The following is a 57671-nucleotide window of genomic DNA, read 5'->3' on the forward strand; positions in this document are numbered from 1 at the left end:
CACCGGGAGAGGGTCGGGGTGAGGGTATCCGGGCCCCGGGTTCTCCTTCGTGCTACCGCGAGGGATTCCTCGGGCGTCCGTTGAGCGTGCCGCTGGCGGGAGCCACCTCGCCGGAGGGCTGCTCCACCTTCAGGTCGGCGAACTTCCCCTCGCGCTCGAGGCGGAAGATGTCCTCGTCGGTGACGAACTCCTGCTGGAGGAGCTCGCGCGCGCGCTTCACCTTGGCGAGCAGGACGGGGTCGGTGATGGGGGTGCTGTTCTCCTTGGTGGGCCGGGGCGGCGGGCGCATGACGGAGAAGGTGCCGCGCGCGGGGTGGCCCTCGGCGCTGACGCCCTCCAGCGCATAGGTGATGGCGAAGACGTCGGGCTCGGCCTTGGTGTCGAAGGACACCTTCACCTCGGCGCCCCTGCCTTCGGGGACCTCGCTCACGGGGAGGGAGGCGACGTCCACCTGCTCGGGAGGAGGAGGGGCGTCCTCGTTGCCACGGAAGGCGCGGATGGCCTTGACCTGGGTGATGCGCACGGGGCCGCGGAAGCGGTGGTAGAGGCGGAAGGTCTGGCGCACCACGCCGTCCGGGTCGAGCACGGGGAAGCGGGGCGAGCCCACGGCGAGCAGGGTGACGATGCCCTTCTTGTCGAAGTTCTCGAAGGAGGTGTTGAGCATCTGGAGCGAGGAGCGGCCGGTCTCCTTGCGGCCCGCGGCGTCGTAGGCGTCCACGCGGATGAGGTGCTGGGTGTACATGCTGCTGGCGCCCGTGTTGCTCAGCATGGAGTGCGAGACGATGGGGCCGGTGGTCGTCACGGGGGCCTCGTCGTCGAAGGTCCACACGTAGCGCACGGGCACGAAGGGCTTGGGCGCGGGCTGGCCGGGCCGCACGGGCCGCTCCATCAACTTCGCGAAGAACTCGAAGTCATCCTCGGAGTTGGGCTGGCGCCGCGACATCACGTGGATGAGCCGCTCGGGCTCGCAGTCCTTCACGCGGTAGGGCGGGAGGGGGACGGTGACGGAGACGTTGTCCTTGGTGAAGACGGTGACGCGCGGAAGCTCATACGAGCCGTCCGCGTCGTTGCGCCAGACGCGGATGGGGATGCGCTGTCCGGTGCCATCGCCCACGGTGTAGTGCAGCCAGGCGTCATTGCCATCCGGCGTGTGGGCGCGCACGGTGATGAGGTTGTCCTCGCCCGAGCACACCTCCTGCTTCTCCACGAGGATTTCATCCACGATGGGAGGCTTCGGCTCGGTGGCGGCGGGGGCGTCGGCCGCCTCGGGAGGCGTCGGCGCGGCGGCGAGTGCCGGAGAGGGCGCCTGTTCCGGGGAAGGAGGCGTGCGGGTCCGCACCTGGAGCACCGGGGCGGCCGGCGCGGGCTGCTCCCGCGAGAGGAGCCAGCCCACCACACCCCCGAGGGCGAGGAGTGCGAGCAGCAGCACCCATCGCCAGGGCCGCTGGGAACGGTTCTCGGGGGTCGGGCTCATCAGGTGGTGGCTCCTCTGCGAGGGGAAGCGAGGGGAAGGGGGTTACTGCCAGCAGCCGTAGACGTTGCCGCCCGAGTTCCACTGGAGCTGGTGCGTGTAGTCCGGGCCCCAGGTGGTGTTGTTGATGGGGTGGACGCCCCAGCCACCGATGCGGTCCGGGCTGATGGAGGTGGCGGTGGCGTTGGGATCATCGCGCACGCTCTTCCAGTAGCGGCCATCGGAGGTGTCGCACATGTTGGCGGACATGCAGTTGGCCACCTGGTTGCCGGCGTTGCCGCAGACGTTGAAGGTGGGGCAGGCGACGGTGAGCGCCGCGTCGACGAACCAGCCGAGCGACGATTTGCACTCGTTGTAGATGCCCGTGTAGAGCGAGTTGGAGGCGTTGGCGATCTGCGCGTGCGAGTACGTGTGCGGCGTCACCACGCCCCGGCCCGCGTAGTTGTGCGCGTAGGCCATGAAGGTGGAGCACACCATGCCGTTGTTCGAGCCACTGCCCGGAATCTGGTGGGCGGTCTCGAGCGTCCGGTACTGGAAGAGCGAGTAGTTGACGCGGGCGCCGTTGCGCACCGGCCGGTCTATCCACTGGCCGGAGTCGAAGCGGGACTGGTCGCTGGTGTACGCGTGGTTGTACCAGATGGAATCGCCAATCAGCGCGGCCTGGGCGGGGTCTCCCTGCTGCCAGCCGGTCCACTCGGGGCCGGGGCCCTTGCCGAACAGGGACATGTAGATGCCGCCCTGGTTGATCTGCTCCAGGCCCGGGTAGCCGTAGCGCAGGTCGAAGCCGCTCATGGGCTTGCTACACACGCCGGGCCAGGGGGCCTGGGTGGGGTTGGCCATGGTGGCGTGCGAGACGGTGGTGCCGGGGCCATGCGAGAGCATGGAGTGCGTGCGGTACTCGCCGATGGCATCCAGCACGTCGCGGATGGGGCCCTGGCTGCGGTCGAACACCACCGCGCCGTTGGGCGCGTTCCAGCCAGCGGACGTGGAGCCACACTCTCCCGCGGCGTGGGCGTTTCCCGCCAACGCCAGCGCGGATACTGCGACACTCCCTACGAGCAGACGATGCATCACGATACCTCCCGGGATACGGGATGGAGTTCGGTGGGTGGCCCGGCGTCTCGAGGCACTCTTCCCAGGCGGCGACAGGGGCCGGCCACACCGAGCGACGGAACGGTACCTGGGGATTCGTTCGTTCTACTCCGTCCTGTCAGCACTGGCCAGGGTGGGGCGGAGGAATTCCTTGACAAGGGATTGAAAGTGATTTCGCCCCGGCCCGTGAGCGTGCGGAACCCGACACTGGCGTAGGCGCGCCGGAGGGCAGGCAGGAGAGCGGCCGCTCCACTCCCTCCCCGAGTCATCCCACCTGTGTCTCCACCTCCGGCCCGAGCGGCAGGACGAGCCGGAAGGTGGTGCCGCCGCCGGGAGGCGAGTCGACGTGGATGTGGCCGCCGTGGGCCTCCAGGGTGCGCTGGACGATGATGAGCCCCAGGCCGGTGCCGGTGGCCTTGGTGGTGAAGAAGGGTTGGAAGAGGCGCTCGCGCAGCTCGGGGGGGATGCCGGAGCCGGTGTCGGTGAACTCCACCACGGCGCCGGGCTTGCCGGTGCAGCGGTACACGCTCACCCGCAACGTGCCGCCCTGGGGCATGGCCTGCACGGCGTTGAGGGCGAGGTTGAGGAAGCTCTGCCGCATCTTCCGCTCGTCCACGGGCACGGGCGGCACGTCGGGTTGCAGGGACCACTCCACGCGGACGCGGGGCTGGCCGCTCGTGGCGGTGCGCACGGCCTCCTCGAGCATGAGCGTCAGGGGGACGGGGTAGAGCTCGGGGGCGGAGGGGCGGGCGAAGTCGAGCAGGTCATCCACCAGCCGGTTGAGGCGGTTGGCCTCCTCCTCGAGGATGGTGACGAGCGTGCGTGCGGGCGCGTTGGGCTCGACGAAGCGGCGCAGGGTGGCCACGGCGTTGAAGATGGCGCCCAGGGGGTTGCGCACCTCGTGGGCCACCACGGCGGACAACTCGCCGAGCGCGGCCAGCCGCTCGTGCTCCACCAGTTGCCGCTGGGTGTGCTTGAGCTCCGCGTGGAGCCGGGCGAGCTCCTCGGCGCGCCCGCGCACCTGCTGGAGGAGCCGGTGGGACTCGATGGCGGCGGCGAAGTGGGAGCCCATGGCCTGGAGCGTCTCCAGCTCCATGACGGACAGCAGGCGGTGCTGGGAGAAGGTGATGACGAGCGTGCCCACCATGCGCGAGCGCACCTGCAGGGGCACCATGGCCACGGTGGAGCGGCCATTGCCGCGCAGGTGCTCGCGCAGGGGCTCGGGGAAGTCGTCGGTCTGCAGCACCATGGGGATGCCCAGCTCGATGACCTTGCCGAACATGGTGCCGCGCATGGGCAGGCGGAGGAAGGCCCGCACCGACTCCTCGGTGGAGCCCTGGTGCCAGACGAGCTCCAGCTCCTCGGTGCTCTCGGTGCGCAGCAGCAGGAGCACCGAGTCGCAGCGCAGCAGGCCGATGATCTCCTCGGTGCCGGGCCCGAAGAAGGCGCGGGGCTCCGGGGCGGTGGCGGCCACGGCGGCCAGCCGGCTGAGCGCGGTGAGGGCGATGTTGTGCGTGGACAGGCGGGAGATGGTGTTGGCGGCTTCCAGGGCGGCGGACACCTGGGCGGCGAAGAGGCGCAGCGGTGGGAGCTCCTCCTCGCTCAGCCAGTCCGCGGCCAGCGCGAGCAGGGCCCGGGGTTTGCCGGCCTGGTCGATGCGGACGCAGACGGAGCGCAGGGGCCCCACGCGCCGCAGGTGGGTGAGCACCGGCTCGGCCCAATCGGGGCCCACGAACTGGGCCGTCTCGCGGGCGAAGTCGACCCCGTAGGCGGAACCCTCCGTCCACGCGAGCCGCAGCATGGGGCTCCAGGTGCCCGGCACATCCACCAGGTGCTGGCCGCTGAGGCGCGCCTCGCCCGCGGCGGTGCCAGTGGCCACGAAGGCATGGCCCAGCCACACCCGCTCCGTGTCCGGCACGAGGTAGCCGTAGGACAGCTCCAGCTCGGCCAGGCCCTGGAAGACGCGGCTGAGCACCTCCCCCTCGTCGTGGAGGCCGGGCAGCGAGGCGCCGAGCGTGGCCACACGCTGGAGGAGCTGGCGGTGCACGACGCGGCCGGAGAGATCGCGGACCCGCATCCACGTCTCCGGCCCCTTCATGGAGATGGACAGCTCCACGTGCCGCTCGCCGGTGGAGGTGCGCATCACCGTCTCGTAGGTGTCGGGGACGGGCTCGCCCTGTCTCCGGCGCGTGTGCCGCTCGGAGAGGAAGGCCTGCTGTTGCGGCGAGAAGAGCTCGAAGAGCTTGCCGACCACCTCTTCGCGGGGAAAGCCGAGCAGCTCGAGCAGTGCCGTGTTGGCGTGGACGATGCTTCGATCGCGGACGACAGCCAGGGCGAATGGCAGCGTGTCCAGGTGCTGGTACGGGGCCCCCCCGCTCCGTCGGGCGTCGTCACGGGGGATGAGGATGGCACTCCGGACGGGTCGGGGGAAGCAGGCCCGGATGTTTTCCGGGCCCGTTGGAGCTCAGTGGGGGCTCGAGATGGGGGCTCAATGCGGATGGGAGTGGTTGAACTTCTCGTAGGTGCCGATGAGCTCCGTCTGGGCGAGGACGTGGCCCTCCAGGGCGCGCTCCAACTGCTTCCAGGTGACGTGCCCCATGTCTGGCAGCACGGTGTCCAGGGCATAGACGCGGTAGAAGTAGCGGTGACGGCCGATGGGCGGACACGGCCCGCCGTAGCCCATGCGCTTCCAGTCATTGAGGGCCTCGCGGGCGCCCTCGGGGAGGCTCTCTCGCAGCATGGACTCGGGGATGTCGTGGATGTTGGGTGGCAGGTTGTAGAGCACCCAGTGCGTCCAGGTGGTCTTCGGATGGGCGGGGTCTGGTGCGTCGGGGTCCTGCATCACGAGCGCGAAGCTGCGTGTCCCTGGCGGCTCGCCCTCCCAGTGGAGGGGCGGGGGGAGGTCGTCTCCTTCGCAGGTGTAGGCGATGGGAATGGTCTCGCCATTCTGGAAGCGGGGAGAGGTGAGTTGGAAGGGGATGGGCATGCCGTGCTCCTCCGTAGCTGTCCAGGTGCAAGCTGGGAACGGTGGGACCTCCTGGCGAGGAGGGCCCGGTGGGCGGCTGCGGTGCCGGTCATCCTCCAGGGCGCTGCGCTGGCCGTTTCCCCTGGAGTGCCGGGAGCGGGAGTGTGAGCTTCATTCCATGAGCCGGAACGTGTCTTTGGAAGAGCAGGTGGCGACGGCGCTCGAGACCACTCCGGAGTTGTTGCCCTTCCTGCCGGAGTTGTTGGCGGACCTGGACGAGCTGGGAACCGAGGTCCGGGACATCATCGAGCTGCTGCGTCCGCTGGGATTGCCAGCCGGAGCGCGCGTGCTGGACCTGGGGTGCGGCAAGGGGACGGTGGCGCTGGCGCTCGCCCGGGAGCTCGGCCTGCGGGTGTTGGGGGTGGATGGCTTCGCGCCCTTCGTGGAGCAGGCGAGGCGGCACGCGGAGGAGCGGGGGCTGTCGGGCCTGTGCGAGTTCCGCGAGGGAGACCTGCGCGAGGCGGTGGATGAGGTAGAGGGCGTGGACGTGGTGATGCTGCTCGCGGTGGGGCGGGTGCTGGGGGACGCGGCGGAGACGGTGGGGGCGCTGCGGCGCTGCGTGCGGCCCGGTGGGTACATGGTCATCAACGACTGCTACGTGGCCGAGGGTGTGGCGTTGGAGTCCTCGGAGGACCTGGAGGGCTACGTGCACCTGGAGGAGACCCGGCGGCGGATGCGGTCGCATGGGGACCGGTTGGTGGGCGAGGAGCTCCCTTCCACGGAGGAGACGGACGCCTACAACGCGAGCAACACCGAGCTCATCCGACGCCGGGCCGAGGCGCTCGCCCTGCGCCACCCGGAGGCGGCGGAGCGGGTGCGTGGGTTCGTCGCGGAGCAGGAGCGCCAGAGCCGGTTGCTCACGACGGACTTGTTGGACGCGCTCTGGCTGCTGCGGCGAGGACCTTGAGCCCTACACCCGGGAGGTGGGAATGCCTTTCCTTCGGTTCAGTGGAGGGACTGACCGAGGGCGTCGAGGATGGGGCGGCGGGAGGGGAGGATGTGGTGTTCGTGGTCGTAGAAGCACTCGGGGCCGAGCAGGGAGATGAGTTCGCGTTCGCGAACCATCCCTGTTTCGCAGCCCGCCTCGGTGGGTAATTCGTAGGGCTGTACGAGGACGATGTCCTCACCGAGCGGCTTGCGGCACTCGGAGGGCAGGGTGTCGAGCCGTTGGCCGAACATGCGCACGAAGGGGGGGCCGTAGAAGTTGCGCCAGACGAGGCCCGGAAGACCTTCGCTGTAGTCGCGCACGGTGGGGATGCGCTTCAAACCGATACCTTCGGGCACCAGCCGTTGTGTCTTCCGCTTGAGATCCTCTTCCAGTGTGGACAGGGCAAGAGGTGACTGGAGGCGATGCATCAAGTCGAGGACCTGCTCGGCATGTGCTGTTCGCCAGGCGCTCCTCTTCGTGTGGGCCGCGGAGGTCACCCAGATGACGCTGCCATGGTAGGGCTCGGGGCCGGATTCACAGGGGAAGAGCCAGAGGTAGTCCTGGTCCGTCCTCGCCGCCACACATAGGTGAGCGTGCTCCTCGTAATAAGCCACGAGCACGTCGAGCATGGACTCGCCCGGAGTGATGGGCTCGGACAGATCGGCATCGCCATACCGGGAGGGAGCGAACCACTGGAACTTGTTGAAGATGAGGGACAGGAGTTCTCGTGCCCCGGAGCTCGAGGGGGTATCCGGCGGCAGATGAATCTGGGTCTCGAGTTTCTGCTTCGGCATGGACAAGCCTAAGTAGGTGACCAGAAGTTCCTTTACACAAGGGCCCGGGCCCTCCGGTGGAGTTCGGGCGGGGCGGGTGCCCCTGCCGGGCTCGGTCTTCAGAAACTTGTCCAACAGTTGGAGTGCGCCAGGCGAAGCCTGGGTGAGGAGGAAGCGATGTAGGAGCGGAAACTTCACGAAGGGACCCTGCGGGTTCAAACCCCGCCCGGCAAAGGAGGCCGCCAGCCGGAAGCGAGTCTTGCGTGGTGCCGGGGAGACCCGGGCTGCGAAGCGTAGACAGCGAATGCGCGGGCCGCGTGATTGAGCCCCGAAAGCTTGGATACGTCGCGAGAGCCGACGTCGTTCCAACAACGGAAGGCAGCATTGCAGGGCCGCAATCGGCCAGGCCCTGAAATCTCGCCGGGGTCGAAGAGCGGGGCACGTGCACGAGAGGGTCCTCCAGGAACCTGGGAGGTCCTGACGACTCCACGTCAAAAGGCCGGAGGGCAACCGGAGAAGAGCCCAGGCCCGAGGGAGATGAGCACCCGACTCCCTGGGGAGCGAAGGACGGGAGGCGGTGGTACCGCGCCGGTGAAGGAAACGAAGCCGGGCGGGAGGGTCGTCAGGAAGTCGGAGTGCCTCGTAATACCGAGGAAGCGGGGGAACGCACCCGAGCGGACCCCGTGGAGGGAAGGGGGCACCGGAACATGGAACCGAGGGAGGGAAAGGTGGCGGGGACGCCGAGCCCTACAACCGTATCAACGAAACTCCAGCGGATAGCGAAGCTGGCGAGAGAAGAGCTCGTCCAGCGCAGGGTGCGAGATGAGGTCTTCCGCTCGCAGTGAATCCATGAGCCGAAGAGCCGGATGCGGGAATTCCGCACGTCCGGATCCGTGGGGGGCCGGGGAGGTAACTCCCCGGTCTACCCGACCAAGTTTCTGAAGACCGAGCCCGGCAGGGGCACCCGCCCCGCCCGAACTCCGCCGGAGGGCGCGGGCCCTTGTGTAAAGGAACTTCTGGTCACCTACTTAGGGAGGGTAATACAGCAAGCTTGCCTTGCCTCGGTTGATGAGCCGCTGCAGGCGTCTGTCCAGCGGTCCGGAGATCCGTGTCGCCCCGTCGAGATGCTTGGCGGAGCGGATCCAGAGTTCTAGCTGCCCGCCGTACTTCTCCACGTATTCGATCATCGCCTTGAGATTCCCGGATAGGGAGAGCTCTTGTCGTGCCTTGGCTTCGACGAAGACGTAAGGCTGGCCCCACACCAGTTCCACCGGATTGCTCTTCACCGAGTCGGGGATGAAGCCCAGCCCGTTGCTGCCTGGTGGAGGCATCATCATCGCGGCGTTGCGCTCATACCTGTTGCCCTGGAGGATGGCGTCCTCGAAGGCATTGCCCGCCTGCCGGTTCTCCAGAATGGCCTTGTACAGGCGCTCCCAGTCGGGAGCGGGTTGGAAGGAGAAGTGGTGGTATTTCTCCGGGTGGCGGAACTGGTAATCCACCCATCGCTGCGCCTTGTGAGCGGGCGTCCCGGGCAGCAGCCGGCTGCCATCTGGCAGCATGCGCACCCCCAGTAGAGGCACTCGCTGGCCCGATTTCAGCGCACTGGCCGCCTCGCGCAGTGGCGCCTCCAGCCCGCGTGCGACCCGCTGGAGGAAATGGAATTCCTCCTCGGTGAAGGTGTGGCCCTTGGCGGCCGCACCCAGCAGGCGTTCGATCTCCTTCGCGTCTCCCGGCGACAGGTGCGAGGCCACACGTGAAAGCACCCGCACCTCGTCCAGGCCCCGGCCGGTGAGCAGTGCCAGTTGCTCCGCGCCCTCGTCTCCGCCGCGAATCAGAACGGAGCCCGCCACGAATGGCACCAGCACCGCCAGCGCGCACACCACGCGCTCGGTATGCGTGAGCCGATGGTCGGTGATGCTCTTGCCAGTGATGGCCGCCCGTGCGTCGGCCACCTCGCCCGCGCCCGGTGTCAGACCCACCAGGACTTCCACCAACAGCTCCTCGGGTTTGTACACCTCCGGGTCGAAGGCCTCGTTGTAGTCCAGCTGTACCGGAGCCAGCCGTCCCAACTGCACCGCGCTCGCCAGGGCTGAGCGGCTCGCCAGCAGGTAGAGCGCCACCTCGTCGGGTGTGCGTTTCAGGAAGTCTGGATCTTCCGTATGCGCGTAGGCCCAGGCCAGTGTGGCGCTGCCTAGAGCCCGCAGCGACTGCTCGCGCAGGGGCGACTCGCTCAGCAGGTATCCCGGCGCAAGGCGGCGGGGTGGCGGGACATAGGTGGCCAGCAGGTTGCGCCCCCATTCCTCGTACTCCATCAGCTTGCGCTGCACGGCCTGCCAGCGCACCTCGCGCTGCCGCTCCTCCTCCAACAGCGTGACGTACTTCTCCAGGGGCGAAGGAGCATCCTCCCATGCCCCCTCCGGTTGCAGCAGCAACCACTGCTCTAGTCTCTTGAGCGTTGACAGTCCCTCGCCACGCGCCTCCTCGGAGATGCCTGGAGCCAACAACTTCTCGCGCTGTTGGCGCAGGAAGGTCGTATAGGGCGCCTCGGGTAGGGTGGCCGAGCGCACCGGGCCGGTGGATTCCACCTCCTCCCTCCACATCACCTCGCCCCGCCGCAGTGTCAGCACCACCTCGCCTTACTGTCCCATTGCGTACCGGTACAGCGCCCAGTCCATCAGGGAGCGGAAGTTCTTCACCTCCACAATTCCGGTCTCGGCTCCTGTTCCCTCGTGTCCGTGGAGGGCGAGCAGCCGTATCCGCTCGCCTTCCACTCGCAGCCCCAGTGACAGCCATGCGCCTTGACGCTTCAGCCCGCGCATTGCTGCCCACGTCTGGGCGCGTACCTCCTTCGTCCCTTCCAACTCCCCGGCGGATGAGTGCGCTGGGAGTGGTGTGCCCATGCGCCTCTCGCTGGAGAAGGCGCGTGGAATGTCCTGGACTGGGGACTCCATGGCCAGATGCAAGTGCGAGCCCGAACCGCCATCGGAGTGGCTCCGGCAGGCGCTCATCGCAAGAAGCATCACAATGGGGAGGAAAGCCGCGGTCTTCATGGTGGTCAACTTGGCCAGGGGAGTAGAAAGCGAGCCAACCCTGGCGAGAGTCTACAGCTGGCGAGAGGTGGCCTACGCCCGCGAGGCGTGGGCGCCGCCGGGCATGTTCCCGGTCTCATCGGGCGGGCGCACCGGGAGCTGCCGGGTGAGCACCAGCACGCCGACGAGCGCGGCGAGCAGCAGCCACCCGGGCCAGCCCGTGATGCCCACCAGGGCGGTGTCGGGCGGCGAGCCCGCGTGGCCGAGCAGCATGACGACAGGGCCCACCGCGTTGAGGGAGCCATGGGCGATCACCGCGGACCAGATGCCGCCGGTGGCCAGCCGCATCCAGCCGAGGAGGATGCCGAGCAGCACGCTGACCACGGTGAACAAGAAGATGCCGAGCACGGGGTGCTGGGGATAGTTGTGGCCCAGCAGGATGAGGGGAGCGTGCCACAGGCCCCAGATGACGCCGCTGAGCACGAGCGCGCGCCACTGGCCGAGTGGCAGCAGCCGGGGGAGCAGGTAGCCTCGCCAGCCCCACTCCTCGCCGAAGATGACGGGCACGTTGAGCAGGGGCCCCAGCAGCACGCCCTGCACCACCTGGAGGGCGAGGAAGACCCGGGGCTCGGCGAGCTTCCCGAGCTTCTCCACGGCCTCGGGAGGCAGTTGCGCAATCAGGGCGCGCACGCTGGAGAGCCCGGCGAGATCCATCGCCTGGGGGTAGAAGAGGGCGGAGAGGAGCAGGGCCCCGAGCACCACCACGGGAGTGCCCAGCCACGCCAGCGGGAAGAAGCGCCACCGGTGCTGGCCGAGCCCCAGCCCCGTGTCCCGCTTGAGCGAGGGCAGGGGGGATACCCAACGGCTCACGAGGAGGGTGGCCACGGTGGGGCCGAACATGGACAGGGCGGCGATCGCCTTGAACGCGCCGGGCGACTTCCCCGGCTCGGTGCCGAAACCCAGCACGAAGCCGAGGACGCACAGCCAGGAGAAGCCGTAGGCGATGGCCACGAAGGCGGCGACACCGCGCGTGTCGAGCCGGGAAGAGGAAGGCATGGTGTGGGCTCCGAGCCGTCAGCGCTCGCGCACGGGCGAGGTGGAGAGGAGGAAGGAGTAGAGGGCCGGCGCGGTGCCGGACACGACGAGGGCCCCGAGGGCGGCGGAAGTGGAGAAGGGCGCGAGGGCCAGGGTGGCGAGCCCGCCGAGCGTCAGGCTGTAGCCGCCGAAGCGCTGGGTGCGGTGCCACACCTCGTCCGAGCGCAGGGCCCAGGGGTTGCGGAAGCCGGCGAAGGGGTTGCGGCGGAGCCGGGGGATGAGCTGGCCGGAGAGGAGCCAGGAGACACCACACACGAGCGCGAGTGGCGTACCGGCGGCCTCGGCGCGTCCGAGGGCCACGTACAGCATGATGAGGTGCAGGGCGGTGAGCAGGGCCACGCTGCGCAGGGCCATCGCGTCCATGGGAGAGCGGGCGAGCGCGGCGCGAGGGCGGGCCGGGAGCAGGGCGCCGCCGTGGCGTTGCACCGCCCAGCTCACGAGCGCGAGCAGGGGCAGGAGGAAGGCACCCCGGACGCGGGGAATCCACCCGTCGGGCTCGCCCTCCAGGTTGTAGTGCACGGGAACGAGCTCGGGCAGGCGGGGGTAGAGGAGGGCGGAGAGCCCCAGCCCGAAGACGACGAGGCCGAGGCTGGCCATGTCCGTGTGATTGAAGCGGGGCGGTCTCATGCCTTGCCCTTTCGTCGGGTGGCGGCCTTCACCGAGGCGGTCAGCTCCAGCAGCTCCGAGGCCAGGTCCTCGAGGACATTGCTCTGCAGCGTGTAGACGACGTGGGTACCGCGCTTCTCCGAGCGCACCAGCCCGGCGGACTCGAGCACCTTGAAGTGGTGGGAGAGGGTGGGGCGGGTCAGCTCGAAGGCGGCGGCGACCTCGCCCGCGGTGAGCGAGCCCTGGCGCAGCAGCCGGAGGATGGCGCGGCGGTTGGGGTCTGCGAGTGCCTCGAAGGGGCCGCGGGCGGAGGGAGCCATGTTTCGATGAGCATCTATTTAGATGAACGTCGAAATTCAAGCCCTTTCGACACCGGGTGGGACCCCCGGGTCACCTGCGCTACAGTGGCGCGCCGTGAAGCGGACCCTCCTCCTGTTCCTCCTCGTCTCCCTGCCCTCGGCCGCGGCGGAGCGGCTCGCCGTGCGGCTGCAGCATGGGGGCGCGCTCGGCGCGGCCGAGTCCCAGCGCGTGCTCGGCCTGACGGAGGACGTCGCCCGGGAGTTGACGGGCCTCGATGTCACCCAGGCTCCGGAGGGACTGCTGTCGGGCCGTTGTGGTGCGCAGGACGCGTGTCTGCGCGCGGTGGCGGCGGAGGTGAAGACGGAGCACGTCCTGGTGGTGGGCGTGATGCCGAAGCGCCAGGGCACGCTGGACGTGGACGTGGCCTGGGTGGACACGGTGCGAGGCAGCATCGCGCGGCGCGCGGTGGCGGCCGTCCCACCGGCAGCGCTGGCGAAGGAGCTGCGGCCGGTGGTGGCGGGGTTGGTGCCGGCCTTCGCGCGCAAGGGCTGGGGCGGCGTGGTGGCACCGGGGACGGCCCGGCTGCGCGTGGACGGGCGGATGACCGAGCCGGGCGAGGTGGTGGCGCTGACGGCGGGGCCGCACGAGGTGGACCTGTTGCTGCCCTCGGGCGAGGCCTCCCTCACCCGCGAGCGGATTGCCGAGGGCGTGCTCCTGCACCTGGAGGCCCGGCCGGACTTCGTGCCCCAGCCGGGCGAGTCCCGGGCGCCTCGGGGCAAGGGGCTGCGCACGGCCTCCTATGTCACCTTCAGCGTGGGCGCGCTCGCGGTGGCGGGCTCGCTGGTGGCGGGCGGGCTGTCCCGGGGGGCGCTGCGTGGGGTGGCTCCCTGCGCGGGGTACCCCCGCACCTGCACCTCCTTCCCCGAGGCGAGCCCCGTCTATGAGCGGGCGGGCCGCTACGCGCGCACGGGCAACGTGCTGCTCGGCGCGGGCGCGGGCCTCATCGCGGTGGGCGCCGGCCTCTTCGTCTTCGACCTCGTCTCTTCCCAGTCCGAGTAGAGCCCATGTCTCCCATCGACCGTCTCGTCCGTTCCGCCCTCCTCACCCTGGGTGCCTGCGTGGTGCTGGCCATCGCCTGCTACGAGGTGCCCGAGGTGCGCGACTACTACTCCTGCAAGGAGGACGCGGAGTGCGGTGATGGGGGCTTCGTCTGCGACGATGGCGTGTGCTGCCGCGAGCGGGAGGACCCCCTCTGCATCGGCCGGGTGCTGGACGGGGGCTCGGACGGAGGCACCTGCCTGGACGGCGGCACGCCCCAGACCTATTACGAGGACCTGGACGAGGACGGTTTCGGCAACCTCACCAGGCCCCTCTACCGCTGCGTCCCACCCCAGTCGCTGCCGACGGCCACCAACGGTGACGACTGCAACGACAACCCCACCGCGGGCGGCCGGCTCTTCTTCCCGGGGGCCCCCGAGCAGTGCGACGGCTACGACAACAGCTGCGATGGCGTCGCCGACGAGGGGCTCGACGGCGGGCTCTACTACCTCGACGAGGACAACGACGGCTTTGGGGACCCCGCGCGCACGGGCACGTTCTGCCAGCGGCCGGTGGGCTGGGTGGACAACCGCAACGACTGCGTCCCGGACAGCGGCACCTCCTATCCAGGGGCCCTCGAGGTCTGCAACGGCCTGGATGACGACTGCAACGGCAAGACGGATGACACCGCCCAGATTGGCCAGGCGTGCACCGTCTCCGGCAAGCTCGGGGTGTGCGCCGAGGGCGCCAGGGCCTGTGTCAGCGGCAGGGACGTCTGCAGCCAGGTCAAGACTCCCACGCTCGACACGTGCAACGCGAAGGACGACGACTGCGACGGCACCACGGACGAGAAGCCGGATTGTGGCGGGCCCATCCGCTTCGCCGGGGACCCCTCGGTCGTCTTCGGGGCCCGGCACCTGGGCTCGGCCCTCCAGGGGGTGATGGGCGAGTGCCTCAAGGACAGCACCCTGCCCAATGCCTCCCCGGCGGACGTCGTCTCCGGGGACGTGTGGACGGGCTCCGGCTCGACCTCCCACGTCTTCTGGGCGGAGCGTGATGGCGGAACGTGGGACCTTTCGCGCTCCTTGACCACACTCAAGCTCTTCGCCGACGTCGCCTCCGATGCGGGCACCGGGACGAACAGGGATGGAGGGTTGAGCCGCTGGTCGGACCATGGGCAGCCCATCGTGCTCCTGTGCGGGCCGAGGGGCTTCCTGCGGTTGGTGCCCGCTCCCTCGCAGCTCAACTCGACCGGGACCACGGCCATCCTGGAGAACATTCCCCTGCCGCCCACGAGCGCTTCGGGCTGGGTGGTGGGGGCCAACAGCTCCTCGGATATTCCGGGGGTGCTGCGCCAGGTGAAGCGGATCGAGGTGATCATCCAGCCGGCCGCGTCGACCGGGAGCTTCCGGTTCGACTTCCACCCGGACTTCGGCTTGCCCTAGGCATTCCCCCCCCTTCTAGATCGGACCCCTCCGGGAGCGTGGCGGTTGCGCGCCGCGCACCTTCAATGCTAAGCGGCGCCCGCGTGTAGGAACGGCGGGGCGGTCGGAAGGCAAACCCGTGGTTTTCCCGGGGGTTGTGGCGATGGCGGAGCAGGAGCCCCGGAAGCACTCGGACGGAAGCGAGCTGGGCGAGACGGCCCGGCAGATGCGGGCGGCGGAGCCGTACATCTCGGCGGTGTGGAAGCTGGTGGGCGGGGCGGTGGTGGGCGTGCTGGGTGGGTATTTCCTGGACAAGAAGCTGGGGACGACGCCCTGGTTGCTGGTGGGTCTGAGTCTGGTGGGCATCTCCGTGGGCTTCTACGGATTCCTTCACGAGATGGCACGGTTGGGGAAGCGCAAGCGGTGAGCGAGCACGAGGCGGACAAGGTCTTCCGGAAGCACGCCGGACTGGCGGTGGGAGTGGCGGTGGTGGGGCTGGCGGTGGCGGCCTTCCTCCCGAAGGCGCCGGAGGCCAGGCAGTCGGCCTTCATCGGGGTGGTGCTGGCGGCGGCGACGGGGGTGGTGGCCCTGGTGCTCAAGCGGCGGGCGGTGCGCAAGGACTTGAAGGAAGCGCTGAAGGCGGTAGGGGTGATGTTCGGATTACGGGCCGTGGGCGTGGTGGCGGGCCTGTTGTGGGCGGTGGAGTCGGGGCTGAATCCGGTGGCGTTCGTGGCGGGGTTCTTCGGGACCTACTTCGCGCTTCAGTGGATTGAAGTGAGTTACGTGATGGCCGCGTCCAAGGACGCGGCGGGCGGAGACGAGTGATGCGCAAGGCAATGATTCTTCTCGTCGGGCTGATGGCGGCGGGTGCGGCGTACGCCGCCGGCGCTGATACGCACCAGGAGAAGGAAAGCGAGGATGTGGCGGGCTACATCCTCCACCACGTCTCCGACTCGCGGGAGCTGGAGATCGAGGTTCCCCTCAGCCGCAACCACATCCCCATCCACCTGCCGGAGATCCTCATCCCCCTGAAGGCCGGGGCGTGTGAGAAGCAGATGACGGACCACGGCGAGGTCGTCCCCAGCCTGGGCGCGGGCTGCCTGGACCTCTCCATCACCAAGCACACGGTGATGATGTGGCTGGCGGCGGTGCTGCTCATCGGCTCGCTGCTCATCTGGAGCAACCGCGACAAGACGAAGCTGGTGCCCCGGGGCACGGGCGCCAACCTCTTCGAGATGCTCGTGCTGTTCGTGCGTGACGAGCTGGCCATCAAGAACATCGGCAAGGAGGAGGGTCCGCGCTACACGCCCTACCTGCTGACGGCCTTCTTCTTCATCCTCTTCATGAACCTGCTGGGCCTGTTCCCCTGGATGGCCACGGCCACCGGCAACCTGGCCGTCACGCTCGCCCTGGCGGTGTGCACCTTCGTGCTGACGCAGGTGGCGGGCATCCGCTCCGCGGGCCTGGGCGGCTACCTGGCCCACCTGACCGGCGGCGTCCACTGGTCGCTGTGGTTCATCATGATTCCGGTGGAGTTCCTGGGCCTGTTCACCAAGCCCTTCGCCCTCACGGTCCGTCTCTTCGCCAACATGCTGGCGGGCCACATCGTCATCTTCTTCCTGCTGGGCCTCATCTTCATGCTCGGCCACCCGGCGGTGGCGCTGGTGAGCGTGCCGTTCGCCATGGGCATCTACCTGCTGGAGCTCTTCGTGGCCTTCGTGCAGGCCTACGTCTTCACCATGCTCTCGGCGCTCTTCATCGGCATGAGCGTGGCCATGGGCCACCACGGCCACGAGCACGCCGAGGAGCACGGCCATGGCGAGGGCGCTCACAGCCACGACCACGGCAAGGCCCACGTGCTGGGCTCCTGAGTCCTTGACTGAGTTAGCGGGGCCCTGGAGTCCGGGGCCCCGGTGAGTACCCGGCGATTCGAAAGGTCGCCGGAGGTCGTCCCAAAGGGCAGTCACGACCCCCCCACAAGCGGGTCCCCTCCGAAGAAAGAAGAAGCACTCCCATGACCAACGTCGCTCTCGCCTTCCTCGCCGCCGGCCTCGGTGCCGGCCTCTCCATCATCGGCGCCGCCCTGGGCATCGGCCGTCTGGCCGCCGCCGCCATGGACGCCACGGGCCGTCAGCCGGCCGCCGGCGGTGACATCCGCACCACCATGATCATCGCCGCGGCCCTCATCGAAGGCGCCACGCTGTTCGCGCTGGTCGTGTGCGTTCTGCTCGCCGTCAAGGTCTGATTCAGGCCGTCGTCGAGTAGGACCCGGGGTCCGGCGCCTGCTACAGACGGGGGGCGCCGGCCCTTGCATCATGTAGAGAATCCCCGCAGTCCCCCTGCCGCCGTACCGCCGAAGGCCGCCATGCTCCTGCCCAACGTTCTCGCCGCCAGCAGCTTCGTGGAGGTCCGCCCGGGCCTCATCTTCTGGACCCTCGTCACCTTCATCACCGTCGCCATCGTCCTGCGGGCGAAGGCGTGGGGCCCCATCCTGTCGCTCGTCGAGGAGCGCGAGAAGCAGATCGCCAGCTCCATCGAGGCCGCCAAGCGTGAGCGCGCCGAGGCCGAGAAGCTGCTCGCCGAGCAGAAGACGGCCATCGCCGAGGCCCGCCGCGACGCGCAGGAGATGCTCCGCCGCAACCAGCAGGAGGTGGAGAAGTTCCGCGAGGAGCTGATGGCCAAGAGCCGCAAGGAGGCCGAGGAGTTCAAGGCGTCCGCGACGCGGGAGATTGAAGAGCAGAAGTCCAAGGCCATCGCCGAGGTGAAGGCCATGGCGGTGGACCTCTCCATGGAGGTGGCCAGCAAGCTGCTCAACGAGCGCCTGGACGACTCCAAGCACCGCGCCCTGGCCGAGCAGTTCGTGCAGGGCCTGCCGGTCAAGCAGGGCCGGGCGTAACCCACCGGATTTCCGGGTCCGCGCACCGCTGTTCAGGAATCCAATATGGCGCTTTCCATCGGCATCGTCGGTCTGCCCAACGTGGGCAAGTCCACCCTGTTCAACGCACTCTCGGCGGCGGGGGCCCAGGCGGCCAACTACCCGTTCTGCACCATCGAGCCCAACGTGGGCGTGGTGCCGGTGCCGGACGAGCGGCTGGACAAGCTGTCTGCCCTGGTGAAGCCGCTGAAGAAGATTCCCACCTCGCTCGAGTTCGTGGACATCGCGGGCCTGGTGCGCGGCGCCTCGAAGGGCGAGGGACTGGGCAACCAGTTCCTCGGCAACATCCGCCAGGTGGACGCGGTGCTGCACGTGCTGCGCTGCTTCGTGGACGACAACGTCACCCACGTGGAGGGTGGCGTGGACCCGGTGCGGGACCGGGACGTGGTGGACACCGAGCTCTGCCTCAAGGACATGGAGACGGTGGAGAAGCGCCGCGAGCGCTCGCAGAAGAACGCCAAGATGGGCGGCAAGGCGGGCGACGAGGCCAAGGCGGAGCTGGCGCTGCTGGACAAGGTGAAGGCGGGGTTGGACTCGGCCATCACCGTGCGCGCGCAGAAGCTGACGGCCGACGAGCGGGCGCTGCTGAGCGATCTCTTCCTGCTGACGGACAAGCCGGTGCTGTACGTGGCGAACATCAGCGAGAAGCAGATTGGGAAGGAAGACGCGGACCCGATGGTGCAGCGGGTGCGGGAGATGGCGGCGAAGGAGGGCGCGGGGGTGGTGGTGCTGGCCGCGGCGATGGAGGCGGAGATCCAGCAACTGCCCGAGGAGGAGCGTCCGGGCTTCCTGGAGAGCGCGGGGCTGACGGAGCCGGGCCTGCACAAGGTGGTGCGCGAGGGCTACAAGCTGCTGGGCCTGCAGACGTACTTCACGGTGGGCGAGCAGGAGTGCCGGGCGTGGACGATCCACAAGGGTGACAAGGCGCCGCAAGCGGCGGGCGTCATCCACTCGGACTTCGAGCGCGGCTTCATCAAGGCCGAGGTGATGAGGTGGGAAGACCTCCTCAAGCTCGGCAGCGAGTCGGCGGTGAAGGAGAAGGGCCTGCTGCGCGTGGAAGGCAAGGAGTACGTGGTGCAGGACGGTGACTGCATGCACTTCCGCTTCAACGTGTAACCACCCCTCTCCCCCTGGGAGAGGGACGGGGTGAGGGTCGTCGAGAGGGTGCCGAGAGGACCGAAGAGGGTCCCGGCACCCTCCGTGCTTTGCGGGGGACGGTGGGTTACGCCGGCCCGCGGAGCGCGGTGTAGAGCCACAGGGCGACAGCGAGCGCGGCGACGGCGGTGGAGAGGATGGCGGCGCGGCGGGAGCGGCCCTCGTCGGGGAACTTCCGGGCGCGCACCCACATGCCGCCCACGCGGACGGCGACGAAGAAGGCGAGCAGGGCGGCGCCGATCCACTTCCAGCCGGCGGGGCGGGTGAGGGCCACGGCCCAGGCGCCGATGAAGGCGACGTTGCCGAGCAGGAGCATCAGTTGGATGCGGAGGAAGGGACTCATGGGTGCTCGGGTACGGCGTGGAGGGGGCGGAGTCCAGTGCATTGTCATATGGCGTGCGCCAGGAGACGGCCGGTGGGTGGAGGAGGGCACACGGGAGCGTAGGCTGACCGGGGCTCGAGAAGAGGCTGCTCCCCGCGCTGAGTGAGCTTCATGGAGGCGGTCCATGCGCCTGCTGTTCCTCGGATTCGTGCTCACCTTTCTTGCCTCGTGTGCGGGCTCGCGAGGGAGCGGACGCGAACTCCATATCCAAAAGACCGGGGGCGAAGCACGGCAGGGTGCTCGGGCGAGCCGTGATGATGCCGGGAAATGGAGTGCTCCCTCGCGCACGGAGACAGAAGCCGTGCATCGCATGGAGAGTGCTATCGACGCGGCCGAACGCCTCCAGCATGACGAGCAGATACCCGAGCAAGAGCGTGAAGTACTCATCCACGCACTCCAGGAGGCTCGTGCTGCGTTGGAGCGGTACCGTGCTGCGCGTCTTGATGAAGCAGCTCGCGCTACGACCCTCGGGACGATCGGCGTGGCCGCGGCGGCCATCGTGGCGGACGATGCAACAATGGTGGGCGTGGCCGATGACCCCCTGTTGATACCGCTGGCACTCGCGGCAATGGTGACGGTGCTCCAGGCGAATGCGCCCTCCACACGCGATGAACTGGCGCGTGCCTGGCTCGACCTGGGTCATCAACTCGAGGTGTTGAGAGAGACCATTGCCCTGACGTCTCCAGGGAATGTCATACACCCGCATGTTGTCGATGAGGCTCGCAAGAGAGCCATCCGGAGGGCGGCTGCGGAGGGGACGATATTGACGGAGTCGCAGGTCAACGAGGAGTTGCTGTGTGACGAGCTCGAGCGGATGGCGCGGGAATTACGCCGAGCGAAGAAGACCAATGAATGGAAGAAGGTCATTTCGACCCAGAAGGGGCTCGATTGCAGACCGTCGCGTCACAGCCGGGAGTAGACGATGGCAAATCAGGAAATCGAAAAGCTGCTGACGCTCTGCAGGACGGGCACCGCAGAGGAACAGTGCAAGGCCATCGTTGACCTCGAAGACCTGCGGGCACGCGAGGCGGTTCCAGTGCTGCTCGGGCTGGCCTCATCCCCGGATCCCGACGTGCGGGCCAACGTCGCAACCGCTTTCGGGGTGCTGGGCTCCTGTGAGTCGGTGGCGCCCGCGTTGCTCTCACTCCTGGAGGACCCGGATGAGCTGGTCAGGGTGATGGCCATCCAGTCGTTGGAGGAATTGCGGTGCGCTGAGTGCGTCCCCCACCTGATTCAACACCTGGCTTCCGATCCGGATGGCATGGTGCGGCTCCAGGCGGCGGAGACCCTGGGGGCGTTGAGGGACCGTGCGGCGTTGCCGTCCTTGACGGCCGCCCTGCGAGATCCGGACGCGGGTGTTCGCTCCTATGCCGCCGGGTCACTGGGGCAATTGGGGGAGCGCGGGGTGATGCCCGAGTTGCGCGCCCTGCTCGCCGCGGAGCAGGACTCCATGGTCCGGGCCTCCGTGTACCAGGCGCTCTACCAGCTCGGTGACGAGGCGGCGCTGACGCTCCTGCTGGATGGGGTGGAGGGGGTGGATGACCTGACAGCGGCCACCATGCTCAACATGGCGGCCCGGGTGATACGCCCCCAACAGGCGGAACTGCTGCGCTCCAGGCTCCAAGCGCTCCGGCGCTCCCGTCCCGGCCTGGAGGGGGAGACCGAGTCGCTGCTACGCAAGGTGCCGGGCTCCGCGCCAGGGTAGACTTCTCCTTCGAGTTATCAGGGCACGGGCGCGGTGACAGGCGCTCCCACGTAGCGGGCCCTCGGCCGTAGCAGGTGTCCCTGCTCGCGTTGCTCCAGCACGTGCGCTACCCAGCCCGCCGCTCGCCCCACCGCGAACAGCGCCGCCGCCGCTCCCGCTGGCAGATTCAGCGCCGATGCCAGCGCCACCAGTCCGAAGTCCACCGTCGGCGCTGGGTGGCCCGCCTCCCGCATCGCCTCCTCCACCGTGCGCAGCACCCGGACGCCCACCGTCTCCGGACGGAAGGCATAGGCCGCCTCCAGCAGCGGCGGCGTGCGTGGATCTCCCTCCGGATAGAGCCGGTGTCCGAAGCCCGGTACCGACTCGCCCCGACGCAGCCGCTCGTGCACCACCGTGCGTGCCCGCTCCGGCCTTCCCACCTCCTGCAGCAGGGCCTCGATGCGGTCACTCGCGCCTCCGTGCTTCGGCCCCGAGACCGCCGCCAGCGCCGCGCTCATGCACGCGTACAGGTCCGCCCCCGAGGACGCCGTCACCCGCGCCGCGAACGTGGACACGTTCAGCTCGTGGTCCGCGCACAGCACCAGTGCCCGGTCCAGCATCTCCGGCGCCCGCTTCGCCGTCGCTCCCCACGCCACCGCCAGCGAGGCCGCCACCGTCTCCTCCTTCAGCGCCCGGGACACCCGCGTCGGCGCGTGCGCCGCGCACACCCAGGCCGCCAGATGCCGCAGCAGCCGCCGCCCCCTCAGCCGCTCCTGCTCCGCCGGGGCCGCGAAGCGCACCTCGTCCCAGGCCCCCAGCAACGGCACCACCGTCAGCAGCACCGTCAACGGAGGCGAGCGCTTCGGCACCAACGCCGCCACCGCCGAGGGCTGTACGGGCAGCTCCGGCGAGGGCCACCGCATCGGCTGGGCCGGCAGGGTGCCCGTCCAGAGCAGCTCCGCCACGTCCTCGAAGCTCCGCCCCTCCACCGCGAGCCGCACCGCCGGGTACCCCCGGTACGCCAGCCCCTCCGCCCCCACCCGTGACACCGCCGAGTCGATGACGGGCTCGCCCCAGCGCAGCGCTCCCGCCGCCACCGCCGCGTGCCCCGCCCGCGCATCGTGCCGCGCCTTCAGCCGCTCGAGGTCCGCACGGACGTACCGGTTCTCCTTCGTCCCCGGCTCCGGCACGCACCGCACCAGGCCCCGGCTCACGTACGTGTAGAGCGTCGCCCGCTTCACCCCCAGCAGCTCCGCCGCCTCCGCCGCCGGCACCAGCTCTTCATCTCGACTGTCGAATCGAGATTGAGCCCTGGGCCCTCGCGCTTTAACCATTCGTCATTCCTCCCGGCGCGCATTGTCGACTCGACTCGATGGCGCGTCGAGTCGAGATGGGTAGACCCTCACCCCAACCCTCTCCCAGTGGGGAGGGGATTTCTCGGAGTTCGTCATGGCTCATCCCCACGTCGTCAACGCGCAGGACCTCCCCTGGTCCGAGAGCACCCGTGGTCTCCGCATCGCCATGCGCCGCAAGCAGCTCGGCGCCGCCGCCCAGGGACAGAAGCTCGGTTGCAGCCTCTTCGAGCTCCCTCCCGGCAAGCAGTCCTGGCCCCGCCACTACCACCTCGCCAACGAGGAGGCCCTCTTCATCCTCGAGGGCTCCGGCACGCTGCGGCTCGGCGACGAGACCGTGCCCCTGAAGGCCGGTGACTACGTCGCGCTCCCCGCCGGGCCCGCCTGCGCGCACCAGCTCATCAACGAGAGCGGCTCGCCCCTGCGTTACCTCGCCTTCTCCACCATGCTCGAGCCCGACGTCATCGTGTACCCGGACTCGAAGAAGGTGGGCGTGCTCGCCGGGGCCGCTCCCGGGGGCAACAAGGCCGCGCGCACCCTGGAGGCCTACCTGCCCCTGGGCTCCCAGGTCAGCTACTGGACCGGCGAGGAAGGTTGAGCCCTGGGGAGACGCCGTGGCACCCTCGCGGTCCCATGGCCTCCCTTCTCGACTCGCTCGAACGCTCGCGCCTCCTCAAGGACAGGGCTGCGGCGCGGGAGGTCCTCAACCCCGCCGAGCCTCCCCATGTCTCCCTGCTGCGCCTGTGCGACGCCGGGCTGCTCGAGGGCGGCCTCACCGTGGCGTTCGGCGTGCGGCCCGATGAGCTCGTGGGTCCTCTCACCATGGCCATGGGCGGCGCCGCGAAGCGCTTCAAGGTCGTCGATGTCCGCGAGCGCCCGCGCCTCGAGCTCCACGTCCTCGCCGGAGAGACGTCCGAGCGCTGGGAGGTGGAGGACCTCTGGGCGCTCGTGCACAACCTCAACAGCCTCTACCGTGACGCCCCCGACGTGCGCGCCATCGCCCTGCTCGGCGAGTGGAACGACGCGCTCCAGCTCCTGTGCGTGGACAAGCGCGCCCTCCCGCGGCTCCTGCGCGAGCGCTTCTTCGCGCCCCAGAACAGGGACGCCCTGGAGCGCGAGCCCGAGCGCTCCTGAGGCCCGTCAGCGTCCCCGCCGCTTGAACTGCGCCAGGCTGAGCTGCTGGTTCAGCCGGGCAATCTCCCTCCGCGCGGCCTCGAGCTCCTCCGTGGGCTTCGTGCCACCGAAGAGCTCACGGAGCCTCTCCACCAACGAGCGTTTGCCGGAGGACGAGCGGGAGCCACGCTTCGCCTTGGCCTTCGTCAGCGCCTGATTCGAGACCTCCAGCTGCTTCTTCAGCTGCTTCACCTCGTCGCGCGCCAGCGTGGCTTCCCGCCGGGACTCGCTCAGCTCGGCCGTGCGCGTGGCGAGCTGCTGGTCCACCTCCGCGCGCGCGGAGCGGAGGGCGGCGTTCTCCTTCTCCAGCGACTGCACCTGTGTCCGCAGGGCCTGGAGCTCCGCCGCTTCCTGCTTCTCGTCGCGCGGTGGTGCCACGGGGGCCGCCTTCTCGCGTGCGGCCAGCTCGGCCTTGAGGCGTTTCACCTCCGTCTGCGTCGTCTCGAGCAGATCCCTCAGCTCGCGCTCTTCCGACCTGGCCACGCTTCCTCCCCGGTGGCCGGGATCATAGCACTCAGCTCGCGAGCGTCGGGGCCCCGGTGAGGGCGGTGGCCTCGCTCGGACCCCGCTTCTTGCGCTCCAGGTACCAGCGGCGGAACGCCAGCGTGGCCCGGTCCGTCGCCACGCTGCGCTCCTCGGAGACCTGCGGCGATTCGACCGGGTAACTCGACTCCACCACCGCCTGGTCCTCCCGCAGGACGCGCTTGTTGAAGTGGTCCAGCAGGGCCGCGAGCGGCTGGAGCTTCAGGAAGTCGCGCGTGCTCACCAGCATCATCCGTGTGTGGTTCTCATCCACCGGCACGCACCACATGAACAGGTTCATGATGCGCTGGGGAATGGGAATCCTCAGCGACATGCCGTTGGGCCGCAGCCAGTCCAGGTAGGCGTCCGAGGCCACTCCATCCAGCGTCCACGAGGAGCGGAATCCCGTGGGGGTGAGGTGTACCTCCATCTCCATCCTCGAGTCCGGCTTCATCCGCCGCGCCAGCGCTCCACCGATGGTGCGCCGGTGCACGAAGGGGAGGTGCGGCGAGTCCAGCATGTTCTCCATCGCCCGCGTCCAGTGTGCGTTCCACGTCTCGGCGTAGTGCCACACGTGGATGCCCCGCTGCTCCATCACGGAGGGCACGGACAGCTCTTCCGGGGCCTCCACTCCCGGGCGTGTGTAGACCCAGATGAGGCCTCCGCGCTCCTGCACCGGGAAGGCCGTGGCGGCGAAGCGCCGGCGCTTCTCCTCGGGCATGGGGTTGAGCGGAATGTGCGTGCACGCCCCGCCCGAGGCGAAGCGCCACCCGTGGAAGGGGCACTCCAGGCACCCGTCCTTGCCCACCTTCCCCAGCGACAGCTTCACCCCCCGGTGCGGACATTGATCATGCAGCGCAGACACCCGGCCCTGGGGGTCCCGGAAGAGCACGAGGCGCTCCCCCGCCAGCGTCAACGCGTAGGGCGCCTTGCCCACTTCCTTCGACATCGCCACCGGCGTCCATACGTCCGCGAAACCCTCGTCGGCGAAACCGTGCAACATGAAGTCCTCCAGCAGGTACCGCTCTCGGGGATAGAATATTCAGGTTGGTTTATTTAATTTCAAGTCGAATCGCGCTACAGGTTCGCACAGGCTCGGGAGCCGGGTGGATTTCCTACCCCACGCGGGTTATTCAGAGGGTATGGCCCGGGTGAAGGGGAGCCGCAACGCCGACTACGAGAAGGAGCGCGAGCGACTGTTGCAGGCCGTTTGCGAGCGCTTGCTCGCCAGCGACGGAGCGCAGGCGAGCTTCCGCGAGCTGGCCGAGGTGGCCGGGGTGAGCGTGGCCACGCTGCGTCACTACTTCGGCTCGCGCGAGGCGTTGCTGGCGGAGGTGATGGCGGACATGCACCGGCGCGGCCTGCCCCACCTGCACGCCACCGCCACCGAGTTCCACGGCCCGGTGCGCGAGTCGCTCCGGTGGTTCCTCCAGCAACTCCTCATCGGCTGGCGCATGGGCGTGGGGACGGTGCACGCCTTCGGCCTCACCGCGAGCCTGGGCCACGAGACGCTGGGGCCCGTGTACGTGCAGGAGTTGCTGGAGCCCACGCTCCAGGCCACCGAGGCCCGGCTGTCCCGTCACATCGCGGAGGGAGAGCTGCGCCGCTGCGACGTGCGCCACGCCGCGCTGGAGCTGGTGTGCCCGGTGGTGCTCGGCCTGCTGCACCAGGTTCAACTGGCGGGCTCGCGCTGCCGTCCGCTGGACGTGGAGCGCTTCCTGGCGGACCACCTGGACACCTTCCTCCGCGCCCATGCCCCGGAGCCCGGGCCCCCGGCTCGAGAGCGAAGTCCAACCGAGCCGCTCAAGGCACGCCGAGGATGAGCCCGAGCGTGGCCAGCGTCATCCCGGTGCCCTGCTTCGCGAGCGCGGGCGGAATGTCGAGGATGACGGGCCGCTCCGGCGCGCCTCCGCAGCTGCGCGAGCCCACGTAGCTCCCGTCCTTCGTCGCCTTCAGGTCGTAGCTGCACGGGCCCACCGTCCCGGTGAGCTCCTCCTTGCTGAGGTTCAGCTCCGAGAGCCGGCCGTAGAAGGAGCCCCGCGCGCGGGTGACGCCGTTGTCGTCCTCGAAGCTCATCCGCGTCAGCTCCCGGCCCACGGTGCCGCCCAACTCCTGGCCGTTGAGGCCGAGGAACACCGTCTGGCCAAAGGCCCTCCCGCGCAGCGTCTTTCCATCGCGCGAGAGCTGGAGGTCGGGGCCGGAGACGCTGTCGCCCGTCACGCGAGCCGTGATGGCGGCGTTCGGGGTGCGCAGGTAGAGGTACTGCTTCCCGCCCTGCGCGGTCGCCGTTCCCACCGCGAGCAGGGCCGTCATCCCGAGCGCTCGACCGATTCGCTGGGTGTTCGAGGAGCTCATACCGGGAGGATAGGAACGGGGGCACCTCCGTGTGCCGGACCCCTCGGCCGCCCGCTCGTGGGGAGGCGGGGATGGCGGGCTCCGCCAGGACGGCGCGGCGGGCGTCCGCCCGGTTGCCGGGTGAGCCCGGGACATGGCCCCCCGGGACAGGTACCCATGGCTCTCCTCCTCCGGGGCATCCTCATGTCGACCCTGAGCGCGGGGGCTCGCGCCTGACGGTGGTGGGCGTGACGGACCTCGAGGGCGGGCGGATGGAGCCGTCCCATGCGTGCCGGCCGGACGTGGCGCTCACGTACGCGCGGTGTTCACGGGTTGTCCTGCCTCCGAGGGATGCGTTGCCCCTGCTTCCTCTCCGGCGGTAGCCTGTGTCCGTGCCTTCCTCGTCCCAAGGCCGGGCCGCCTCCGGGCCCATGCGTGTCCTCTTCGTGGCGGACGACCCCGTGCTGCGCGACTCCGCCCGCAGGGAGCTGTCGCCGGCCTTCGAGCTGCTCCCCGTCAACACCTTCGCCCTGGCCCTGCCCCTGCTCGACCTCGAGCCGGCGCCCACCGTCATCGTCCTCGACCTGGGGCTGGCGGACGCCCGCGGCGCGGCGGACTTCCTCGCCACCCTGGTGGAGCGCAACTACCCCGGTCCGCGCGTTCTTTTGTCCAGCAAGTTCCGCCCCGAGGAGGCCTCCACCCTCAGCCAGGCCAGCATCATCCACTTCGCGCTCGCCACGCCGTGGGCCGCCGGTGAGCTGCGTGCCTTCGTGGAGGCCGCGCTCGGCTTCCGCCCCTTCCCGAGCGCCCTTCACGCCAGCTGATGTCTGGTGGCAGGCGGCCAATCGGGCTCCGCCACGATGTCCTGCGCGCGCCCGCGCTTCGCATTATCCTGGCGCCGTTCCCCGAAAGTGTTTCGAGAAGAGTGGTGCCCCGTGCCGTCGTGGTGGAAGGTTGCCAAGAGGAAGCTCCGGCGTGCGCGCGCGCGATTGCTGCGCGGCTCGGGGGCTCCGGGTGAGATCGCCGGTGGCATGGCGCTCGGGTTGTTCATCGCCGTGCTGCCCGTCATGGGACTCCAGCTTCCCCTGGCCCTCGCCACCGCCGAGCTGGTGCGCCGGCTGACGCACTTCCAGCTCTCGCGCGTCGCCGCCGCCGCGGGCGTGTGGCTCAACAACCCCGTCACCGCCGCTCCCGTCTACGGCCTGTGCTACCTCATCGGCCGCCCCATCGCGCACCGCCTCCTCCCGGCTCCTCCCCAGTCCGTGGCGACGGCCGGCGCGGGCTCGTTCGACCTGAGCGCGCTGTCCTTCTCCGGCCCGGATGCGCTCGAGGTGGGGCTCGGCCTCGTCATCGGCGGCGTCGTGCTGGGCGTGCCCACCGCGTGGGTCGGCTACCGCATCACCTACGGCATGGTGTCCCGCCACCAGGCCGCTCGTCAGCAGCGCCGGGCCCGCAGGGCTCGTGGCCTGAAGCTCGCCCCCGAGGCGTAGGCGCCCGCGCGGCCCGGCCTCCGCCTGGTGGAGCCCGGATTCCGTCCTCGCTGGAGGAGCGGTAGAAAAAAGCATCTGTCGTATTTGAACCCACATGCGTCAGGGCACTACGATTTCAACCAGGTGACACTTTTGTCATCCGGGAGTGGCCCGAGATGAGCGGACGCCCTGGTGCGTGCGCCGGGGTGGGTTCTCAGGTCGCTAGAAGTCTCGAGGACGCTCCCCTCTTCGCAGTCGTATGCACAGGGAGCTCCCCCACGTGAGACGGTTGGTTGCCACGCTGTCAGGGCTGGCGCTGGTGTTGTCGGGCACAGGCGCCGCGGCCCGGTCGTTACCGAACTACGATGCACTGCAGGACGTGAAACCCACGGGCCGGAGTTTCAGGCCGGTGGAGGAGCCGGGGACGCGCGTTGCCCATCGGGACGAGCGGACGGATTCACCCACGTTCCTCTGGGTCAACAAGGGCAGTGCCTCCGCGAAGCGGGTGGCGCCCTTCGCGCGCATGGCGCCGGAGAAGGCCGCCCTGGCGCAGCTCTCCGAGCACGCCAGCGCCTATGGCCTGAGCTCCTTCGAGTCGGCGGGGGCGCGGGTGGAGTCCATCAGCGAGAACGCGCAGGGCGTCAAGGTGGTGACGCTCACCCAGGAGGCGGCGGGCATCGAGGTCTTCCGCCAGTCGCTCCGCCTGCTGCTCAACCGGAGCAATGATCTGGTGGCCGTCTCCGGCTCCCTGTCCAAGCACGTCTCCGCGGACGTGCCCGCCTCGAAGGTGCGCTTCCAGCTGACGGCCTCCGAGGCCATTGCCCTGGCCTACCGGGACCTGACCGGAAGCGAGATGGACAAGAGCCTGCTCGCGCGAGTTGACGCGAAGCGGGATGCCGGCGGCTACGTCCATTACGAGCCGGTGTCCTATGCGCGCCCGCTGGCGGAGCGGCTCCTCATCCCGGCGCGGGCGAAGCAGGTGCTCTTCCCGCTGCCGGGCGGACTGGTCCCCGCGTACTACGTGGAGCTCAACACGGGACGCGCGGACAGCAAGGAGTCGGACTTCTACTCCTACGTCGTGTCCGCGGCCGATGGCCGGTTGCTGATGCGCAACAACCTGACGGCGGACGCGGAGTACTCCTACCGCGTCTTCGCGGACAGCACGCCGCCGTACACCCCGCATGACGGCCCCTCGGGCACCAACGCCACGCCGCACCCCACGGGGACGCCGAGCGGCTTCATCCCCGCGTTCGTTCCGCCCGCGCTGGTCACCCTGCAGAACGCCCCCTTCAGCCGGAACGACCCCTGGCTGCCGGACGGCGCCACGGTGACCACCGGTAACAACGTGGACGCGTACGCGGACCTCGTCGCGCCGGACAACTACAACACGGGCGACCTGCGCCCCAGCGTCACCGCGCCGGGCGTGTTCGACCGGACGATGCTCTTCGACATCGAGCCGAATGCCGATTCGGAGCAGATCGCCGCGGCCACCACCAGCCTGTTCTTCCTGAACAACTGGCTGCATGACTGGTTCTACGACTCGGGCTTCGACGAGGCCTCCGGCAACGCGCAGACGAGCAACTACGGCCGCGGAGGCCTGGGCAACGACGCCATCCGTGCGCAGGCGCAGGACTACAGCGGCCTCAACAACGCCAACATGTCCACGCCGGCGGACGGCGCGTCCCCGCGCATGCAGATGTACCGCTTCACCGGCCGCAACGCGCTCGTGAAGGTGCAAGCGCCCGCGAGCATCGCGCGTGACATCCAGGCGGGCGTCGCCGCCGAATTCGGTCCGCAGTCCTTCGACGTCGGCGGTGAGGTGGTGTCCGCCCTGGACGGCGTCGACACCAGTACCGACGCGTGCACCGCGCTGTCGAACGCGGCGGAAGTGGCCGGGAAGATCGCGCTGATCGACCGTGGCAACTGCGACTTCACCGCCAAGGTGACGAACGCGCAGAACGCGGGGGCTCTCGGCGTCATCATCGCGGACAACGTGGATGGGTGGATCACCAACATGGGGGGGGTCTCCACCACCATCACCATTCCCACGCTGCGCCTCACGAAGGCGGAGGGCGCGGTGCTGCGCGGCGCCACCGGGGTCTACGTGCGGCTGTTCCGCGCGTCGCCCCTGAGCCTGGACGGCACGGTGGACAACATCATCGTGGCCCATGAGTGGGGCCACTACATCAGCAACCGCCTCATCGCCAACTCGGCCGGTCTGGTCAACAACCAGGGCCGCGCCATGGGCGAGGGCTGGGGTGACTTCACCGCGCTGCTGATGGTGACGCGCGAGGAGGACGCCCTGGTCGCCGCCAACGCGAACTGGAATGGTGCCTACGGCGCGGCCGAGTACGCCACGCGTGGCAGCTCCCCGGACTCCGCCTTCTTCGGCATCCGCCGCGTGACGTACTCGGCGGACCTGGCCAAGAACGCCCTGATGTTCCGCCACATCTCCGACGGCGTGGCGCTGCCCGCCACGGCGCCCATGGCCCCGGCCGGCGTCAACTCCCAGGTCCACAACTCCGGTGAGGTGTGGGCCACCATGCTGTGGGAGTGCTACGTGTCGCTGCTGCGCGCGCATCCCTTCGCGGAGGCGCAGCGCCGCATGAAGAGCTACCTGGTGAACGGGTTCAAGATGACGCCCGCGGCGCCCACCTACCTGGAGGCGCGTGACGCCATCATCGCGGCGGCCACCGCCAACGACCCGGCCGATGGCGAGCGCTTCTGGAAGGCCTTCGCCCGGCGCGGCGCGGGCGTGGGCGCGGTGGCTCCGGACCGCTACTCCACCAACCACGCCGGTGTGGTGGAGAGCTTCAGCGTCGGGACGAATCTGGAGCTCGTCTCCGCCCTGTTCGCCGACGACGTGGCGAGCGGCTCCTGCGACAAGGACGGCGTCCTGGACAATGGGGAGACGGGCCGCATCATCGTCACCGTGCGCAACACGGGCTCGACGGCGGCCAGCAACACCAGCGTCACCGTGCTCTCTCCCTCTCCTGGCGTGACGATGGGCAACGGGGGCTTCTTGCGCTTCCCGGTGATTCCCGTGGGAGAGGAGGCGGAGGTGTCCATTCCCGTGACGCTCCGCGGCGCGACGAAGGGGCAGATCGCCTCCTTCAACCTCGCCTTCCGTGACGAGGGCCAGGCGGTTCCGGGTGACAAGGTGCACTCGTTCGGCATCAAGACGCAGTACGACGAGGCGCCGGCCACTTCCGCCACGGAGACGGTGGATGGCCGTTCGCCGCCGTGGAACGTCGAGTATGACCCCGCGCTGACCCCGGGCGCCTTCGGGATCGTCGAGTTCATCGCCGACCTCAACCGGGCCTTCTTCGGCCCGGACCTGGGTGCCGCGAGCGACCTGCGCCTCATCACCCCGCCGCTCCAGGTGAGCGCCACGGAGCCGCTCGTCGTCTCCTTCCGCCACGCGTATGCCTTCGAGTCCGACACCACCGGCGACTACGACGGTGCCGTCATCGAGCTCTCCAGCGATGGAGGGGCGACGTGGGTGGACATTGGTACCCCCCTGTACGGCGGTACGCTCGCCAACTACACGGGCAACCTGAACCCGCTGAAGGGCCGGTCCGCCATCGTGGGAGCGTCCGCGGGATTCCCCACGTTCGTGGCCGCGACGCTGGACCTGGGCACCACCTACGCGGGCCAGACGGTGCGGATCCGCTTCCGCGTCGGCTCCGACAATAGCGCCGCGGGGACGGGCTGGTTGCTGGATGACCTGGCCTTCACCGGCATCGTGGGCACGCCGTTCACGGGCATCGTCGATGAGGATGGCGTGTGCGTGAACCGTGCGCCCGTGGCCAACGCCGGCGCGGACCTGACGGCGAACGAGCGCTCGCGCGTGACGCTGTCCGGCAGCGCGTCGGACGCGGATGGGGACGTCCTGAGCTACAGCTGGACGCAGGTGTCCGGCCCGGCGGCGGTGCTCGAGGGCGCCACTACGAGCACCCCGTCCTTCACGGTCCCCGAGGTGACCAGTGACACGGACATGGTGCTGCGGCTGACCGTCAGCGATGGCACGCTCACCGCCAGCGACACCGTGACGGTGCGCGTGTTGAACGTCAACCGTGCGCCCACGGTGAACGCGGGCCTGGATGGCTCGGCCAGCGAGCGGAGCAGCCACACGCTGTCCGGCTCCGCGAGCGACGCGGATGGGGACACCCTCAGCTACCTCTGGACGCAGGTGTCCGGCACGCCGGTGGCGCTGAACAACTACGACAAGGCGTCCGCCACCTTCGCCACGCCGGAGGTGCTGTTCGACGAGGTGCTCACCTTCCGCCTGACGGTGAGCGACGGTCAGAACAGCGTCAGCGACACGGTGGACGTGGTCATCCACGACGTGAACCGCGCGCCGGTGGTGACGGCGTCCTCGGTGACGGTGGACGAGCGCAGCACGGCCACGCTCGAGGCCACCGCCTCGGACGCGGATGGTGATGCGCTGACGTATAGCTGGACGCAGGTGTCCGGCACGCCGGTGACGCTCTCCGGGGCGAACACGGCGACGGCCACCTTCTCCACGGGCGAGGTGAGCGCCGACAGCGTGCTCACCTTCCGCGTGACGGTGAGCGACGGCAAGGCCACGGCCACCCAGGACGTGGTGGTGAACGTGCGCCACGTCAACCTCGCGCCCACGGTGAACGCGGGCGTGGATGGCTCCGTGAACGAGCGCGAGTCCTACACGCTCTCGGGCTCCGCGAGCGACGCGGACGGGGACACGCTGAGCTACAGCTGGGTGCAGGTGTCCGGCACGGCGGTGGCGCTGACGGGTGCCACCTCGGCGACGGCCAGCTTCACCGCGCCGGAGACGGATTCCGGTGAGACGCTCACCTTCCGCGTGACGGTGAGCGACGGCAGGGCGAGCGCCAGCGACACGGTGAACGTGGGGGTGGTGCCGGTGAACCGCGCGCCGGTGGTGACGGCGTCCTCGGTGACGGTGGACGAGCGGAGCACCGCCTCCCTCGTGGCCACCGCGTCGGACCCGGACGGTGATGCGCTGACCTACAGCTGGACGCAGGTGTCCGGCTCGACAGTCACGCTCTCCGGTGCCGACACGGCGACGGCCACCTTCTCCACGGGCGAGGTGAGCGCCGATAGCGTGCTCACCTTCCGCGTGACGGTGAGCGACGGCAAGGGTGGCACTGCCTCCCGCGACGTGACGGTGAACGTGCGCCAGGTCAACCGCGCGCCCACGGCCAACGCGGGCGTGGACGGCGTCGTGAACGAGCGGAGCAGCTACACGCTGAGCGGCTCCGCGAGCGACGAGGACGGGGACACGTTGAGCTACAGCTGGGTGCAGGTGTCCGGCACTCCGGTGGCGCTGACGGGTGCCACCTCGGCGACGGCGGCCTTCACCGCGCCGGAGACGGTCTCCGGCGAGACGCTCACCTTCCGTCTGACGGTGAGCGACGGCAAGGCGAGCGCCAGCGACACGGTGAACGTGATGGTCGACCCGGTGAACCGCGCGCCGGTGGTGACGGTGCCCGCGGTGACGGTGGACGAGCGCAGCACGGCCACGCTCGAGGCCACCGCCTCGGACCCGGACGGTGACGCGCTGACCTATAGCTGGACGCAGGTGTCCGGCACGCCGGTGGCGCTCTCCGGGGCCAGCACGGCCCGGGTCACCTTCTCCACGGGCGAGGTGAGCGCCGACAGCGTGCTCACCTTCCGCGTGACGGTGTTCGACGGCTTCACCAGCACCAGCTACGACGTGGCGGTGACGGTGCGCAACGTCACCACCAACCGCGCGCCCACGGTGAACGCGGGCGTGGATGGCACCGCGAACGAGCGGAGCGTCTACACGCTGAGCGGCTCCGCGAGCGACGCGGACGGGGACGCTCTCAGCTACGCCTGGGTGCAGGTGTCCGGTACCCCGGTGGCGCTGACCGGTGCCAACACGGCGTCCGCCAGCTTCACCGCGCCGGAGACGGATTCCGGCGAGACGCTCTCCTTCGTGCTGACGGTGAGCGACGGCACGGCGAGCGTGAGCGACACGGTGAACGTGGGGGTGGTGCCGGTGAACCGCGCGCCGGTGGTGACGGCGTCTCCGGTGACGGTGGACGAGCGGAGCACCGCCTCCCTCGTGGCCACCGCGTCTGACCCGGACGGTCACGCGCTGACCTACAGCTGGACGCAGGTGTCCGGCCCGGCGGTGGAGCTCTCCGGTGCCAACACCGCGACGGCCACCTTCCCCACGGGGGAGGTGCCCGCGGACCGCGTGCTCACCTTCCGCGTGACGGTGAGCGATGGCGAGGCCTCGGCCTCCCGTGACGTGACGGTGAACGTGCGCAACGTCAACCGCGCGCCCACGGCCAACGCGGGCCCCGCGCTCTCCGCGGTGTCCCAGACCACCGTCAACCTCGAGGGCAGCGGCATCGACCCCGACGGTGGCACCCTGACGTACCAGTGGACGCAGGTGGGTGGTCCGTGGGTGACGCTGGCGGGGGCTGACACCGCCACGCCGTCCTTCCTCGCTCCGGCCGTGAGGTCGAGCACCGACCTCGTCTTCCGGCTGGTGGTGCGCGATGGCTCGCTCTCCAGCGAGCCCTCCACCGTCACGGTCACCGTCTCGCCCACCGGCAACCAGGCTCCGGTGGCCAAGGCCCGCATCCTCCTCTCTGGCAGCCAGGCGTCGATGACGCTCGACGGCTCGGCTTCCAGCGATGTGGATGGGGACGCGCTCTCCTACCAGTGGGAGCAGATCGGCGGCCCGGCCATGCAGCTCGCCAACGCCAACCAGGCGGTGCTGAACGTGGATGTGCCCGCGAGCGGTACCTACAGCTTCCGTCTCACCGTGACGGATGCCCGCGGTGCCTCGCACAACACCACCGTGGAGGCCACGGCCACGCTGTCCACGTCCACGCCGGAGCCGGGCGGCTGCTCCTCCACCGGCACGGGCGCCCCGGCCAGCGTGCTCGGCCTGGCGCTCCTCGGCCTGCTGCGCCGCCGCCGCTGGCTGAACTGACATACCGCCGCCCTCCTCCTCGGGTTGTTCCGGAGGGGGAGGGTGGAGTCTGAACTGTCGTGCTCCGGCGGCCGGCCCCTGTCACCCAGGTGCCGGCCGTCGGTGTTTCGCGGAACGCTCCGTGGCTTTGGGCTCACGGCTTCGCTGTCCGTGCTCAGTCCTCGAACGAGTCGTACTCGCACCCGGAGTTGACCGGCTTCGAGTGTCCGCCCATGTCGTGCGGGACGCCGACCTCCACGGTGCTCGTGCACGTCTTGCCCTTGCTGTCCTTCGCCGTGAAGGTGATGCAGTACACGCGCCCGTCTTCCTGGCCGCTGCGCTCCGCCCGCACCTGCACCCGGTCCCGGTAGTCACCCACCCACTTCGCGTCCGGTGCCGTGTTGCCGTCACCCGGGCCATTCACGGGCTCGTCCTGCCTCACCTTCTTGATGGTCACCCGGAAGGGCTTTCCGTAGTCGTCCTTTCCGCTCAGCGTGACGGTGTGGAACTTGTGATTCGGCGGCCACAGCAGCTCCGGGTCCGCCTTCACCTTCTTGCAGGAGGGCTTGTCTCCCTCGAGCGCGCTCATGTCACCGTCGTCGAGCATCAGCTCCTCCTGCTCGTCGATGGGGTCCTCGTCCTCCAGCGGACCACCGCAACCGGAGACTCCCAGCATCGCCACCAGCGTGAAGAGCGCCGTCTTCGTCCAGGTTCCACGCATGTTCCATCCCCCCCATGCCTCATGCCGGGCGGGTCCTGTCACGAGCCCGCCTCCGCTCCTCAGGGTGGGAACCGGGAGGTGCCTTCTTCCATCGGGCTTCAGGGTAGGCGCTCTGCTGCCGCTCTCACGCGCGAGTGGCACTCGCGTACAGGGGGAACGCCCCTCCGCATGCCTGCTCACTCACGGGCGGTCACGGACGCCTGGCCCCCTCTTCGAAGAAGCCGGGCCCTGCGCCGCCTCCGCCACGCGCACCACCCGCTCGCGCATGAAGCGGATGGCCTCGTCGTCCTCGACCGTGCTCCGCCAGAGCAGCTCCATGGGCGCGCTCCCCAGGGACATGGGTGGTGCCATCGTCCGGAGGTTCGGACGCACCGAGATGACCTCCCGGGCCACCATGGCGGGCACCGTGGCGAGCAGGGCGCTGCCCTCCACGAGCGCACCGACGCTGTGGAACGTGGGCACCGACACCCGCACCCGCCGCTGGACACCCAGCATGTCCTCGACAATGCCTCGCAGATCTCCGTTGTACGAGACGATGACGTGCTCGTGCGCGAGGTAGCGCTCCAGGGTCAGGGTTCTTCCCAGCCGGGCGTGCCGTGGGTCGAAGAGACACACGAAACCTCCCGTGAACAGCTCGAGGCGCCGCGTGCCCGCGGGCAGCTCGTCGGCCACCGTCACCGCGAGGTCCACCGCCGCGGAGCTCAGGGCCTCGGCGATGGTGCGGAACTGCACCGGAACCACGATGAGCTTCATGCGGGGCGCCTCCTCGGCGAGCAGCCGGAGGAGCGGTGGGAGGAGCCATGCCTCGTTCGAGTCCGAGAGGCCAATCCGCACGGTCCGCTCGCTCGTCTTCGCGTCGAACGTCGCCGGAGAGACGGCCGCCTCGACGAGCGCCTGCAGGTGCGGCTGCGCCGTGGTGAACAGGCGCCGCCCCCGGGTCGTGAGCGCGAGCCCTCGTCCCGCCCGGACGAACAGCGGCGCCCCCACCGCCGTGGTGAGCCGCCTCAGCGCCGCGCTCACCGCCGGCTGAGTGAGGTAGAGGCGGCTCGCCGCCTCGGTGACGCTGCCCGCCTCCGCCACCACCACGAAGACTCGCAGCAGGTTGAGGTCGAGATCCTTTTCATAGATGCCGTGCATGATTCAGATACATCCTATTCATTGGATTTCAGCGTGTCGATCCATAGTCTTTGCCCAGAGGAGAGACGAACGATGAGCACGCACGACTCGAAGCAGACGCAGCGCACGGTGAAGCTCGGCTCCACGGGCCCCGAGGTATTCCCGCTGGGACTCGGCTGCATGGGAATGTCTGGCATGTACGGTGCCACCGATGACGCCGAGAGCATCCGCACCATCCAGACCGCCATCGATCGCGGCGTCACGTTGATCGACACCGGTGACTTCTACGGCATGGGCCACAACGAGCTGCTCGTGGGCAAGGCCATCGCCGGCCGCCGGGAGAAGGTCCAGCTCTCCGTGAAGTTCGGCGCGCTCCGCGGCCCGGATGGCAGCTGGGGCGGCGTGGACACGCGCCCCGCCGCCGTGAAGAACTTCGTCGCCTACAGCCTGAAGCGTCTGGGCGTGGACGTCATCGACATCTACCGCCCCGCCCGGCTCGATCCCAACGTCCCCATCGAGGACACCATCGGCGCCATCGCGGAGCTCGTGAAGGCCGGCTACGTGCGCCACATCGGCCTCTCCGAGGTCGGCGTCGAGACCATCCGCCGCGCCCACCGCGTCCACCCCATCGTCGATCTGCAGATCGAGTACTCGCTCGCCAGCCGCGGCCCCGAGGCGGAGATCTTCCCCGCGCTCGCCGAGCTCGGCATCAGCGCCACCCTCTACGGTGTCTTCTCGCGGGGTCTCCTCACCGGCAGCAAGCCCAAGGGCTCGGGGGACTACCGTGCCTATCTGCCTCGCTTCACCGGCTCGAACCGGGAGAAGAACGAGGATGTCGTGGGTGAGCTCCAGCGTTTCGCCCGGGAGCGGAACATGTCCCCGGGGCAGCTCGCCGTCTCCTGGGTGCTCGCGCGCCAGCCCACCCTCGTTCCCGTGGTGGGTGCCAAGACCGTCGCACAGCTCGAGGACTCGCTCGGTGCTCTGTCCCGGACCTTGTCCAAGGAAGACCTCGCCGCCCTCGATTCCATCGTGAACATCTCCGGCGAGCGGTATGGCGCGGAACAGATGAAGCACCTGGACAGTGAGCGCTCCGCGCACCCGTAACGCGGGGCGTCGTTTCGCGCGGCGAACTTCTGGAGCGCTCCTGGCGCACACGGAGTCAAACCCGGGGGGCGTGGCACCCTCACCCCGTCCCTCTCCCGAGGAGCGCGGGGGTTGCGTCCAGACGTTACCAGCCATTCGCAAGCCTTCGGAAGCATTGAGGCTGCGGGGACCAGTTCCGTCCAGCCGTCCCAACCCGTCACAGGGCTTACCAAGGCTTGTGCTGCACCGGTGCTGCAAGCGCGGCCCATGCTGGCGCGGCTGCTGACGGTGCGGGAAGTGGCGGAACGGCTGGCGGTGTCTCCTGCCACCGTTCACAGGCTGTGCGCCGGGGGGCGGCTCCGGTTCGTTCGGGTTGGGGCTGCTGTGAGGATCGACCCGGCCAGTCTGGAGACGTTCCTGGCCACCGGAAGCTGAGGCTCCCCGGGGGAGCAGGCAGCCTGCCAGGGGGGCCCTATGCGGGCCTCCTCCATTCGAGTAGAATGGGACTTGGTTGCTCGCTGATGAACCGCGAGCTGACCGCGTCCCGAGGGGGGATCCACCATGACCGTTGCTCGCTGGAAAAGGGCCTTGAAGGCCCTGGCTGCCGCATTGCGGGGTTTTTTCGGGCCATGCTTCCTTGCTCCGTGCCCGGACTTCTCTCGGGCCCTGGAGGCGGCTCAGGCCGAACAAGAAGCCAGGGTCAGGGAACTGCGCGAGTTCAAGGCGCAGCTTGAAGCCCGCTGGCAACAGCCGGAAGGGGCTGGCCAGGAGCCATAGGGAACAGGCGAGCCGCCTGCCTCAAGCCCCGGCCCCTCCGAGGACAGGGGGAAGCCATGACGGCGCCCACGGAAAGCGAACCGACCCCGGCGCCTGTGTGGCTCCCCGTGCCGGATGCTGCTGCGGCGGCCGGGGTCCCTGTCCGCTCCCTGTACCGCTGGATCGAGAAGAAGCGCGTCCCGACGCGCCAGGAACGCGGGACGACCGTTGTAGACGTAGCTGCTGTCCGTGCCTATGCCGCACATCGAGCAGCCCTCAAGGAGTCCGGGGCCCGTGCCGGGATTGCCGACACCAGCGCCGACACTGGGGCTTGTTCGAGGGGCTGACGCTGGCAGTGACAGAGCCCGTGGCATCGAGAGAACCGGAGTCAGTGGCACGTCACCGACTGTCACGAAGCCCGCCCTGACAACGAGCGGCAACGCCACTCCGGCCACCACTGACGCCGAACTTGCCGCCGAAGTCTTCACCCGCTTCGAGGAGGGAGACACTCCCGTTGATGTCGTCCGGGACATGCGGCTCCCGCCCGAGCGAGTTCGCGCTCTACACAGGGAGTGGACGGATCTTCGCGCCATGGGGGGCGGTGGTGGGCCGTCCATTGCGGATCGGCTGGCCGAACTGGAACACCGACTGAAGGGCCTGGAGGAATCGATCTCCACGCAGATGCTCGGAGCGGACAACATCGCGCTCGAAGCCCTTGAGCGAGTGCAAGCCCTGGAAAGACGGCTGGCATCCACGCCACTGCCCAGCGCGGAGACCTTCACCTGTCCATCTTGCCGGACTCATGGCCGTGTTGCGGTGCCTGTCTCGTGCGGTCATTGCTGGACGACATTCATCTTCGAGTCCCGCCGGTAACGCGGAACTCGGATCAACGCAGTACCGAAGTTCAAGAGGGGGAAAAGACGTGGCTACGAAGAAGAAGCAGAAGCCCGAGGACATCGTTCTGTTCGCGTCGCTCGAAACCGAAGATGACGTGGAGGTGGAGATCGCGGTCCACGCTCCAAACCGTGCGAGTGCGCGGCAGGTCATCGCGGAGATCACCCGAGCTGTGACGGGAGAAGATCCGGAGGAGGCGAACGCAGGGGGCAGGATCATTTTCTCCGAGGGACCGGGGCTTCCGAATCGGCCGCGGCCGAAATCGGAGGAGGCCGAGGGCTGAAGTAGAGCCGGGCCGGGGCTTGAAGTGATGATGGGCCCTCTCGCGTCCAGAGGCGCGGGTGGGGCTCGCATCAAAGCCCCGGCCCCTTTTTCAGTGCCGGGAAGGTCACGTTCCCGAGTGTGACTGTACGTGGTCCATCCGCTTCCCATAGCTTCAGGACGAAGGGGCCAGCGGTCTGGACGTCTTCGGTTCGCGCTTCGATGTAGAGGGTGAGCAGTTCACCAGGGAGAACGGGCTTTTGAGGCCAGACGGACCCCTCCAGTTCTTCACCCTTCGGACCCACGAGCTTCGCTCCTTGCGCAGTCCAGGGGGCCGTGCCCTCGTTTTTCAAATCGAAGCGCACGGCTATCCGTCCGCGAGCACGGCAGGTGGTGACATCTTGCGCAGTCAGCGCATTCCCCGGACGATGGACGACACGAACTGTCGAGCAGGGGATGCCCGTCTCGCCCATCATGCCGGAGGCGAGTGGGCCAGTGAGTCCGCCTGGACTGTCTCGTTCCGCGAGCAGCCGTTGGATCTCAGCGCGCAGCCTCGCGTTTTCCTCGTAGGACTTCTTCAAGTCGGCTTGGACGGACTCCACCGGACGCGAGTGGCGGACGATCTCCACTCGGCGCTCGCCAATCGCCGGGTGGACGACTAGCCGGAAGGTCATGCATGGAGGGACCGCACCATCAGCGAAACACACCGTCAGTGTGCTGGGCTTCTCGCCGCGCATCTTCTCCGAGGGTTCAAGCGTGATGAGGCGCTGTCCAGGCGCCACCTTGTAGCGCTCGCGGTTCTCCAGCGTCATCTCGTCCGCGCGAACGTCCGAATCGAAGCTGAAGGTGGTTGGCTGTCCCGGGCTGATCTGTACCTCGGAAACCTCGTTGGTCCCGTCCGCCGTCAGCTCGATGCAGCGGCCCTCCGCCTCTCCTGAAGGAGGACATGTCTGCGCAATGGCGGAAGTCCCCACGAGAAGCAGCATTAGGAACACAGCAAGCGACGAAGCGAACACGGGGAGAAGACTCCGAAGCAGAGACGGTTTCCGCCTCTAAAACGTCTCCGGACCCGGTTGTGTCCGGGCCCGGTCCTTCCATTTCCGTCCTCTTGCCTGGCTCTCACTCGAAGCTACGGACGGCCTTCACACGCACCGTGGAGTAGATGCGAGCAGAACCCGAGCCTCCGTTGCTCTCGCGGATGGCACCTTTCCCACCCTTCAACGAGTCCCACATCTCAAAGCACACCGGAAACGGCTGGCCGTCTCCCTTCAGGTCGCGCGCTTCGGTGAATCGCCCGTACACGCGCTCTTCTCCGATGGTGAGTGTTCCGGACAGGAAGATGCGGCCTGATGATTCACCCGGTTGGCGGGGTCCCAACTGGGCGGAGGCAGAGCCGTTGTGGACGCTGATGTCCTGGGCGGGTCCTTCGTGTGGAAGGTAGGCAGAGACCATCTGCCCGACACCGACGCCGAGCTTGTCCGCCATAGCCTCAACGGCACCTGCTGGACACGGAGCAGGCTCCGGAGTCGGCCGCACTTGTTGGGGGGTCGGACATCCCGCTAGCGCATTGCAAACCAAGCCCGTACCGATGACTTTGGCCGCGCGTCCGAGAACCTTCGTCTTCTTCTCCTGAGTCTTCTCGCTGCTGTCGTCCTTGCGAAGCATCGTGATCATTACGGGCGCGGAAATAGAACCCATCGCGGGCTCGGCGCCTTCTCCGCTTGGAGGATCCAGCGGCTTCGCGGATTGCGCCACTTCACGACCGGACTCGGCTTGTCGAGTGGGAGCGACCTCGGATGACGTGTGGAGTGGCACCGCCCCAGGGCGAGAGCGCAACGACGTGGCGAACAGGAACGCTCCGAGCATCACAGCCGCGAGTCCCGCTGCTGCTGCGAAGCGAGAGCGACGAGGCGACACCGGAGGGAGCGGAGCTGCTGCCGCTCGCGGTGGTTCGAGAGGGGCCGGGGCTTGGGATGCAGGAGGCGGAACAGGCTCCGGTGGAGCAGGCTCCGGCGCAGGCATCACAGCAACAACGGGCGCCTTCTCTTCCGGGATGGCGGCGAGCACTTCGGCCACGGGAGCAGGAGCCTTCTTCGGTGGCTTCCGGCCTCTCCGGTGCTCTTTCTTCAGCCAACGTCGAAGCCAGCGCTTCGAGTCGTCCGCATCCACCAGCGAGGGATCTTCCTCGGTCGTCCTGGTGTGGGGCGAGTCCGGCTCGAACAGCGGGAGGTCCCAGCTTGCATCGGCCTCGGCGTTGGCCATGGCCGCATCGAGTGCCGCGCAGAACTCGACCACGCTCTCGTAACGTGCCGCCGGTTCCTTCTCCAACATCCGCATGCAGATGTCGGAGAGCGCTCGCGGCACGCGGGGATTGAGGACGTGCGGTGCAACAGGACTCTGATGGAGGATGCGCTCTGCAAGCCCGCCCTCTTCTTCGTCCTCCCGGTCTCCGAACGGAAGGATGTCCGTCAGCAGCCAATAGAACGACACTCCAAGGGCCCAAAGCTCGTCCGCTGGGCTGTAGTCGTAGCTCCCGGAATCGTTCTCTCTGCTGAAGCGCCACGCCTCGGGCGCGCGAAACTCGATGGTTCCCGGCGGAAGGCGCGAACTTGTGGGGGCTGGGAGCCCCGTGAGCGTGCTCACTCCGAAGTCGATCAGCAGCGGTCTCGCGTTCCCATCCCGGATGATGACGTTATCGGGCTTGAGATCCCTGTGCATGACGCCTTGCCGGAGCACTTCTCCGAGCGTCAGCCCGATATCAAGCACGATGCGCGCGGACCTGCGGGCCGAGGGGTTCTCCTCCGAGGCATACGTCTCCAGGGTCCGGCCCCCGGCGAACTCCATGACGATGTAGGGATGACCAACAAATGGATCCGGCCAGTATCCGCATCCGAAGAAGCGGACGACATCGGGATGATCCATGTGGTTCAGGATGCCGATCTCGCGCTTGGCCCGGTCATTCAACAAGCGGCCCTGGAGGATCTTGACGGCGTAGAAGCATCCGGCCTGCTCGGCCTTGTAGACGTGGCCGTAGCTCCCTCTGCCGAGCTTCTCGACGATGAGGTAGCCCCCGACCATCTCTTTGGTTTCCGGCAGCCTGTAGACCAATCCCACGACGCACCTCCGAGAATGCCGAGCCTACCAGCCTCGTGGAGAACGAGCTGCACGCCGGAAGCCCCGGCCCTCCATCCACCGTGGTAGACGACCACCATGGACGAAGAACTTCAGCGCTCCCTTGGGGAAGTAGCTCGCGCTGCACGGGAGCGCCTCGGACTTACTCAGGCACAGGTGGCGCAGAAGGTCGGTCTCGTTCCAGGTGTCTACGGACGGATCGAACGTGGCGATATGATGCCATCCGTCCCGAGCCTGCGTCGAATCAGCATCGTCTTGGGCATCTCGTCCGACGCGCTGATGGGAGTGAGCCTTTCTCAGGTCGCGGCCACGGTGGATGAAGCACCCCCAGATGGGAGCCTCTCCCCGGAACTGCGGCGCATCGTCCATCAGCTCCGGACATGGTCGCCGAAGCGCTTGAAGGTGCTCAGCAAGGTTCTGACTGTACTCGCATCCTCCTTCGAGGATTGAACCAGGTAGAGCCATCCGCCTACTCGGCTTGATCATCTGGGTATTGTGCCGTGTGTCTCATCACCGCATTGGCGGTGCTGCTCACTACTGCGAGTTGTGCAGCATCCATGCGACGAAGCGTTCTCATCAGTCGGCGCAGCTCGGGTGGATCATCGGCCTCGGTTTCAGGCACCTCCAGCAAAGGTGCCTTCTCGGCGTCGAGTCCCAGGACGACGTTCGCGTCGAGGCGAAGCACGCGGCACAACCTGCGAAAGGTCGGAACGCTCGGGAGTAGGTGTCCTCGCTCCAGCCGCCCGAAAACTTCGGTGACGAGCCCAACACGATCCGCGACATCCGCCTGGGTCAGCTCAGTCTTCTTGCGAGCTTCACGCACGACCGCTGCCAGATGGGTCATCAACTTCTTCTTGTCGTTCTGCCTGCTCGTTCTGCTCGGTCCAGGGGTTACTGGACGCTCAGCGCCTTCGGCCACGGGAGGACTCCAATCTCGACAGGGTGCGCTGCTTTCCGCTTGAGGGCGGATGCTTTCTTGAGGATGTCGGCCAGTTCCGCCGCTGCCTCCGTGGCGCCGAAGGGCTGGCGGAGACTGCGCAGATACGCGCGCAGATCGTCACGCATCTCAGCGGCCGATTGGTAGCGCTCGGCAGGGTCACTCCGAAGAGCCCGGTGAGCTACCTGTTTCAGAGGGGCCGGGGCTTGCCGGGCGATGCGCTCCACATCATCGGGACCGAAGCGGAGGAGACGGTCGGCGAGCACCTCGATGGAGGCCCAGGCGGAGTGCTCGGCCTTCACGCCCGAGACGAGCCGGAGCGCGCGCTTGGAGACCTCTGGTGGCAGCACGTCTTGAGGATCGAGCGGATGGTTCCCCGCGATGATCTCCAGCAGCACGAGCCCGAGCGAGAAGATGTCCGCCCTGCTGTCGATGCCCTTGGGAGAGAGAAGACCAGCCCGGCCCTTTTCAGAGATGGAGCGAATGATCTCCGGAGCCGCGTAGGCGAAGTTCCCTCGGAGCACCTTCGCTGGCGTGGGCACGCGGCCCAACAGCTCGGAGAACGCGGCACCGAAGTTCGTGAGCTTGACCCGGCCGTTGCTCCCGATGCGGATGGTCATGGGGCTTACAGCCCGGTGAATGATGTGAAGCGGATGGCCTCGGTCATCCTCGCAGTGGTGGGCGTAGTCGAGGGCGTTGGCTACTTCGGCGGCGAAGAAGGCGGCGAGGGCAGGCGAGAGCTTGCGGCCCAGCAACAGCGCGGAGCCGATGATCGTGGCCAGGAAGGCCCCTCCCGTGTGTTCCATCACCACGTAGGGAACGCCTCCACACTCGGCGAGCCGGAGAACGCGGCCGATCTTCGGATGATGGAGGTGCTCTGCGAGCTGAACTTCCTCGATTGCTCGGGTCCGGCCCTCGCGGCCCTCCGGGACTTCTACCTGCTTCAGGACAACGAACTTCCGGCGCGCCTTCTCCTTCAAGTGCCTGCACCTCGCCAGCCACAGAGTGTCGTAGTCCACGTGTTCGAGGAGGGAGCGAAACACCTCGTAGCGGAACCCGTCCGATTCGAAGGTGAGAGGTCCTGTGTCCGTGGGCGGATTGCCGGTTCCAGTCATGTGGTCTCCTGTGCGATGCGAATCTCGTAGAGGAAGGAAGGTCCCCATTGGTTACGTCCAAAGTGTTCCGACACGTACCATGGAAGGGAGGAGAAATGGAAGCCGCCTTACTAGGTAGGTCAGCAGGCTGGAGCAACCGGCAGGAGTAGGTCGGTGGCTCGGGACGGACAACCAGGCGCGGCACCTACGCGCGGAGGCGCGCCCCTCGTTCAAGATCTTGAGTCCTTCGGCAGCTCGGGACTCAAGCCCCGGCCCTCGCGGAGCCGACGCCCAACCAAAATTGGACGAACTCTCGGCTCTGATGACCCCGCCAGCGCTGTCAATTTTTTGGGGTCTTCGGTACGCCGAGTGGGCAGGGCCGAGGTCATTCCCATTGCGACCGAACTCGTCCCGTACCTGGAAGAGGCGTTCTCCGTGTCCCCCTCTGAGCTGGTTTTCCCCGATGGCAACGGCTGCATGCGGGGACGGCATGTGGAACTTGAAGACGTGTTGCGCCGAGCCATGGGGCGGGCAGGCATCGTCAACGGCTACCGCTACGCCTGCCGGGGCAAGGGCTGCGGGCACGTCGAGGAAACGTCCGACGTCACCCCCCGAGCGTGCCCAATGTGTGGGCGGGGGCGTGTGGGCGTACGGGCGAAGGTGCGGCCCATTCGCTTCCACGACTTGCGGCACACCACGGCCAGCCTGTTGATGATGAGCGGGGCCAACCCAGCAGCCGTTCAGCGCATCATGCGGCACAGCGATCCACGCATCACCACCGAGACCTATGGCCACCTGAGCCCCAGCTACCTGCGGGCGGAGGTGGATCGGCTGTCCTTCATGCTACCGGCCAACCTGACGGGCGGGCAGGACACCCGACCCGCTGGGGCGGTGGTGGTGGGGCCGCAAGGCGCGGCGCCGGTTGCTGCATCCTTGCTGCAAGCTCCCATCGGGGCCAGCGGCACGCCCGTAGCCAGGGGAGCAAATCCCCAGGACTTACAGGCACTTGCGCTGGTGCAGGACTTAGATGCTGCATCTACCCCGTCCCTCTCCCGAGGGGAGAGGGGTTCTTGGGCTCCTGAGGACTCGGGTTGGATTGACTCACTTGTCAAAGTGACCGGCTCATCGTCTGCTCCTCGGCCTCGGCGGCGCGTGCGTGGTGACGAGGTACCGCCGCGAGTGAGCGGGCAGGCGGGCGATGGCGGCCCGCGTCACAGATGGCGCTCTCCCTCTCCATCCGCTCTGGACGACGGGTACCAGAGGGAGAGCTGCCATGGATGATACCTCCACCGCTCCGCTGCTCGAGTGCGGCGCCGATTGCAGGGACGCGCGCCACCAGCCCCGGACCACGGGCGAGGCGCTGTGCTGCATGGAGAAGGAACTGAAGACGCTCTACGCGCGCAACGATGGCCGCGCCATCTTCCTGCGCGCCTACTACGTCATGACCTCGCAGGTGAACGCGGCGGTCCATGGGACGGGGGATTTCGAGCAGACGGGCCCCATCTTCTTCGACCCCGTCTGGGTGGATCGGCTCGCGGGCCGGTTCGCGGGGCTCTACTTCGAGTCCCTCACGCGCTCGCGGGCGTGCTACCCCGACAACAAGCCCATCTGCGAGGCCTGGGGCCTGGCGATGGAGCAGGCCGCGAGGCCCCGGCCGAGCATCCTTCTGTGCATGCTGCTCGGCATCAATGCCCATATCAACTTCGACCTGGCCCAGGGCATCCATGACGTCGTCCGCGAGGATTTGCGGCGCCTGCGGCACGAGGTGAAGGAGCCGGGGGCGAGGGAGCGCCGGACCCTGGAGCTCATGGCGCGGTGGAAGTTCGATCATGACCAGATGAACAACGTCCTCGTGCGTACCAACCCGAAGCTCCAGGAGGTGCTGGGCCGGGAGTTCCGGGGGGCCATGGGCTTGTTGAGCAGGGCGGGCGGAATGTTCGACGAGCTCGCCACCAGCGCTGGGCTCCGGTACTACCGCGATCGCGTCTGGAACAACGTGCTCGGGTTGCTGGCGGCGGGACCGGAGGAGCGTGAGAAGGTGAAGCTGCGGCTGGGCTGGGAGTCCCAGCAGATGGCCGAGTTCCTCATCAAGGGCGGCTGGCTCAACAACGCGGTGTTCCGCCTGGACAGGAGCCTGCGCCGGGCTCGCATCGAGGGCAGGTTCCAGCCCAATCTGGATGGGGTGGAGGTCCACGCGGGGGGAAGAGTGGGCCACCGGCTCCAGCGGCCCTTCTGAGCCCCCGGGCTACAGGTGGTGGTGCTCTGGAGGTTTGGCTCCGAGTGCCTCCCGGGCCCGCTGCTCGAAGGCGCGTGCCCCCTGCCGGAGGGCCACCTGGATGGCGCGCAGGAAGCACTCGCGCGCGTCCAGCTCGTGGCCGAGCACCCGCAGGGCCTCGCCTCGCAGCCGGTGCAGCTCGGCCTCGTAGAAGTGCTGGCCTTCCGTGGGCGCCCGCTCCAGCGCCTCGTTGAGGAGCGCCAGCGCCTCGTGCGGCTGTCCCAGCTTCAGGTGCAGCTCCGCCAGCAGGCCGAGGTCGTGGTGGAACAAGCCGGCGCTGATGCCCGGGCCCCTCCAGGCCGCGATGCCCTCGCGGATGAGCTTCAACCCCGCGCGGGCCTGTCCCAGCTCGGCCATGGCCCAGCCCTGGATGAGCGTGGCCCAGATCTCCGAGGCCCGGAAGCCATGCTCGTGCGCGAGCACGATGGCCTGGGCGGACCACTCCAGGGCGCACCGGGCCTCCCGGCGCAGCTGGCAGGCCACGCAGATGTAGTTCAGCACCGTGGCCGTCGTATGCGGGTGGCCGATGCGCCGCGCCAACTCCAGCGCCTCCTGGCTGGAGAGCCGGGCCTCCTGCTCGCGCCCGAGCGCCGAGTACACCATGGCCCCGAAGGCCAGCGTCGTGGCGCGCGGGTTGATCCACTGTTTCTCGGCGATGACGCGGTGGGCCTCGAGCGGCAGGTCCGGACAGGCCAGTCCCCGCTCGACATGGTCCATCGCCGCGGCCAGCTCTCCCCAGATGTAGAAGGTGGCCGCCATCATCCGGTGCCCCAGCGCGAGCAGCTCCATGTTCTGGTGGCGCTCGCCCTGCGCCACGAGCTGCGCCGCGAGCTCGTGCGCCACGCCGTACTCGGCCCGGGAGAAGGAATAGACGAAGAGCCCCCAGTAGGAGAGTTGCAGCCGGGGGAGTGCCTCGCCCACCTGATGGATGAGCTCGCGGGCCCGGTCGTACGTGCGCTCCACTTCCGCGGAGCGGTAGCCCTGCACCTGGGCCAACGGGATGCCCAGGGAGATGAGCAGCCGCAACTCCTCCTGGAGCCGCTCCGGCGTGTCCGGCAACAGGCGCAACAGCCGCAGGGCCTGTTGGAAGTGACTCACCGCTTCGCGGTTGGCCGAGCGCACGCTGGCGCGCTGCCCGGCCTGGAACCAGTAGTGGATGGCCGGCTCGTCCTCACCGGCCTCGGTGTAGTGGTGGGCGAGCAGCTCCGGCTGCGTCTGGCGTACCTCGGGGGACTGTTCCAGCAGGGCCTCGGTGATGCGGTGGTGCAGCTTCCGGCGTGCGCTGCGCGGCAGCGACTGCCAGGCCGCGTCCTGGATGAGGGCATGGCGGAACCGGTAGCCCAGCCCGGCCCGCTCGTTGAGGGGTTGAAGGAGCCCGGCCTCGACCAGCTCCTCCAGGTCGCGCTGGAGCGCCGCCGGGCTCCGGCGTGTCAGCGTGGCCAGCAGTGCGTGCGAGAAGCTGCGTCCGATGGCCGCGCACTCCTGGGCCAGTGATTTCTGCCGGGGAGCGAGCAGATCCAACCGCGCCAGCAGCAGCTCGTGCAGGGTGATGGGGATGGCGTCCGGGGTGCCTCGCTCCAACACCATGTGCGTCAGCTCCTCCACGAAGAGGGGGACGCCATCCGTCCGGGCCACCAGTTGCCGGACCACCTCCGGGGGCAGGTCGCGCCCTCCCGCGGCCTCGCGCACCAGCGTCGCGGTGTGCTCCGGAGACAACCGCTCCAGCGTGAGCCGGTGCAGCCGTGGGTGCGCGGGCCAGGGCGGGTGGAAGTCGGGCCGTGCACTGAGGACGAAGAGCATGCGCTGGGGATCCACGCGCTCCACGAGGTAGCCGAGCAGCTCCAGGGTGGAGGGATCCGCCCAGTGCAGATCCTCCACCACGGCGAGCACCGGGCGCTCCCGGGCCACGTGCGAGAGCAGCGACGCCAGTGCCTCCAGGGTGCGCTCCTTGCGCCGCTCCGGCGAGAGCTGGAGGGGAGGCCGCACCTCGGACTCGGGCAGGGACAGCAATTGGCTCAACAGGGAGGCGTGCTCCGCGGAGAGCCCCAGTGACTCCGGCCCCACCGCGTGCGAGGCGAAGAGGCGCCGCAGCACCTCGATGATGGGTTGGAAGGCACTGGTGCTGGACTGCGGCCAGCACTGGCATTGGAAGTGGACGCAGGCTTCCTGGCAGCCCCGTGCGTGCAGCTCCTGGATGAGCCGGGACTTGCCGACTCCCGGCTCGCCGGTGACGAGCACGAAGCCGTCCTGGCCCCGCCGGGCCTTCTCCCAATACGAGAGCAGCCGTTGCAGCTCCTGCTCGCGGCCCACCAGCGGTGTGAGGCCTCCGGTGATGATCGCCTTCTCGAAGCGGTACGACGATGGCCGCTCGCTCAGCACCCGGTACAGGCCCAGGCGCAACGCCCCCGAGAGGCCTTCGTAGACGAAGGTGCCGAGTGGCTCGGCCTCGAACCTCCCACGCACCAGCGACCAGGTGGCCTCGCTGGCGGCCACGGTGTGGGGCCCGGCCCGGGCCGCCAGCCAGGTGACCACCTTCGGGGCCTCGCCCTGCAACACGAGCGTCCGGTTGCCGTGCTCTCTGGGGGGCTCGCTCAGCGTCACCTGATCCGTGTGCAGGCCCACCTTCACGGCGAGCACGTCCGAGGCGAGCCGGGGCAGCTTGCGCTGGAGGGCGGCGGGCAGCTCCCGGGCCAGGGCCAGCCCCGCCTGGACCGCGTGCTCCGAGTCATCCTCGCGCACCGCCGGGTAGCCGAAGCAGGCCAGCACCTCGTCGCCCATGGCCAGGACGATGGAGCCCCCGCGCTGCTGGACGAGCTCCGCGCACTGCTGGTGGAAGGCCTCCTCCAGCTCGCCGATGTCCTCGGCGTCCAGCGCCTGCCCGGGCGCGGCCAGCCCCGTCAACCGGCAGGACACCAGCGTCACCTGCCGCCGCTCGGGCCTCACGCGGCGCGGGGCCTGCCCGCGCAGGCCGAGCGACTCCCTCACCTCGCGCAGCTCCTCGACGAGCTCCTGCGCCGTCTGGTAGCGCCGCTCGGGAGGCTTGGCCAGCATCGTGCGCAGCAGCGGCTCCACCTCCCGGGGCAGCTCCGGGTGGTGCTCCCTCACGGACGGGATGGGCTCGGGGGAGAGCACCCGGGCGCGCAGCTCCTGCAGGTGGGCGTTCGGGTAGGGCGTGGTGCCGGTGAGCATCTCGTGCAGCACGATGCCGGTGGACCAGATGTCCGTGCGTTCGTCCTGCCGCTCGCTCCGCCATTGCTCCGGCGCCATGTAGGCCGGCGTGCCGGCGTTGGGCAGATCCTGGAAGCCCGGAGTGCTGCCCTCCTCCAGCAGCCACGCCAGGCCGAAGTCGAGCAGCTTCACCTCGCCCTGCTTCGTGAGGAAGACATTGCTCGGCTTGAGGTCGCGGTGGATGACGTGGTGCTCGTGGGCGTGGGCCAGCCCCGCGGCGATGCCCGCCAGGATGGCGAGGGCACGCCCTGGCTCCAACCGGGGCTCGCGTTGCAGCAGCACGGAGAGGGACTCACCCTCCAGACACTCCATGACGAGGAAGGGGATGCGCGGCTCCCAGGCGGCTCCCACCCACTCGGACGTGTCGAAGAGACGGACGATGTTCGGGTGGGCGAGCTGCGCGATGGCCAGGGCCTCCTGCCGCAGCAGGGAGAAGAGCTGGTGCTCGCCCAGGGGCGAGCCGGGGAGCAGGAACTTGAGCGCCACCTCGCGCCGCAGCTGTGCGTCCCAGGCGCGGAACACCCGGCCCATGGTGCCACCGCCGAGCTGCTCGAGAATCTCGAACCGCTGGCCGTCGCCGCCGCCCAGCCGCTCGCCGAGCGCGGGGATGCGCAGCAGGGCGGACTCCTGGGAGACGGCCTGGAGCAGCTCGTCCCCGAAGTCCGAGTCCTCGAACCCGGAGCCCGAGCCGCCTCCCGTGCCATTCCGACCGGTGTTTCCCGCCATGGTCTTCCCCCAGCATCCCCACCCGGCTCCGGTGTCGCGTGCCGCGGCACCCGACATGGCTGGGCCCCAAGTTAGGGAGCGACCAGACCCCGGGCAATGCAAGCGGCCCGGCGGGGCAGGAAGGCGTTGGCCATCCACTTCCTGGAGAGAGTCGCGCCGCCGTCCAGGTGACTCGCCCGGCGGCTCACACCGGGATGGGGCGGACTCCCTGAAGGGTTGTGCACCGAGCACCGGGTCCGCTCATCTCCCGCCGGCGCGTGAAGCTGGTCCGTACGTGTGGAGGAATGGCAGCGGACGCTGGTCTACCTGCCCGCCTTCATGACGCTGCTTCGCTCCTCTCCCTTCCATCGCCTGCCCCGGCATCTGGTGCCCTTGGGGGTGCTCGCCCTCTGCCTGCTGCTCACGTATGGCGTGTGCGTGCTGCTGGGGTTGTCCGCGCGTGCGCGGGACGAGGCGCGCTTCGAGAACCTGGTGCAGTTGACGTCCGACCGCATCCAGCGCCGTCTGGACACGTACATCGCCCTTCTTCAGGGGACCGAGGGGCTGTTCGCCACCCAGCAGGAGGTGACGCCGCAGGAGTTCTCCGCGTACGTGCGGCTCTTCGAGCTCCACTCCCAGTACCCGGGCATCCAGGGGCTCGGCTTCACGCGGCGCTTCTCGCGCGAGGAGCGCGCCCAGGTCGAGCAACGGGCGCGCACCACCCTGGGCCTGCCGGGCTTCCATGCCTGGCCCGAGGTGCCCGGGGACGAGCTCCACTCCATTACCCTGCTGGAGCCGCGCGACATGAGGAACCTGGCGGCCATGGGCTACAACATGTACTCCGAGCCCATTCGCCAGGAGGCGATGGCCCGTGCCCGGGACACGGGGGAGCCCGCCCTCACCGGGAAGGTGACGCTCAAGCAGGAGATCCGCGAGGACAAGCAGGCGGGTTTCCTCCTGTACCTGCCTGTCTACAAGGGAGGGCGCGTGCCGGCCACGCTGGAGGAGCGGCGCGAGCTGCTCGAGGGCTTCGTCTACTGCCCCTTCCGCGCGGATGATCTGCTCAACGGCATCTTTGGCGCCGAGCGGCACCCCCGCGTGGCCTTCCAGCTCTACGACGGCCTGGAGGTGGACGAGGCGCGCCTGATGCACCGCTCGCACCCCGAGGCGTTGGCGTACGAGCCGATGTTCACCACCACCACCACGCTGTTGGTGGCGGGGCGGCCCTGGACGCTCACCTTCTCCTCGCTGCCGGCCTTCGACGCGACGGCCTCGCGGCCCCTGGTGCTGCTGCCCTTCTCGGGGCTGGGCGTGCTGGTGAGCCTGGGCTTCTTCTTGATGATGCTCGCGCAGGTGCGGGCGCGCGGGGATGCGGAGCGGAGCGCGGACGAGCTGCGCGTGGCGCTCGCCGAGCGGGCCCTCGTGGAGGAGCAGCTGCGCGAGGCGGACCGGCGCAAGGACGACTTCCTGGCCATGCTGGCCCACGAGTTGCGCAACCCCCTGGCGCCGGTGCTCACCGCCGTGCAGCTCATGGAACGCAAGCAGCGGGCGGGCCTGGGCACGGAGCGGGAGCGCGAGGTGGTGGAGCGCCAGGTGCATCACATGCGGCGGCTGGTGGATGACCTGCTCGACGTGTCGCGGGTGACGCGGGGGAAGATTCAACTGCGCACGCACCCGATGGACCTGGTGGCCTCGGTGGGGCGGGCGGTGGAGGCGGCGAGGCCCTTCGCGGAATCGCGGGAGCACACGCTGCGCGTGGAGCTGCCGGACGGGCCGGTGTGGACGGAGGCGGACCCGGTGCGGGTGGTGCAGATCTTCACCAACCTGCTGCACAACGCGGCGAAGTACTCGGAGCCCGGAGGCCGCATCACCCTGACGTTGGTGCGCGAGGGCGGCGAGGCGGTGGTGCGGGTGGCGGACACGGGCACGGGCATTCCAGCCGAGGCGCTACCGCACCTCTTCGAGCCCTTCATGCAGGTGGCGCGCACGCTGGACCGGGCGCAGGGAGGGCTGGGGCTGGGGCTGACGCTGGTGAAGCAGTTGGTGGAGATGCACGGCGGCCGCGTGGAGGCCACGAGCGAGGGCGTGGGGAAGGGCAGCGTCTTCACGGTGCGCCTGCCGCTGCTGCCCGAGGAGCGCGTGCCGGTGGCGCCGGTGGAGGTGCCGGCCGGGCGGGAGGTGTCCACCGGGGGGCGGCGGGTGCTGGTGGTGGACGATAACGTGGACGCCGCGGAGCTGCTGGGCGAGGTGCTGGAAATGGACGGGCACCGGGTGACGGTGGTGCATGACGGCGCGGCGGCGCTGGAGCACCTGGGCGCCGAGGCTCCCGAGGTCGTCTTCCTCGACATCGGGCTGCCGGGGATGGATGGGTACGAGGTGGCGCGCAGGATTCGCGAGCGCTCGGGCGGCGCGGGTCCGCGGCTGGTGGCCGTGACGGGGTATGGACAGGCCTCGGACCGGCAGCGCTCGCGCGAGGCGGGCTTCGATGCGCACCTCGTCAAGCCGGTGGAGCTCGAGCAGGTGCGCGAGCTGGTGGCGGACGCGGGCGCGGGTGGGCCCGGTGTCTCCACGGTGAACTGAGCGCGTGTTTTCGACCCTGTCACTGCGCGGCGCGTCGTAAGGGCCGAATGTTGGGAAACGGACCTTCTTTCCGAGCCTGCCTGCTCCCCTGGGATTACCGGGTTTTGCCGGGCACTTGCTATGCTCTCAATTCACGCAGTTGTCACTGTGGGGGAGCGCGAGTGTCCTTCGTCCAGTTGCCCGAGAGCGTTACCACCTGCCGCAACCTCGTGGGAGGCGAGTGGCTGGTGCCACGCGATGCCTCCCTGCTCGACATACACAGTCCCTATACCGGAGGGGTCATCGGCCGTGTGCCGCTGACGCCCGCGGAGGGGGTGGCCCAGGCGGTGGAGGCCGCCCGGGCCGCGGCGCCCGGTTGGCGCGCCACGTCCCTGCGCGAGCGCACCACGCTCATGGGCCGCTTCCGCCACCTGCTCGAGGCGAACCTGGAGCGCCTGTCGCATCTGGCCGCCAGCGAGGCCGGCAAGACGGTGGCCGAGGCGCGCGCGGGCCTGCTCAAGGGCATCGAGGTGTGCGACTTCGCGCTCTCGCTGCAGAACCTGGACACCGGCGGCGCGATGGAGGTGAGCCGCGGTGTCTCGTGCGAGTTCCGGCGCGAGCCGCTCGGCGTGGTGGCGGGGATTACCCCGTTCAACTTCCCGGCCATGGTGCCGTTGTGGATGTTCCCCATCGCCGTGACGGTGGGCAACGCCTTCATCCTCAAGCCCTCGGAGAAGGTGCCGCTGACGGCGTGCGCCATGGGCGAGCTGATGGTGGAGGCGGGCATTCCGCGCGGTGTCTTCTCCGTGGTGCACGGCGGCCGCGAGACGGTGGAGGCCCTGGTGGCCCATCCGGACGTGCGCGCGGTGGGCTTCGTCGGCTCGTCCGCCGTGGCCCGGCGCGTGTACGCGGAGGGCAGCGCGCAGGGCAAGCGCGTGCTGGCGCTCGGCGGGGCGAAGAACCACCTCATCGTCGTGCCCGACGCGGACGAGGCGCTCACCGCGCAGTCCGTGGTGGACTCCTTCACCGGGTGCGGCGGCCAGCGCTGCATGGCGGCCAGCGTGCTGCTCGCGGTGGGAGACGTGCAACACATCATCGAGCAGGTGCGTGAGCGCGCCTCGCGGCTGGAGGTGGGCCCCGGCATGGGCGCCATCATCGACCGCGCGAGCCTCACCCGCCTGGAGACGGCCATCGCCACCGCGGAGCGCGCGGGCGCGCGGGTGCTGCTGGATGGGCGCGGGAAGAAGCCGGCCGGGGAGCAGTGGGCGGGCGGCTACTGGCTCGGGCCCACCATCCTGGACGGGGTGCGCCCGGACATGGAGGCGGCGCAGCGGGAGTTGTTCGGCCCGGTGCTGGCCATCGTCCGCGTGCCCACGCTGTCGGCGGCGCTGGAGGTGGAGAACGCCTCGCCCTATGGCAACGCGGCCTCCATCTTCACCACCAACGGCGCGGTGGCGCAGGCGGTGGTCGAGGGCTCGCGCGTGGGCATGGTGGGCGTGAACGTGGGCGTGCCCGTGCCTCGAGAGCCCTTTTCGTTTGGTGGTACCGGCGAGTCCAAGTTCGGCCACGGTGACATCACGGGGGCGTCCAGCCTCGGTTTCTGGACGGACCTGAAGAAGGTCACCCGCAAGTGGACCTCGCGGACCGATGGCAGCTGGATGAGCTGAGAGGATTCGAAATTCCCATGCCTGATAAGAAACCCGTCAATCACATCCGTCTCACCTCGCATCCGGACAGCGACTCCCAGGTCACCCCCATCCGCTGGGGAGACCCGGAGCCCATGCGCCGTGGCCCCGTCATCGCCACGCTGACGGATCCCTCGCAGCGCAACGTCATCGGCACGCACTCGGGCTCGTACGCCATCTACCGGGCCGTCGCCGTGGCCGCCGGGCAGCTCACGCAGGACCACCGGGCGGACCTCACCAACACCGCGCCCGCGGTGCAGATCGGCCCCCACAAGGCCTGGGCGGACCCCGAGCGCATCGTGTCGATGGACCCGTGGGGCGCGGTGGCGCCGCAGGCCTTCCGCTCCTGGCTGGACCAGGGCGTGGACCTCCGGCCTTCCATCGCCATCACCCGCGCGCACATCAACATGCCCGAGCTGCGCGATGCCATCACCGCCGGCCGCCTCAAGCCGGACGGGAACATCCTCTGCGCCAACGGCGACGTGAGCGTGGTGAAGGCCGCCGTGGAGCCGGTGTGGTACCTGCCCGGCATCGCCAAGCGCTTCGGCCTCACGGAGGCGCAGCTGCGCCGCGGCCTCTTCGAGCAGACCGGTGGCATGTTCCCCGAGCTCATCACCCGCTCGGACCTGGAGGTGTTCCTGCCGCCCATTGGTGGGCTCACGCTCTACTTCTTCGGGGACATGGACACCATCTCCAACCCGGACATCCCGCTGGCCGTGCGCGTGCACGACGAGTGCAACGGCTCGGACGTGTTCGGCAGCGACATCTGCACGTGCCGGCCCTATCTGACGCACGGGATTGAAGTGTGCATCCAGACGGCCCAGCAGGGGGGAGCGGGTGTCATCGCCTACTCGCGCAAGGAGGGCCGCGCGCTGGGCGAGGTGACGAAGTTCCTCGTGTACAACGCGCGCAAGCGCCAGGAGGGCGGGGACTCGGCGGCCACCTACTTCCACCGCACCGAGTGCGTGGCCGGTGTTCAGGACATGCGCTTCCAGGAACTGATGCCGGACGTGCTGCACTGGCTGGGCATCACCCGCATCCACCGCTTCGTGTCCATGAGCGACATGAAGCACGACGCCATCGTGCGCTCGGGCATCGAGATTCTCGAGCGCGTGCCGATCCCGGAGGAGCTGATTCCCGCGGATGCGAAGGTGGAGATGGAGGCCAAGAAGGCCGCTGGCTACTTCACCACGGGCAAGGTGGCCACGAAGGAGGAACTCGTGGAGGTGAAGGGCAGGTCACTCGATGCGTGAGCCTTCATCCACGGTGGCGTACCTGCGCAGCCCTCGCGCCATCCGCGAGCGCTGCCGGGCCCTGTTGGAGCTGGGCATCGCCGGCCAGCTGAAGCACTTCCGCGTGGACATGGAGCGGCTGCCCGCGGTGGCGGACTACGTGCTGGCCGTGACGCGCGAGTCGTACCCCACGCTGGACATTCCGGTGCACAGCCGGTGGGGGCACTTCGACGTGGGCGGTGTGCGGCGCAACGCGGAGCTGGATGCGCGGCTGGCCTCGCTGCCGCGCGCCGAGCGGGCCCGGGCGAAGTTGGACCTGGTCATCACGAGCGTGCTGCTGGACGCGGGCAGCGGGCCCACGTGGAAGTACGTGGAGCCCGGCGGTGGCACGTATGCGCGCTCCGAGGGCCTGGCCGTGGCCAGCTTCCGCATGTTCCTCGCGGGGGCGTTCTCCTCGGACCCGAGCCAGCCGCCGCGGGCGGACGCCGAGGGGTTGCAGCGGTTGACGCTCGAGTCGCTGGCGCGGGGCTTCCAGGTGACGGAGGCCAACCCGCTGGCGGGCCTGGAGGGCCGGCTCGCGCTGCTGCAGGGGCTGGGACGGGCGCTGCCGAGGCCCGGCGCACTGTACGACCAGGTGTCGGCGTGGGGCCCGCGCGTGCCCGCGGCCGAGGTGCTGGGACGGGTGCTGGAGTCGCTGGGCTCCATCTGGCCCGGGCGTGTCACGCTGGAAGGGGTGAACCTGGGCGACGTGTGGCCGCACTCGATGATGGGGCGCGAGGGGAGCCCGGAGTCGCTGGTGCCCTTCCACAAGCTGTCGCAGTGGCTGACATACTCACTGCTGGAGCCGCTGGAGGAAGGCGGCGTCACGGTGACGGACCTGGACGTGCTCACCGGGCTGCCCGAGTACCGCAACGGAGGCCTGCTGGTGGACATGGGCCTGCTGGTGCCGAGGGACGCGCGGCTGCTGACGGAGGCGTACGCACCGGGCTCGGAGCCGATCGTGGAGTGGCGGGCGCTGACGGTGGCGCTGCTGGACGAGGTGGCGAAGCGGGTGCGCGAGCGGCTGGGGATGACGGCGGAGCAGTTGCCGCTGGCGAAGGTGCTGCAGGGCGGGACGTGGAGCGCGGGCAGGAAGATCGCCGCGGAGAAGCGTCCGGGAGGCACGCCGCCCATCCGTATCGAGAGCGACGGGACGGTGTTCTGAAGTGCCCTCCCTCTCCCTTTTTTTTCCAATACTCGAGCAACCAGGAGAGCGCC

At 69.0% G+C, this 57671-nt stretch carries 49 protein-coding genes; 27 read left to right on the plus strand and 22 right to left on the minus strand.

What is annotated here, in order from left to right:
* Positions 1-52: 52 nt before the first annotated feature.
* The 4 genes from Q664_RS22830 to Q664_RS22845 all read right to left on the minus strand — a co-directional run bounded on the left by Q664_RS22830 (position 53) and on the right by Q664_RS22845 (position 5549).
* Positions 53-1474 (minus strand): hypothetical protein, encoded by a 1422-nt coding sequence (locus Q664_RS22830; protein ID WP_052518528.1) that lies wholly within the window; start codon positions 1472-1474, stop codon positions 53-55.
* Positions 1475-1516: 42 nt separating this feature from the next.
* The gene (locus Q664_RS22835) at positions 1517-2542 is read right to left on the minus strand and encodes a hypothetical protein (RefSeq protein ID WP_043399428.1); all 1026 of its coding nucleotides are present in this window, start codon (positions 2540-2542) and stop codon (positions 1517-1519) included.
* 286 nt (positions 2543-2828) lie between these two features.
* Positions 2829-5006, minus strand: coding sequence for an ATP-binding protein (locus Q664_RS22840; protein ID WP_425117446.1), 2178 nt, complete (start codon positions 5004-5006; stop codon positions 2829-2831).
* Between the two features lie 45 nt (positions 5007-5051).
* Entirely contained in the window at positions 5052-5549 is a 498-nt protein-coding gene (locus Q664_RS22845) for a YbhB/YbcL family Raf kinase inhibitor-like protein (protein ID WP_043399433.1), read from the minus strand.
* 169 nt (positions 5550-5718) lie between these two features.
* Here Q664_RS22845 and Q664_RS52500 point away from each other — a divergent pair, with 169 nt between their 5' ends.
* A complete protein-coding gene (locus tag Q664_RS52500) occupies positions 5719-6495 on the plus strand; it encodes an SAM-dependent methyltransferase (protein ID WP_160174478.1) in 777 nt (258 codons plus the stop codon).
* Between the two features lie 38 nt (positions 6496-6533).
* Here Q664_RS52500 and Q664_RS22855 read toward each other — a convergent pair whose 3' ends face one another.
* From Q664_RS22855 to Q664_RS22880, 5 genes are all read right to left on the minus strand, one after another.
* Positions 6534-7310 (minus strand): hypothetical protein, encoded by a 777-nt coding sequence (locus Q664_RS22855; protein ID WP_043399435.1) that lies wholly within the window; start codon positions 7308-7310, stop codon positions 6534-6536.
* Between the two features lie 1007 nt (positions 7311-8317).
* Entirely contained in the window at positions 8318-9919 is a 1602-nt protein-coding gene (locus tag Q664_RS22860; protein WP_043399437.1) for a pre-toxin TG domain-containing protein, read from the minus strand.
* A gap of 492 nt (positions 9920-10411) precedes the next feature.
* The gene (locus Q664_RS22870; RefSeq protein ID WP_043399441.1) at positions 10412-11374 is read right to left on the minus strand and encodes a CPBP family intramembrane glutamic endopeptidase; all 963 of its coding nucleotides are present in this window, start codon (positions 11372-11374) and stop codon (positions 10412-10414) included.
* A gap of 18 nt (positions 11375-11392) precedes the next feature.
* Positions 11393-12040, minus strand: coding sequence for an SdpI family protein (locus Q664_RS22875; RefSeq protein WP_043399443.1), 648 nt, complete (start codon positions 12038-12040; stop codon positions 11393-11395).
* Positions 12037-12339 carry a metalloregulator ArsR/SmtB family transcription factor gene (locus Q664_RS22880; protein ID WP_043399445.1) on the minus strand — a complete coding sequence of 101 codons (303 nt, stop codon included), beginning with the start codon at positions 12337-12339 and terminating at the stop codon, positions 12037-12039. The genes Q664_RS22875 and Q664_RS22880 overlap by 4 nt, the downstream gene beginning before the upstream one ends.
* A 94-nt stretch (positions 12340-12433) precedes the next feature.
* Here Q664_RS22880 and Q664_RS22885 point away from each other — a divergent pair, with 94 nt between their 5' ends.
* The 8 genes from Q664_RS22885 (at position 12434) to ychF (ending at position 18832) form a co-directional block, all read left to right on the plus strand.
* On the plus strand, positions 12434-13378 hold the full coding sequence (locus tag Q664_RS22885) for a hypothetical protein (RefSeq protein WP_043399447.1): 945 nt from the start codon (positions 12434-12436) through the stop codon (positions 13376-13378).
* A 5-nt stretch (positions 13379-13383) separates the two neighbouring features.
* Positions 13384-14802 (plus strand): putative metal-binding motif-containing protein, encoded by a 1419-nt coding sequence (locus Q664_RS22890; RefSeq protein ID WP_043399450.1) that lies wholly within the window; start codon positions 13384-13386, stop codon positions 14800-14802.
* Between the two features lie 142 nt (positions 14803-14944).
* The gene (locus Q664_RS22895) at positions 14945-15208 is read left to right on the plus strand and encodes an AtpZ/AtpI family protein (RefSeq protein WP_043399452.1); all 264 of its coding nucleotides are present in this window, start codon (positions 14945-14947) and stop codon (positions 15206-15208) included.
* On the plus strand, positions 15205-15606 hold the full coding sequence (locus tag Q664_RS22900; protein ID WP_043399454.1) for a hypothetical protein: 402 nt from the start codon (positions 15205-15207) through the stop codon (positions 15604-15606). The genes Q664_RS22895 and Q664_RS22900 overlap by 4 nt, the downstream gene beginning before the upstream one ends.
* Positions 15606-16652 carry a F0F1 ATP synthase subunit A gene (gene atpB, locus Q664_RS22905; RefSeq protein ID WP_043399458.1) on the plus strand — a complete coding sequence of 349 codons (1047 nt, stop codon included), beginning with the start codon at positions 15606-15608 and terminating at the stop codon, positions 16650-16652. The genes Q664_RS22900 and atpB overlap by 1 nt, the downstream gene beginning before the upstream one ends.
* 143 nt (positions 16653-16795) lie before the next feature.
* On the plus strand, positions 16796-17026 hold the full coding sequence (locus Q664_RS22910; RefSeq protein WP_043399462.1) for an ATP synthase F0 subunit C: 231 nt from the start codon (positions 16796-16798) through the stop codon (positions 17024-17026).
* Between the two features lie 120 nt (positions 17027-17146).
* Entirely contained in the window at positions 17147-17677 is a 531-nt protein-coding gene (atpF, locus tag Q664_RS22915) for a F0F1 ATP synthase subunit B (protein WP_043399465.1), read from the plus strand.
* Positions 17678-17722: 45 nt separating this feature from the next.
* Entirely contained in the window at positions 17723-18832 is a 1110-nt protein-coding gene (ychF, locus tag Q664_RS22920) for a redox-regulated ATPase YchF (protein WP_043399468.1), read from the plus strand.
* 106 nt (positions 18833-18938) lie between these two features.
* On the opposite strand, the gene Q664_RS22925 is transcribed toward ychF, so the two are convergent.
* Positions 18939-19214 carry a hypothetical protein gene (locus Q664_RS22925; protein WP_043399470.1) on the minus strand — a complete coding sequence of 92 codons (276 nt, stop codon included), beginning with the start codon at positions 19212-19214 and terminating at the stop codon, positions 18939-18941.
* 163 nt (positions 19215-19377) lie between these two features.
* Here Q664_RS22925 and Q664_RS22930 point away from each other — a divergent pair, with 163 nt between their 5' ends.
* Both Q664_RS22930 and Q664_RS22935 read left to right on the plus strand, forming a co-directional pair.
* Complete coding sequence (locus tag Q664_RS22930) at positions 19378-20172, plus strand: hypothetical protein (protein ID WP_152622280.1); 795 nt, start codon at positions 19378-19380, stop codon at positions 20170-20172.
* 3 nt (positions 20173-20175) lie between these two features.
* Positions 20176-20958 (plus strand): HEAT repeat domain-containing protein, encoded by a 783-nt coding sequence (locus tag Q664_RS22935; protein ID WP_052518531.1) that lies wholly within the window; start codon positions 20176-20178, stop codon positions 20956-20958.
* Positions 20959-20975: 17 nt separating this feature from the next.
* On the opposite strand, the gene Q664_RS22940 is transcribed toward Q664_RS22935, so the two are convergent.
* Entirely contained in the window at positions 20976-22271 is a 1296-nt protein-coding gene (locus tag Q664_RS22940) for a citrate/2-methylcitrate synthase (RefSeq protein WP_043399476.1), read from the minus strand.
* A gap of 115 nt (positions 22272-22386) precedes the next feature.
* Here Q664_RS22940 and Q664_RS22945 point away from each other — a divergent pair, with 115 nt between their 5' ends.
* Together Q664_RS22945 and Q664_RS22950 are read left to right on the plus strand one after the other, a co-directional pair.
* Positions 22387-22887, plus strand: coding sequence for a cupin domain-containing protein (locus Q664_RS22945; protein ID WP_043399480.1), 501 nt, complete (start codon positions 22387-22389; stop codon positions 22885-22887).
* 35 nt (positions 22888-22922) lie between these two features.
* Positions 22923-23423 carry a hypothetical protein gene (locus Q664_RS22950; protein WP_043399483.1) on the plus strand — a complete coding sequence of 167 codons (501 nt, stop codon included), beginning with the start codon at positions 22923-22925 and terminating at the stop codon, positions 23421-23423.
* 6 nt (positions 23424-23429) lie between these two features.
* Here Q664_RS22950 and Q664_RS22955 read toward each other — a convergent pair whose 3' ends face one another.
* Together Q664_RS22955 and Q664_RS22960 are read right to left on the minus strand one after the other, a co-directional pair.
* Complete coding sequence (locus Q664_RS22955) at positions 23430-23945, minus strand: hypothetical protein (protein WP_043399488.1); 516 nt, start codon at positions 23943-23945, stop codon at positions 23430-23432.
* Positions 23946-23976: 31 nt separating this feature from the next.
* Positions 23977-24987, minus strand: a complete 1011-nt coding sequence (locus Q664_RS22960) for an aromatic ring-hydroxylating dioxygenase subunit alpha (protein ID WP_052518532.1) — start codon at positions 24985-24987, stop codon at positions 23977-23979.
* Between the two features lie 139 nt (positions 24988-25126).
* On the opposite strand from Q664_RS22960, the gene Q664_RS60080 reads away from it, so the two are divergent.
* Complete coding sequence (locus tag Q664_RS60080) at positions 25127-25807, plus strand: TetR/AcrR family transcriptional regulator (protein ID WP_052518533.1); 681 nt, start codon at positions 25127-25129, stop codon at positions 25805-25807.
* Here the strand turns inward: Q664_RS60080 and Q664_RS22970 are convergent.
* The gene (locus tag Q664_RS22970) at positions 25788-26339 is read right to left on the minus strand and encodes a hypothetical protein (protein WP_160174479.1); all 552 of its coding nucleotides are present in this window, start codon (positions 26337-26339) and stop codon (positions 25788-25790) included. The genes Q664_RS60080 and Q664_RS22970 overlap by 20 nt on opposite strands.
* 410 nt (positions 26340-26749) lie before the next feature.
* On the opposite strand from Q664_RS22970, the gene Q664_RS22975 reads away from it, so the two are divergent.
* From Q664_RS22975 to Q664_RS22985, 3 genes are all read left to right on the plus strand, one after another.
* A complete protein-coding gene (locus Q664_RS22975) occupies positions 26750-27142 on the plus strand; it encodes a DNA-binding transcriptional response regulator (RefSeq protein WP_063934738.1) in 393 nt (130 codons plus the stop codon).
* 111 nt (positions 27143-27253) lie between these two features.
* Entirely contained in the window at positions 27254-27808 is a 555-nt protein-coding gene (locus Q664_RS52505) for a DUF2062 domain-containing protein (protein ID WP_160174480.1), read from the plus strand.
* A 259-nt stretch (positions 27809-28067) separates the two neighbouring features.
* Positions 28068-34757 carry a myxosortase-dependent M36 family metallopeptidase gene (locus Q664_RS22985; RefSeq protein WP_326938730.1) on the plus strand — a complete coding sequence of 2230 codons (6690 nt, stop codon included), beginning with the start codon at positions 28068-28070 and terminating at the stop codon, positions 34755-34757.
* Between the two features lie 154 nt (positions 34758-34911).
* Here Q664_RS22985 and Q664_RS22995 read toward each other — a convergent pair whose 3' ends face one another.
* A complete protein-coding gene (locus Q664_RS22995) occupies positions 34912-35457 on the minus strand; it encodes a hypothetical protein (RefSeq protein WP_043399500.1) in 546 nt (181 codons plus the stop codon).
* Between the two features lie 180 nt (positions 35458-35637).
* A complete protein-coding gene (locus Q664_RS23000; RefSeq protein WP_043399503.1) occupies positions 35638-36594 on the minus strand; it encodes a LysR family transcriptional regulator in 957 nt (318 codons plus the stop codon).
* 72 nt (positions 36595-36666) lie between these two features.
* On the opposite strand from Q664_RS23000, the gene Q664_RS23005 reads away from it, so the two are divergent.
* Both Q664_RS23005 and Q664_RS62975 read left to right on the plus strand, forming a co-directional pair.
* On the plus strand, positions 36667-37677 hold the full coding sequence (locus tag Q664_RS23005) for an aldo/keto reductase (RefSeq protein WP_043399506.1): 1011 nt from the start codon (positions 36667-36669) through the stop codon (positions 37675-37677).
* A 246-nt stretch (positions 37678-37923) separates the two neighbouring features.
* The gene (locus Q664_RS62975) at positions 37924-38091 is read left to right on the plus strand and encodes a helix-turn-helix domain-containing protein (protein WP_152622283.1); all 168 of its coding nucleotides are present in this window, start codon (positions 37924-37926) and stop codon (positions 38089-38091) included.
* An 882-nt stretch (positions 38092-38973) separates the two neighbouring features.
* Here Q664_RS62975 and Q664_RS59255 read toward each other — a convergent pair.
* Positions 38974-39141, minus strand: a complete 168-nt coding sequence (locus tag Q664_RS59255) for a hypothetical protein (protein WP_160174481.1) — start codon at positions 39139-39141, stop codon at positions 38974-38976.
* A gap of 193 nt (positions 39142-39334) precedes the next feature.
* On the opposite strand from Q664_RS59255, the gene Q664_RS23025 reads away from it, so the two are divergent.
* Positions 39335-39589, plus strand: a complete 255-nt coding sequence (locus Q664_RS23025) for a hypothetical protein (protein WP_043399515.1) — start codon at positions 39335-39337, stop codon at positions 39587-39589.
* A 70-nt stretch (positions 39590-39659) separates the two neighbouring features.
* On the opposite strand, the gene Q664_RS23030 is transcribed toward Q664_RS23025, so the two are convergent.
* On the minus strand, positions 39660-40583 hold the full coding sequence (locus tag Q664_RS23030; protein WP_052518537.1) for a DUF2381 family protein: 924 nt from the start codon (positions 40581-40583) through the stop codon (positions 39660-39662).
* A gap of 103 nt (positions 40584-40686) precedes the next feature.
* Complete coding sequence (locus Q664_RS23035) at positions 40687-42681, minus strand: serine/threonine protein kinase (RefSeq protein ID WP_043399518.1); 1995 nt, start codon at positions 42679-42681, stop codon at positions 40687-40689.
* A gap of 96 nt (positions 42682-42777) precedes the next feature.
* On the opposite strand from Q664_RS23035, the gene Q664_RS23040 reads away from it, so the two are divergent.
* Entirely contained in the window at positions 42778-43149 is a 372-nt protein-coding gene (locus Q664_RS23040; protein ID WP_043399521.1) for a helix-turn-helix domain-containing protein, read from the plus strand.
* Positions 43150-43168: 19 nt separating this feature from the next.
* On the opposite strand, the gene Q664_RS23045 is transcribed toward Q664_RS23040, so the two are convergent.
* A complete protein-coding gene (locus Q664_RS23045) occupies positions 43169-43618 on the minus strand; it encodes a helix-turn-helix domain-containing protein (RefSeq protein ID WP_235216837.1) in 450 nt (149 codons plus the stop codon).
* Positions 43591-44751 carry a serine/threonine-protein kinase gene (locus Q664_RS23050; protein ID WP_052518539.1) on the minus strand — a complete coding sequence of 387 codons (1161 nt, stop codon included), beginning with the start codon at positions 44749-44751 and terminating at the stop codon, positions 43591-43593. The genes Q664_RS23045 and Q664_RS23050 overlap by 28 nt, the downstream gene beginning before the upstream one ends.
* A 603-nt stretch (positions 44752-45354) precedes the next feature.
* Between Q664_RS23050 and Q664_RS62980 the strand changes: the two genes are divergently transcribed.
* Entirely contained in the window at positions 45355-46011 is a 657-nt protein-coding gene (locus Q664_RS62980) for a tyrosine-type recombinase/integrase (protein ID WP_369406341.1), read from the plus strand.
* Complete coding sequence (locus Q664_RS23055; protein ID WP_052518540.1) at positions 46004-46966, plus strand: DUF5995 family protein; 963 nt, start codon at positions 46004-46006, stop codon at positions 46964-46966. Before Q664_RS62980 ends, Q664_RS23055 begins: the two co-directional genes overlap by 8 nt.
* 9 nt (positions 46967-46975) lie before the next feature.
* Here the strand turns inward: Q664_RS23055 and Q664_RS23060 are convergent, their stop codons facing one another.
* Positions 46976-50959 (minus strand): protein kinase domain-containing protein, encoded by a 3984-nt coding sequence (locus Q664_RS23060; RefSeq protein WP_084610263.1) that lies wholly within the window; start codon positions 50957-50959, stop codon positions 46976-46978.
* 318 nt (positions 50960-51277) lie between these two features.
* Here Q664_RS23060 and Q664_RS52510 point away from each other — a divergent pair, with 318 nt between their 5' ends.
* From Q664_RS52510 to Q664_RS23080, 4 genes are all read left to right on the plus strand, one after another.
* Positions 51278-53518: a CHASE domain-containing protein gene (locus Q664_RS52510; protein ID WP_160174482.1), complete on the plus strand. Its 2241-nt coding sequence runs from the start codon at positions 51278-51280 to the stop codon at positions 53516-53518.
* Positions 53519-53679: 161 nt separating this feature from the next.
* The gene (gene mmsA, locus Q664_RS23070) at positions 53680-55164 is read left to right on the plus strand and encodes a CoA-acylating methylmalonate-semialdehyde dehydrogenase (RefSeq protein WP_043399522.1); all 1485 of its coding nucleotides are present in this window, start codon (positions 53680-53682) and stop codon (positions 55162-55164) included.
* 17 nt (positions 55165-55181) lie between these two features.
* Positions 55182-56435 carry a GTP cyclohydrolase II gene (locus tag Q664_RS23075; RefSeq protein WP_043399631.1) on the plus strand — a complete coding sequence of 418 codons (1254 nt, stop codon included), beginning with the start codon at positions 55182-55184 and terminating at the stop codon, positions 56433-56435.
* Complete coding sequence (locus tag Q664_RS23080) at positions 56428-57618, plus strand: URC4/urg3 family protein (protein ID WP_043399526.1); 1191 nt, start codon at positions 56428-56430, stop codon at positions 57616-57618. The genes Q664_RS23075 and Q664_RS23080 overlap by 8 nt, the downstream gene beginning before the upstream one ends.
* Positions 57619-57671 lie beyond the last annotated feature (53 nt).

Origin of the sequence: Archangium violaceum Cb vi76 (assembly GCF_000733295.1) — a bacterium.
In the GTDB taxonomy this organism is placed as follows: domain Bacteria; phylum Myxococcota; class Myxococcia; order Myxococcales; family Myxococcaceae; genus Archangium; species Archangium violaceum.

Excerpts from the sequence above, each read along its gene's own strand:
- Q664_RS22830 (WP_052518528.1), bottom strand. The coding sequence starts at position 1,474 with ATGAGCCCGACCCCCGAGAACCGTTCCCAGCGGCCCTGGCGATGGGTG.
- Q664_RS22835 (WP_043399428.1), bottom strand. The coding sequence starts at position 2,542 with ATGCATCGTCTGCTCGTAGGGAGTGTCGCAGTATCCGCGCTGGCGTTG.
- Q664_RS22845 (WP_043399433.1), bottom strand. The coding sequence starts at position 5,549 with ATGCCCATCCCCTTCCAACTCACCTCTCCCCGCTTCCAGAATGGCGAG.
- Q664_RS22855 (WP_043399435.1), bottom strand. The coding sequence starts at position 7,310 with ATGCCGAAGCAGAAACTCGAGACCCAGATTCATCTGCCGCCGGATACC.
- Q664_RS22870 (WP_043399441.1), bottom strand. The coding sequence starts at position 11,374 with ATGCCTTCCTCTTCCCGGCTCGACACGCGCGGTGTCGCCGCCTTCGTG.
- Q664_RS22875 (WP_043399443.1), bottom strand. The coding sequence starts at position 12,040 with ATGAGACCGCCCCGCTTCAATCACACGGACATGGCCAGCCTCGGCCTC.
- Q664_RS22880 (WP_043399445.1), bottom strand. The coding sequence starts at position 12,339 with ATGGCTCCCTCCGCCCGCGGCCCCTTCGAGGCACTCGCAGACCCCAAC.
- Q664_RS22890 (WP_043399450.1), top strand. The coding sequence starts at position 13,384 with ATGTCTCCCATCGACCGTCTCGTCCGTTCCGCCCTCCTCACCCTGGGT.
- Q664_RS22895 (WP_043399452.1), top strand. The coding sequence starts at position 14,945 with ATGGCGGAGCAGGAGCCCCGGAAGCACTCGGACGGAAGCGAGCTGGGC.
- atpB (WP_043399458.1), top strand. The coding sequence starts at position 15,606 with ATGCGCAAGGCAATGATTCTTCTCGTCGGGCTGATGGCGGCGGGTGCG.
- Q664_RS22910 (WP_043399462.1), top strand. The coding sequence starts at position 16,796 with ATGACCAACGTCGCTCTCGCCTTCCTCGCCGCCGGCCTCGGTGCCGGC.
- atpF (WP_043399465.1), top strand. The coding sequence starts at position 17,147 with ATGCTCCTGCCCAACGTTCTCGCCGCCAGCAGCTTCGTGGAGGTCCGC.
- ychF (WP_043399468.1), top strand. The coding sequence starts at position 17,723 with ATGGCGCTTTCCATCGGCATCGTCGGTCTGCCCAACGTGGGCAAGTCC.
- Q664_RS22925 (WP_043399470.1), bottom strand. The coding sequence starts at position 19,214 with ATGAGTCCCTTCCTCCGCATCCAACTGATGCTCCTGCTCGGCAACGTC.
- Q664_RS22930 (WP_152622280.1), top strand. The coding sequence starts at position 19,378 with ATGCGCCTGCTGTTCCTCGGATTCGTGCTCACCTTTCTTGCCTCGTGT.
- Q664_RS22935 (WP_052518531.1), top strand. The coding sequence starts at position 20,176 with ATGGCAAATCAGGAAATCGAAAAGCTGCTGACGCTCTGCAGGACGGGC.
- Q664_RS22940 (WP_043399476.1), bottom strand. The coding sequence starts at position 22,271 with ATGGTTAAAGCGCGAGGGCCCAGGGCTCAATCTCGATTCGACAGTCGA.
- Q664_RS22945 (WP_043399480.1), top strand. The coding sequence starts at position 22,387 with ATGGCTCATCCCCACGTCGTCAACGCGCAGGACCTCCCCTGGTCCGAG.
- Q664_RS22950 (WP_043399483.1), top strand. The coding sequence starts at position 22,923 with ATGGCCTCCCTTCTCGACTCGCTCGAACGCTCGCGCCTCCTCAAGGAC.
- Q664_RS22960 (WP_052518532.1), bottom strand. The coding sequence starts at position 24,987 with ATGTTGCACGGTTTCGCCGACGAGGGTTTCGCGGACGTATGGACGCCG.
- Q664_RS60080 (WP_052518533.1), top strand. The coding sequence starts at position 25,127 with ATGGCCCGGGTGAAGGGGAGCCGCAACGCCGACTACGAGAAGGAGCGC.
- Q664_RS22970 (WP_160174479.1), bottom strand. The coding sequence starts at position 26,339 with ATGAGCTCCTCGAACACCCAGCGAATCGGTCGAGCGCTCGGGATGACG.
- Q664_RS22975 (WP_063934738.1), top strand. The coding sequence starts at position 26,750 with ATGCGTGTCCTCTTCGTGGCGGACGACCCCGTGCTGCGCGACTCCGCC.
- Q664_RS22995 (WP_043399500.1), bottom strand. The coding sequence starts at position 35,457 with ATGCGTGGAACCTGGACGAAGACGGCGCTCTTCACGCTGGTGGCGATG.
- Q664_RS23000 (WP_043399503.1), bottom strand. The coding sequence starts at position 36,594 with ATGCACGGCATCTATGAAAAGGATCTCGACCTCAACCTGCTGCGAGTC.
- Q664_RS23005 (WP_043399506.1), top strand. The coding sequence starts at position 36,667 with ATGAGCACGCACGACTCGAAGCAGACGCAGCGCACGGTGAAGCTCGGC.
- Q664_RS62975 (WP_152622283.1), top strand. The coding sequence starts at position 37,924 with ATGCTGGCGCGGCTGCTGACGGTGCGGGAAGTGGCGGAACGGCTGGCG.
- Q664_RS23040 (WP_043399521.1), top strand. The coding sequence starts at position 42,778 with ATGGACGAAGAACTTCAGCGCTCCCTTGGGGAAGTAGCTCGCGCTGCA.
- Q664_RS23050 (WP_052518539.1), bottom strand. The coding sequence starts at position 44,751 with ATGACTGGAACCGGCAATCCGCCCACGGACACAGGACCTCTCACCTTC.
- Q664_RS62980 (WP_369406341.1), top strand. The coding sequence starts at position 45,355 with ATGTGTGGGCGGGGGCGTGTGGGCGTACGGGCGAAGGTGCGGCCCATT.
- Q664_RS23055 (WP_052518540.1), top strand. The coding sequence starts at position 46,004 with ATGGATGATACCTCCACCGCTCCGCTGCTCGAGTGCGGCGCCGATTGC.
- Q664_RS23060 (WP_084610263.1), bottom strand. The coding sequence starts at position 50,959 with ATGGCGGGAAACACCGGTCGGAATGGCACGGGAGGCGGCTCGGGCTCC.
- Q664_RS52510 (WP_160174482.1), top strand. The coding sequence starts at position 51,278 with ATGACGCTGCTTCGCTCCTCTCCCTTCCATCGCCTGCCCCGGCATCTG.
- Q664_RS23075 (WP_043399631.1), top strand. The coding sequence starts at position 55,182 with ATGCCTGATAAGAAACCCGTCAATCACATCCGTCTCACCTCGCATCCG.
- Q664_RS23080 (WP_043399526.1), top strand. The coding sequence starts at position 56,428 with ATGCGTGAGCCTTCATCCACGGTGGCGTACCTGCGCAGCCCTCGCGCC.